Annotated in this window: 48 protein-coding genes and 1 riboswitch (1 of these 49 only partly in view); of the genes, 25 read left to right on the top strand and 23 right to left on the bottom strand. The window is 44.5% G+C overall.

What is annotated here, in order from left to right; all coding sequences use genetic code 11:
* The 5 genes from ELZ11_RS20340 to lipA all read left to right on the top strand — a co-directional run.
* Window positions 1–19, top strand: partial view of a septal ring lytic transglycosylase RlpA family protein gene (locus ELZ11_RS20340; RefSeq protein WP_137359214.1) — the end only. It extends 776 nt beyond the left edge of the window; 19 of the gene's 795 nt are visible here — the last part of the coding sequence; the start codon falls outside the window, past its left edge; the stop codon is at window positions 17–19.
* Window positions 20–113: 94 nt separating this feature from the next.
* A complete protein-coding gene (locus tag ELZ11_RS20335) occupies window positions 114–1,295 on the top strand; it encodes a serine hydrolase (RefSeq protein WP_137359213.1) in 1,182 nt (393 codons plus the stop codon).
* A 158-nt stretch (window positions 1,296–1,453) separates the two neighbouring features.
* Window positions 1,454–1,732: a DUF493 family protein YbeD gene (gene ybeD / locus ELZ11_RS20330; RefSeq protein WP_137359234.1), complete on the top strand. Its 279-nt coding sequence runs from the start codon at window positions 1,454–1,456 to the stop codon at window positions 1,730–1,732.
* A 183-nt stretch (window positions 1,733–1,915) separates the two neighbouring features.
* On the top strand, window positions 1,916–2,575 hold the full coding sequence (gene lipB, locus ELZ11_RS20325) for a lipoyl(octanoyl) transferase LipB (RefSeq protein WP_137359212.1): 660 nt from the start codon (window positions 1,916–1,918) through the stop codon (window positions 2,573–2,575).
* A 4-nt stretch (window positions 2,576–2,579) separates the two neighbouring features.
* Window positions 2,580–3,545, top strand: coding sequence for a lipoyl synthase (lipA, locus tag ELZ11_RS20320; protein ID WP_137359211.1), 966 nt, complete (start codon window positions 2,580–2,582; stop codon window positions 3,543–3,545).
* 150 nt (window positions 3,546–3,695) lie between these two features.
* Here the strand turns inward: lipA and ELZ11_RS20315 are convergent, their stop codons facing one another.
* Window positions 3,696–5,057 carry a sodium-dependent transporter gene (locus tag ELZ11_RS20315; protein WP_137359210.1) on the bottom strand — a complete coding sequence of 454 codons (1,362 nt, stop codon included), beginning with the start codon at window positions 5,055–5,057 and terminating at the stop codon, window positions 3,696–3,698.
* 338 nt (window positions 5,058–5,395) lie between these two features.
* On the opposite strand from ELZ11_RS20315, the gene ELZ11_RS20310 reads away from it, so the two are divergent.
* The gene (locus ELZ11_RS20310; RefSeq protein WP_137359209.1) at window positions 5,396–7,939 is read left to right on the top strand and encodes an Ig-like domain-containing protein; all 2,544 of its coding nucleotides are present in this window, start codon (window positions 5,396–5,398) and stop codon (window positions 7,937–7,939) included.
* A 57-nt stretch (window positions 7,940–7,996) separates the two neighbouring features.
* Here ELZ11_RS20310 and ELZ11_RS20305 read toward each other — a convergent pair whose 3' ends face one another.
* Together ELZ11_RS20305 and ELZ11_RS20300 are read right to left on the bottom strand one after the other, a co-directional pair.
* Window positions 7,997–8,740, bottom strand: a complete 744-nt coding sequence (locus tag ELZ11_RS20305) for a YggN family protein (RefSeq protein ID WP_137359208.1) — start codon at window positions 8,738–8,740, stop codon at window positions 7,997–7,999.
* Between the two features lie 55 nt (window positions 8,741–8,795).
* A complete protein-coding gene (locus ELZ11_RS20300) occupies window positions 8,796–9,275 on the bottom strand; it encodes a GreA/GreB family elongation factor (protein WP_137359207.1) in 480 nt (159 codons plus the stop codon).
* Window positions 9,276–9,353: 78 nt separating this feature from the next.
* Here ELZ11_RS20300 and ELZ11_RS20295 point away from each other — a divergent pair, with 78 nt between their 5' ends.
* A complete protein-coding gene (locus ELZ11_RS20295) occupies window positions 9,354–11,267 on the top strand; it encodes a RecQ family ATP-dependent DNA helicase (RefSeq protein ID WP_137359206.1) in 1,914 nt (637 codons plus the stop codon).
* 57 nt (window positions 11,268–11,324) lie between these two features.
* On the opposite strand, the gene dinB is transcribed toward ELZ11_RS20295, so the two are convergent.
* Window positions 11,325–12,416 carry a DNA polymerase IV gene (gene dinB / locus ELZ11_RS20290; RefSeq protein WP_374939845.1) on the bottom strand — a complete coding sequence of 364 codons (1,092 nt, stop codon included), beginning with the start codon at window positions 12,414–12,416 and terminating at the stop codon, window positions 11,325–11,327.
* Between the two features lie 149 nt (window positions 12,417–12,565).
* Here dinB and ELZ11_RS20285 point away from each other — a divergent pair, with 149 nt between their 5' ends.
* A complete protein-coding gene (locus ELZ11_RS20285) occupies window positions 12,566–13,816 on the top strand; it encodes a GGDEF domain-containing response regulator (RefSeq protein WP_137359205.1) in 1,251 nt (416 codons plus the stop codon).
* A gap of 76 nt (window positions 13,817–13,892) precedes the next feature.
* Here the strand turns inward: ELZ11_RS20285 and nqrM are convergent, their stop codons facing one another.
* The 9 genes from nqrM to ELZ11_RS20240 all read right to left on the bottom strand — a co-directional run bounded on the left by nqrM (window position 13,893) and on the right by ELZ11_RS20240 (window position 21,995).
* Window positions 13,893–14,147, bottom strand: a complete 255-nt coding sequence (nqrM, locus tag ELZ11_RS20280; protein WP_137359204.1) for a (Na+)-NQR maturation NqrM — start codon at window positions 14,145–14,147, stop codon at window positions 13,893–13,895.
* Between the two features lie 16 nt (window positions 14,148–14,163).
* On the bottom strand, window positions 14,164–15,168 hold the full coding sequence (locus ELZ11_RS20275) for an FAD:protein FMN transferase (protein ID WP_137359203.1): 1,005 nt from the start codon (window positions 15,166–15,168) through the stop codon (window positions 14,164–14,166).
* A 166-nt stretch (window positions 15,169–15,334) separates the two neighbouring features.
* The gene (gene nqrF, locus ELZ11_RS20270; protein ID WP_137359202.1) at window positions 15,335–16,561 is read right to left on the bottom strand and encodes an NADH:ubiquinone reductase (Na(+)-transporting) subunit F; all 1,227 of its coding nucleotides are present in this window, start codon (window positions 16,559–16,561) and stop codon (window positions 15,335–15,337) included.
* 29 nt (window positions 16,562–16,590) lie between these two features.
* Window positions 16,591–17,187, bottom strand: coding sequence for an NADH:ubiquinone reductase (Na(+)-transporting) subunit E (nqrE, locus tag ELZ11_RS20265; RefSeq protein ID WP_137359201.1), 597 nt, complete (start codon window positions 17,185–17,187; stop codon window positions 16,591–16,593).
* Window positions 17,188–17,194: 7 nt separating this feature from the next.
* On the bottom strand, window positions 17,195–17,827 hold the full coding sequence (locus tag ELZ11_RS20260; RefSeq protein WP_137359200.1) for an NADH:ubiquinone reductase (Na(+)-transporting) subunit D: 633 nt from the start codon (window positions 17,825–17,827) through the stop codon (window positions 17,195–17,197).
* Window positions 17,827–18,594 carry a Na(+)-translocating NADH-quinone reductase subunit C gene (locus ELZ11_RS20255; RefSeq protein ID WP_137359199.1) on the bottom strand — a complete coding sequence of 256 codons (768 nt, stop codon included), beginning with the start codon at window positions 18,592–18,594 and terminating at the stop codon, window positions 17,827–17,829. The genes ELZ11_RS20260 and ELZ11_RS20255 overlap by 1 nt, the downstream gene beginning before the upstream one ends.
* Window positions 18,584–19,828 (bottom strand): NADH:ubiquinone reductase (Na(+)-transporting) subunit B, encoded by a 1,245-nt coding sequence (locus ELZ11_RS20250; RefSeq protein WP_137359198.1) that lies wholly within the window; start codon window positions 19,826–19,828, stop codon window positions 18,584–18,586. Before ELZ11_RS20250 ends, ELZ11_RS20255 begins: the two co-directional genes overlap by 11 nt.
* Window positions 19,829–19,833: 5 nt before the next feature.
* Entirely contained in the window at window positions 19,834–21,174 is a 1,341-nt protein-coding gene (locus ELZ11_RS20245; protein ID WP_137359197.1) for a Na(+)-translocating NADH-quinone reductase subunit A, read from the bottom strand.
* Between the two features lie 509 nt (window positions 21,175–21,683).
* Window positions 21,684–21,995 (bottom strand): BolA family protein, encoded by a 312-nt coding sequence (locus tag ELZ11_RS20240; RefSeq protein WP_137359196.1) that lies wholly within the window; start codon window positions 21,993–21,995, stop codon window positions 21,684–21,686.
* Window positions 21,996–22,168: 173 nt separating this feature from the next.
* Here ELZ11_RS20240 and ELZ11_RS20235 point away from each other — a divergent pair, with 173 nt between their 5' ends.
* The 7 genes from ELZ11_RS20235 to csdA all read left to right on the top strand — a co-directional run bounded on the left by ELZ11_RS20235 (window position 22,169) and on the right by csdA (window position 29,502).
* Complete coding sequence (locus ELZ11_RS20235; protein ID WP_137359195.1) at window positions 22,169–23,320, top strand: methyltransferase; 1,152 nt, start codon at window positions 22,169–22,171, stop codon at window positions 23,318–23,320.
* Between the two features lie 73 nt (window positions 23,321–23,393).
* Window positions 23,394–23,963: a YajG family lipoprotein gene (locus ELZ11_RS20230; protein ID WP_137359194.1), complete on the top strand. Its 570-nt coding sequence runs from the start codon at window positions 23,394–23,396 to the stop codon at window positions 23,961–23,963.
* Window positions 23,963–24,508, top strand: a complete 546-nt coding sequence (locus ELZ11_RS20225; RefSeq protein WP_137359193.1) for a peptidylprolyl isomerase — start codon at window positions 23,963–23,965, stop codon at window positions 24,506–24,508. Before ELZ11_RS20230 ends, ELZ11_RS20225 begins: the two co-directional genes overlap by 1 nt.
* Before the next feature lie 58 nt (window positions 24,509–24,566).
* Window positions 24,567–25,955, top strand: coding sequence for an AmpG family muropeptide MFS transporter (locus tag ELZ11_RS20220; protein WP_137359192.1), 1,389 nt, complete (start codon window positions 24,567–24,569; stop codon window positions 25,953–25,955).
* A gap of 436 nt (window positions 25,956–26,391) precedes the next feature.
* Window positions 26,392–27,225: a nucleoside-specific channel-forming Tsx family protein gene (locus tag ELZ11_RS20215; RefSeq protein WP_137359191.1), complete on the top strand. Its 834-nt coding sequence runs from the start codon at window positions 26,392–26,394 to the stop codon at window positions 27,223–27,225.
* A gap of 112 nt (window positions 27,226–27,337) precedes the next feature.
* A complete protein-coding gene (panE, locus tag ELZ11_RS20210; protein WP_137359190.1) occupies window positions 27,338–28,228 on the top strand; it encodes a 2-dehydropantoate 2-reductase in 891 nt (296 codons plus the stop codon).
* Between the two features lie 62 nt (window positions 28,229–28,290).
* Window positions 28,291–29,502, top strand: coding sequence for a cysteine desulfurase CsdA (gene csdA, locus ELZ11_RS20205; RefSeq protein WP_137359189.1), 1,212 nt, complete (start codon window positions 28,291–28,293; stop codon window positions 29,500–29,502).
* A 50-nt stretch (window positions 29,503–29,552) separates the two neighbouring features.
* Here the strand turns inward: csdA and csdE are convergent, their stop codons facing one another.
* The 4 genes from csdE to ELZ11_RS20185 all read right to left on the bottom strand — a co-directional run bounded on the left by csdE (window position 29,553) and on the right by ELZ11_RS20185 (window position 32,590).
* Window positions 29,553–29,996: a cysteine desulfurase sulfur acceptor subunit CsdE gene (csdE, locus tag ELZ11_RS20200; RefSeq protein ID WP_137359188.1), complete on the bottom strand. Its 444-nt coding sequence runs from the start codon at window positions 29,994–29,996 to the stop codon at window positions 29,553–29,555.
* Between the two features lie 16 nt (window positions 29,997–30,012).
* The gene (tcdA, locus tag ELZ11_RS20195; protein WP_137359187.1) at window positions 30,013–30,822 is read right to left on the bottom strand and encodes a tRNA cyclic N6-threonylcarbamoyladenosine(37) synthase TcdA; all 810 of its coding nucleotides are present in this window, start codon (window positions 30,820–30,822) and stop codon (window positions 30,013–30,015) included.
* Window positions 30,823–30,914: 92 nt separating this feature from the next.
* Window positions 30,915–32,027 carry a murein transglycosylase A gene (mltA, locus tag ELZ11_RS20190; RefSeq protein ID WP_137359186.1) on the bottom strand — a complete coding sequence of 371 codons (1,113 nt, stop codon included), beginning with the start codon at window positions 32,025–32,027 and terminating at the stop codon, window positions 30,915–30,917.
* A gap of 95 nt (window positions 32,028–32,122) precedes the next feature.
* Window positions 32,123–32,590, bottom strand: a complete 468-nt coding sequence (locus tag ELZ11_RS20185; RefSeq protein ID WP_137359185.1) for a DUF2850 domain-containing protein — start codon at window positions 32,588–32,590, stop codon at window positions 32,123–32,125.
* Between the two features lie 162 nt (window positions 32,591–32,752).
* On the opposite strand from ELZ11_RS20185, the gene argA reads away from it, so the two are divergent.
* Window positions 32,753–34,093 carry an amino-acid N-acetyltransferase gene (gene argA, locus ELZ11_RS20180; RefSeq protein WP_137359184.1) on the top strand — a complete coding sequence of 447 codons (1,341 nt, stop codon included), beginning with the start codon at window positions 32,753–32,755 and terminating at the stop codon, window positions 34,091–34,093.
* A 269-nt stretch (window positions 34,094–34,362) separates the two neighbouring features.
* The gene (locus tag ELZ11_RS20175; protein ID WP_137359183.1) at window positions 34,363–34,554 is read left to right on the top strand and encodes a hypothetical protein; all 192 of its coding nucleotides are present in this window, start codon (window positions 34,363–34,365) and stop codon (window positions 34,552–34,554) included.
* Between the two features lie 81 nt (window positions 34,555–34,635).
* On the opposite strand, the gene recD is transcribed toward ELZ11_RS20175, so the two are convergent.
* The 4 genes from recD to ELZ11_RS20155 all read right to left on the bottom strand — a co-directional run bounded on the left by recD (window position 34,636) and on the right by ELZ11_RS20155 (window position 45,341).
* A complete protein-coding gene (recD, locus tag ELZ11_RS20170) occupies window positions 34,636–36,786 on the bottom strand; it encodes an exodeoxyribonuclease V subunit alpha (RefSeq protein WP_137359182.1) in 2,151 nt (716 codons plus the stop codon).
* Window positions 36,786–40,463: an exodeoxyribonuclease V subunit beta gene (gene recB / locus ELZ11_RS20165; protein WP_137359181.1), complete on the bottom strand. Its 3,678-nt coding sequence runs from the start codon at window positions 40,461–40,463 to the stop codon at window positions 36,786–36,788. Before recB ends, recD begins: the two co-directional genes overlap by 1 nt.
* A gap of 294 nt (window positions 40,464–40,757) precedes the next feature.
* A complete protein-coding gene (gene recC, locus ELZ11_RS20160) occupies window positions 40,758–44,237 on the bottom strand; it encodes an exodeoxyribonuclease V subunit gamma (protein ID WP_137359180.1) in 3,480 nt (1,159 codons plus the stop codon).
* Window positions 44,238–44,363: 126 nt separating this feature from the next.
* Window positions 44,364–45,341: a TDT family transporter gene (locus ELZ11_RS20155; RefSeq protein WP_137359179.1), complete on the bottom strand. Its 978-nt coding sequence runs from the start codon at window positions 45,339–45,341 to the stop codon at window positions 44,364–44,366.
* A 121-nt stretch (window positions 45,342–45,462) separates the two neighbouring features.
* Between ELZ11_RS20155 and ELZ11_RS20150 the strand changes: the two genes are divergently transcribed.
* The 6 genes from ELZ11_RS20150 (at window position 45,463) to dapD (ending at window position 50,853) form a co-directional block, all read left to right on the top strand.
* Window positions 45,463–46,359 (top strand): LysR family transcriptional regulator, encoded by an 897-nt coding sequence (locus ELZ11_RS20150; RefSeq protein ID WP_137359178.1) that lies wholly within the window; start codon window positions 45,463–45,465, stop codon window positions 46,357–46,359.
* A gap of 89 nt (window positions 46,360–46,448) precedes the next feature.
* Window positions 46,449–46,742, top strand: a complete 294-nt coding sequence (locus ELZ11_RS20145; RefSeq protein WP_137359177.1) for a YebG family protein — start codon at window positions 46,449–46,451, stop codon at window positions 46,740–46,742.
* A gap of 155 nt (window positions 46,743–46,897) precedes the next feature.
* Window positions 46,898–46,983, top strand: a riboswitch (Fluoride riboswitch).
* 144 nt (window positions 46,984–47,127) lie between these two features.
* Complete coding sequence (locus ELZ11_RS20140) at window positions 47,128–47,820, top strand: iron-sulfur cluster assembly scaffold protein (protein ID WP_137359176.1); 693 nt, start codon at window positions 47,128–47,130, stop codon at window positions 47,818–47,820.
* Between the two features lie 24 nt (window positions 47,821–47,844).
* The gene (locus tag ELZ11_RS20135; protein ID WP_137359175.1) at window positions 47,845–48,822 is read left to right on the top strand and encodes a GGGtGRT protein; all 978 of its coding nucleotides are present in this window, start codon (window positions 47,845–47,847) and stop codon (window positions 48,820–48,822) included.
* A gap of 153 nt (window positions 48,823–48,975) precedes the next feature.
* Window positions 48,976–49,617: a MarC family protein gene (locus tag ELZ11_RS20130; protein ID WP_137359174.1), complete on the top strand. Its 642-nt coding sequence runs from the start codon at window positions 48,976–48,978 to the stop codon at window positions 49,615–49,617.
* A 204-nt stretch (window positions 49,618–49,821) separates the two neighbouring features.
* Window positions 49,822–50,853, top strand: coding sequence for a 2,3,4,5-tetrahydropyridine-2,6-dicarboxylate N-succinyltransferase (dapD, locus tag ELZ11_RS20125; RefSeq protein WP_137359173.1), 1,032 nt, complete (start codon window positions 49,822–49,824; stop codon window positions 50,851–50,853).
* Between the two features lie 138 nt (window positions 50,854–50,991).
* Here dapD and purL read toward each other — a convergent pair whose 3' ends face one another.
* Complete coding sequence (purL, locus tag ELZ11_RS20120; protein WP_137359172.1) at window positions 50,992–54,888, bottom strand: phosphoribosylformylglycinamidine synthase; 3,897 nt, start codon at window positions 54,886–54,888, stop codon at window positions 50,992–50,994.
* Window positions 54,889–55,184: 296 nt separating this feature from the next.
* Here purL and mltF point away from each other — a divergent pair, with 296 nt between their 5' ends.
* Complete coding sequence (mltF, locus tag ELZ11_RS20110) at window positions 55,185–56,735, top strand: membrane-bound lytic murein transglycosylase MltF (RefSeq protein ID WP_137359171.1); 1,551 nt, start codon at window positions 55,185–55,187, stop codon at window positions 56,733–56,735.
* Between the two features lie 177 nt (window positions 56,736–56,912).
* Window positions 56,913–57,047 (top strand): hypothetical protein, encoded by a 135-nt coding sequence (locus ELZ11_RS24040; protein ID WP_257619199.1) that lies wholly within the window; start codon window positions 56,913–56,915, stop codon window positions 57,045–57,047.
* 46 nt (window positions 57,048–57,093) lie between these two features.
* On the opposite strand, the gene tadA is transcribed toward ELZ11_RS24040, so the two are convergent.
* Window positions 57,094–57,648: a tRNA adenosine(34) deaminase TadA gene (gene tadA, locus ELZ11_RS20105; RefSeq protein ID WP_279631086.1), complete on the bottom strand. Its 555-nt coding sequence runs from the start codon at window positions 57,646–57,648 to the stop codon at window positions 57,094–57,096.
* Between the last annotated feature and the right edge of the window lie 23 nt (window positions 57,649–57,671).

Here is a 57,671-nt window from a genome sequence, read left to right as displayed (position 1 = left end):
GCAGACGCTAACCCGTTGACAATTCACACAACTATTTTCTAGTGTTAGCAGATCTGGTTTGCCAGAATGATTCTGTTAAGATATGGACAGTTAACTAAATAATTGCATTCAAAATGAATAAAACTAAAAAACTTGTTAAATCGATATTCGTTTCTTCAGTTGCGCTTTCTGCAACTTTAGCGTCTTCGTCATTCGCCGCGCCGATCGTTGTTCCTGATGCACCTCAAATTGCTGCTAAAGGTTTTGTCTTGATGGACTACAACTCAGGCAAAATTCTTGCTGAAAAGGAAATGAACACTAAGCTTTCGCCTGCAAGCTTGACGAAAATGATGACAAGTTACGTCATCGGTCAAGAGCTAGAGCGTGGCAACATCAATCTTAATGATGATGTAGTGATTAGTAAGAATGCTTGGGCTAAAAACTTCCCTGATTCTTCAAAAATGTTCATCGAAGTTGGTACCACTGTTAAAGTTGAAGACTTAAACCGTGGCATCATCATCCAATCGGGTAACGATGCATGTGTCGCAATGGCTGAACACATTGCAGGTTCTGAAGACGCATTCGTTGATCTAATGAACGCTTGGGCAAGCTCTATCGGCATGGACGACACGCACTTTGCTAACGTTCACGGCCTAGATAATGCAAACCTGTATTCAACGCCTTACGATATGGCACTTTTGGGTCAAGCGCTTATCCGCGACGTACCAGAAGAGTACCGTATCTACTCTGAGAAAAAATACACTTACAACGGCATCACACAATACAACCGTAACGGCTTATTGTGGGATAAGAGCATGAATGTAGATGGCATCAAAACAGGCCATACTAACAATGCAGGTTACAGCCTAGTAAGCTCAGCGACTGAAGGCAAAATGCGTTTAGTTGCCGTAGTAATGGGCACTAAGAATGCAAATGCTCGTAAAACAGAAAGCAAAAAGCTTTTGAGCTACGGTTTCCGCTTCTTCGAAACAGTGGCACCACATACAGCTGGTGAAACCTTCGTAGAAGAGAAAATCTGGATGGGTAGCCAAGATACTGTGGCACTAGGTGTAAACGAAGATACTTTCGTGACACTACCTCGCGGCCAAGCGAAAAACCTGAAAGCAAGTTTCGTTCTTGAGAAAGAGCTAGAAGCGCCAATTACTAAAGGCGATGTAGTCGGTAAGCTATACTATCAAGTAGACGGTGAAGACGTTGCTGAATACCCACTACTTGCACTAGAAGACGTAGAGCAAGGCAGCCTATTCAGCCGCCTATGGGATTACCTAGTTCTACTATTCAAAGGCCTGTTCTAATTCAGAATAGTCTTTGACTGACATAAAAGCCGCCTAGTGCGGCTTTTGTTGATCTTGAGTTCCTAGATATTTACCAGTAATATTCCGCCCCTATAAACATAATGCTCTCTTCTTTAAGAGTCAGCTGTATTGGCATAACGCTTTTCCATTTGGAGCTAATCATGAATATTAATTCTGATGCAAAACTAAAAGATCTCTTAGAGTTTCCTTGTTCATTCACTTACAAGGTTATGGGCTACGCAAAGCCTGAACTGACAGAACGAGTTCTAGAAGTCATTCAACGCCACGCTCCTGGTGATTACAGCCCAACGGTAAAACCAAGTGCAAAAGGCAACTACAACTCTGTTTCAATCAACATCACTGCGACTTCGATTGAACAAGTAGAAACTTTGTACAAAGAGTTAGGCGAGATTGATATCGTTCGCATGGTGCTTTAAGCCACTATCGACAAGAGAAAACAGCGGCTTATAGCCGCTGTTTTGTTTCTAGCTCTACAGATGAAATCAAGAAGCATTTTCACTCACTAGAAAATATTAAAAACCTTGCTGTCAGTCTGTAGTTAGAATGATGTTTCGCGTTTATAATGCGAACACTTTATTTATCCTTGAGGAAGTGCTGTTTTGCAGAATCAGCTAATCGTAAAAAAGTTAGGCCGTCAGGATTATGAACCCGTATGGAAAGCCATGCATGAGTTCACAGACAATCGTACCGATGACGATGCCGATCAAGTCTGGCTTGTAGAACACAACCCAGTCTTTACTCAAGGACAAGCAGGAAAAGCAGAACACGTATTGAACGCAGGTGATATACCTATTGTTCAAAGTGATCGAGGTGGACAAGTGACTTACCACGGCCCAGGCCAGCTAGTCGCGTATTTTTTGATAAACATCCGCCGTAAAAAATTTGGAGTGCGAGATCTCGTCAGTCACATAGAGAACCTCGTAATCAACACCCTTAAAGCTTACAATATTGATTCTGCCGCTCGCCCTGACGCCCCTGGCGTTTATGTCGATGGCAAGAAAATTTGTTCACTTGGGTTACGTATTCGCCGCGGCTGTTCATTTCATGGACTAGCGCTGAACGTGAATATGGATCTATCGCCATTCCTTCGTATTAACCCATGTGGTTATCAAGGAATGGAAATGGTGCAAGTAAGCCAACTTGGTGGCCCTGAAAGCCTTGAGTTAGTTGAACAGCAATTAGTACAAGAGCTTGTCGATTTACTTGGTTACGACCAAGTAGACATTCAGGCCAACAGTAACATTACAGCAGAAGCATAAAATCATGAGCAAACCAATCCAGATGGAAAAAGGCGTTAAATACCGTGACGCTGACAAAATGGCATTAATTCCCGTAAAGAATATGCCTGCTGAGCAGAAAGAAGTACTACGTAAACCTGACTGGATGAAGATCAAACTTCCTTCAGATAGCAAACGTATTCAAGACATCAAATCTGCGATGCGTAAAAACAACCTGCATTCGGTTTGTGAAGAGGCATCTTGTCCTAACCTTGCAGAGTGCTTTAACCACGGCACTGCAACCTTCATGATTTTAGGTGCGATTTGTACGCGCCGCTGCCCATTCTGTGATGTTGCCCATGGTCGCCCTATCGCACCTGAAGCTGAAGAGCCTAAGAAGCTAGCGAAAACCATTAAAGATATGAAGCTGAAGTATGTGGTAATTACTTCTGTTGACCGTGATGACCTACGTGACGGTGGTGCTCAGCACTTCGCTGACTGTAATCGCGAAATCCGTGAGCTAAATCCAGAGATTCGTATCGAAACTTTGGTACCAGATTTCCGTGGACGTATGGATGTTGCGCTAGAACTACTGAAAGACAACCCACCAGATGTCTTTAACCACAACCTAGAAACCGCTCCTCGCTTGTACCGTAAAGCTCGTCCAGGCGCAAATTACAAGTGGTCTCTTGAACTATTGAAAAAATTCAAAGAGCAGCACCCAGATATCCCAACTAAGTCTGGTGTGATGATGGGTCTTGGTGAAACCAAAGAAGAAATCATTCAAGTACTAAAAGACTTGCGTGAACACGGTGTTACTATGCTGACTCTAGGTCAATACCTAGCGCCAAGCCGTCACCACTTACCTGTAGAGCGTTACGTACCGCCTTCTGAGTTTGATGAGCTGAAAGAGATCGCACTAGATCTTGGCTTTACTCACGCGGCATGTGGCCCATTTGTTCGCTCGTCTTACCATGCGGATTTACAAGCTCAAGGTATGGAAATCAAGTAAGTACTTGAGATCCTCTAAATGATGAGAAAGCGCAGAGCCAAAGGTTCTGCGCTTTTTTTATCTGCTTTTCAGTGTGATATATAAAACTAAGGTAACTTGCACGCATAAAAAAGCCACTCTATACGAGTGGCTTTTTTAACGATTCATGACTTAACCAAATGAAGCCCAAATCACAGTGGTAACTAAGATGGGACAAACAAACTTCACATAAGTTGGCCATACTTTACCAAACCAACCTAACTGAAAGTCAGGACACCCTTGCTCCAACTCTTTCATTTTGGCACTTCTATTCCATACCCATCCACCAAACAAACAGAACATAAGCGCCGCCATTGGTTGTAGGTACTGAGTAGCAACCGTCGCGACTAATCCAAATAAAGCCCCGAAGTTGTAAACAATTACAATACTCAGCAATGCAATGACACCGCCAATCACCCAACTCGTTGGTGTTCGCTTGGTACCAAATCGCTCACTAACTAGCGCCACAGGGCACTCCAGCATCGAGATAGAAGAAGTAAGCGCTGCAATAGTCAGAAGTAAAAAGAACACCACAGAAAAAACTTGTCCTAGCAAACCTAAGCTATCAAACATCAAAGGTAACACAGTAAATACCAAGGTATCAGAGCTTAGCAATGAACCGTCTTCTGCATAAATTTGTACACCTTTTTGCATAGCAACAAACATGGCAGGCATCACCACAAGTCCAGCAATAAAGGCAACAGCGGTATCGACTAATGTTACGTTCATTGCCATTTTAGGTAAGTTCTCTTTCTTACTTAAGTAAGAGCCATAAATCAGCATTGAACAGCCACCAATGGTCAACGAAAAAAAACCTTGTCCCATTGCAGCCAAAATCAGTTTTCTATCCCACACTTTTTCAAAATCAGGAATCAGATAGTGCTTCAATCCTTCAACGGCACCAGACTGCGTCATGATATAAACAAAGAGTAAAGCAAATAAGATAAACAACGCAGGCATCAAGCGAGTTGACCATTTCTCAATGCCTTGCTTTACGCCACCTTGAACAATCATGATAGTTAAAATGTAGAAGGTTACAGTACCAAAGACATTACGCTCGGCACTGAAGCCTTTGAACCAAGCAGATGCCGCCTCTAGTCCCGCGAGCTCTGCTAGTGCTCCTAAAAGAAAACAAATTAGCCAGCCACCAACAATGCTATAAAACGCGAGTACTGCACTCGGCACGCTCAAGCCTACCCAACCCACTAAACCACCGACTTTTTTACCCAACGGATTGGAGGTCAGTGATCGCATGCTGTCTACCGGGTTGGCCTGACCAGAGCGACCAATGGCCATTTCAACCACCAGCATAGGAAAAGCAACGATCAAGATCATCACCAAATAAACGAGCAAAAACGCTCCGCCACCATTACTTGCAGCTTGGGTGGGAAAACCCCAAATATTCCCTAAACCGACAGCAGCACCTGCTGCGGCAAGAATAAAACCAAGGCGTGAGCCGAAGTGCTCACGAGAGGAAGATGTCTGTTGTGTCATACTACTCACACGAATGTATCAATAAACTAGCAAGCTAGTACACTATTACCAAAAACACGTAGACACAACTCAAAACAGTCGATTATCAACGTAAAAGATAAATATTTTAGTTATTCAGTTTGTAAATTATTCAATACACAGCACTTCTGAGCACTAAAACATCAATAGATATCATTTCGTGAAGTGAGCCGAAGAACCTTTGCAAGCCAAACCCCATGCAAAATAAGGTCGTGATGTTGAGTCGACTTTTTTAATTTATTCAATAATTTAAGGCGCAAAAAACTGCGTATGTTCTAGTTATTTATAGGTTTATGACAACGTACACTAAGGAGAGGTAAATGGGCTTAAACCTATTAAGAGGTGCGATCATCGCTGCACTTGGCATCAGCTACCAAGCGCAGGCTTATGATTGTTCATCTCTGGCAACTTGGAACAGCGACACAATATACAATTCAGGCGATCAAACCCAGCAAACCAACATCGCATATAAAGCGCGACACTGGACGCAAGGTAACGATCCCAAAACGAATTCAGGTCCGTGGGAAGCATGGGAATCATTGGGGCAATGTGATACCGGAGGTGGAAACATTCCTCCAGAGGTTGCTCTTTCGTCCCCTCTTGCCAACGCATCGATACCTGAAGGAACCATTACTTCGCTGCAAGCTACCGCAACAGACAGTGACGGCAATATAGATAGCGTCGAATTTTTTGCTGACAACCAAAGTGTCGCCCTCATTACCCAAGCTCCTTACACCGCTGACTGGACGGCAGTACTAGGCACCTCATCGATTTCTGCCATCGCCACAGACAATCAAGGCGCCACCACGAGTTCACTAGTCAATATTACAATCACTCCAGCAAGTGGGTTAATTCCCCCAAGTGTATCGCTAACAAGCCCAACAGGTAATGAACAGCCTCTCGCAGGTGAAGTCATGTCTCTCACTGCAGATGCCTCGGATAGTGACGGCAGTATTAGTCAGGTCGACTTCTTTGTTAATAATCAACTAATCGCTAGCGATACTAGTGAACCTTTTCAACATAATTGGATAGCCGAAGCTGGTACACATACTTTCAAAGCCAAAGCGACCGACAACGATGGGCAATCAACCAATAGCCAAGAAGTCAGTGTAGTGGTTTCATCAGGTTCAAGCGGTGGATGCGCTGGGGCTTCTGATTACGTAGCAGGAACGAGTTACTCTCAAGGGCAAGAAGTACAAAACCTTAATCAAAAATACCGTTGCGATGTGGCGGGATGGTGTTCATCGAGTTCGGATTGGGCTTACGCGCCGGGTGAAGGGCTTTATTGGACAGACGCCTGGACTGGATTAGGAGCGTGCAGCACACCTCCTGTGGTTTCCATCACCGCGCCTCACGACAATCAAGTAGTATTAGCAGGCTCTACTGTCACCATAGAGTCTGAGGCTAACGATGCAGATGGGAACATCACTCAAGTTGAATTCTTCGCTAATGACGTGAGCTTAGGCGCCGTCAGCCAACCTCCTTACCATTATGACTGGTCTGCAACACTCGTTGGCTCAAATAGTATCAAGGTCGTGGCGACAGATAATGACAACAACCTTGGCTCATCATCAGTCAATATAACAGTTAGCGACCAAGACCTAGTCGTATCGCTGACATCTCCATCATCAGGCCAAACTGTTGGGCTTGGTAAATCCGTTACGCTAGCTGCAGATGCGACATCGTTAACTTCAACCGTCAAACAGGTCAACTTCTTACTCAACGGCTCCGTGATCGGGACAGATACTACTGCTCCATATTCTTATAGTTGGGTACCAAGCGCTATCGGAAGTTATACCGTTTCGGCTCAAGCAGAAGATACGCTTGGCACTCAAGTCATTTCAGATGCTGCTGCACTTAATGTCGTCGAGCAAACTGAAAAAACACATAAGCTGATAGGTTATTGGCATAATTTCGTTAATGGTGCTGGTTGCCCTATCCGATTAGCGGAGATGTCAAAGGCATGGGATATTATTGATATTGCATTTGCCGAAAACGACAGAAATAGCGACGGTACTGTCCATTTCAACTTATACGCTGGTGATATGCATAGTACCTGCCCTGCACTCGACCCAACACAGTTCAAACAAGACATGGCCGCACTACAAGCCGAAGGTAAGAAGTTTGTCTTATCGTTAGGTGGAGCGGAAGGCACCATCACTTTAAATACAGATCAAGACGAAGCCGCGTTCATCAGTAGCTTAACCAACATTATTCACGAGTGGGGGTTCGACGGGTTAGATGTTGATCTAGAAAGTGGCTCTAACCTAATGCATGGCACGCAGATCCAAGCACGCTTGGGCCGAGCTTTGCTTCAAATCGAGCAAAATATGGGAGGTGACATGTACCTAACCATGGCTCCTGAGCACCCTTACGTTCAAGGTGGATACATCGCATATACTGGGATCTGGGGCGCTTACATTCCAGTGATCGATGAAGTACGTAGTACATTGGATCTGCTTCATGTTCAGCTGTACAACAATGGTGGGTTGCCAAACCCGTACATGACAGGTGCAGCTCCTGAGGGCAGTGTCGATATGATGGTCGCTCAATCAAAAATGCTGATTGAAGGCTTTGAGCTAGCTGACGGTACTATGTTCGCTCCACTACGTGATGATCAAGTGGCGATCGGCCTGCCCTCTGGGCCAAGTTCCGCGAACTCAGGCCAAGCGCACACTCAAAACATTCTCAACGCTTTGGATTGCCTGACCAAAGGCACAAGCTGTGGCAGCATTACACCTGCATTCAATTACCCAAATTATGCGGGCGTGATGACTTGGTCAATCAATTGGGATGAGCATGACGGCTTTAACTTCTCAGGGCCAGTCGGAGATAAATTGACGCAAATGAACAACGCTCAATAGTTCCTCACAACAATAAAAAAGAGCGCCTTAGTTGGCGCTCTTTTTCTTTATTTGCAATTAGATTGTAAAGGTTTGATAGTCTTTCAACTCTGGGATTTTCTTATGAAGCTGTTGTTCTTGTTCAGCCATTTCATCCAAAGAGTCACAGAATTCTTCAGTTTGTTGCTCTACTTTTTTCGAATGTTCTTGCAAGCGCTGCGCGAGTTGATCTTTTATCTCGGTCATACTGTTCGCCATTTCAGTCAGATTCAAACCACCTTCCTGGTTCATTTTTTCCGACATGGCATTGAATGCACTAGTGATGAATTCTTCATTAAAGATTTCCATCGCTTTATCAAAATCTTCTGACCAAGAGTTAGCCATGGAATCGAAACTTTCAGCTGGCAATATTAGATCGCCATCTTTGTAATAACGGGCTTCTAAATCCGCGTAAAACTCTCGCATCGATTGCTTCACGTTATCAAAAGCATCCGGGGAGTCTAAGCTTTTAGCGATATCATCGATCACATCATTGGCAAGCGCTAAACCTTCATTAGCCATTTGTTTCGCTTTAGGTAGGTAAGCATTCATGTTTTCACGATATTGCTCGATCGCGGCCTGCTGATCACTGTCTAGTTCAATCTTCTCACCATGAATATAAAGATTGTTCGCGTTATCCATAATTGCCGTACCACCGCTTGCTTGGTGGATTTCCACTTGGCTTTCATCCAGGTGGATTTCATTCTTTATATCTACTCGGCATTGAGCTGCCATCAACGGCTGGCTCAATAGAACAGATGTAATCAATACAATTTTTTTCATAACATTCTCTCGCTTTACCACTCTTTAACTATATTGAATATCTATCAATCCGATGTCAGCAAACTGTCACTATTTCATAACAGAAACACTTACCCGCAACGCTCAACTCGACTTCATCACCCACTTCTCTCCCCATTAATGCTTGCCCTAAAGGTGCATTTGGGGTCAAAACAGACACTTCTTTACCTAACCACTCTACTGACAATCCCCCAGCACAAGGGCCAATGAAAAAGCATTTTTCTTGGTCATTCTCATCCACAACCACGAGAAAGCTAGTTAGCATTACAGGTTGGTCTTCACCGCCCCTTAAAATCAGCTCTCGGTATTGGCGAATATCTTCTTCACATTCTTGGACTCGCATCGCTTGCCCATGAGCTAGGTACGAAGCCTCTAAAGCCAGCGTGTCGTATTTATGCTCAGGTACAGTTTCTTCATCTGTCGCGGCATCAATCGCTCGTTGCGTGGCTTCTTGTGCAATGAATTGACGTTGTTCGAGTTGCTTTAAGATTATTTGTTGAAGCTCAGACTTATTCATACATTCATGGTGCTTTTCTTTAGGAGCTACAGAATAGAATTAGGTACAATTGGGCGCAAGCATTAAGGGGAAATATAAATGATAGAGCAAACTCTCAAGCAAGTATTTGGTTTCGATTCACTACGTCATGGGCAAAAACAGGTCATAGATAAAGTAGTGAGTGGTCACTCCGCTGCCGCAATTTTCCCTACGGGTTCTGGTAAATCATTATGCTACCAACTTCCTGCTCTTGCGCTACCTCACTTAACCTTGGTTATCTCTCCGCTACTTGCTTTAATGAAAGACCAGCTAAGCTTTTTGCATAGTAAAGGTATTAACGCAGCCTCCATCGACTCAAGCCAAGATCGCATGCAAACTCAGCAAGTCATGCAGTCGGTTAGAAATGGCGAGACCAAGATTCTAATGATTTCCGTCGAGCGTTTGAAGAATGAACGCTTTCGTCAGTTTATCTTCCAAGTACCGATTTCATTGCTTGTGGTAGACGAAGCTCATTGTATTTCAGAATGGGGACATAACTTCCGTCCCGATTATCTAAAGCTTCCTCACTACCAGCAGCAATTAAATATCCCACAAGTACTGCTACTTACCGCCACTGCGACAAGTTCGGTGATCGAAGATATGAAGAGCAAATTTGCGATCGCTGAAAACGACGTGGTTGTCACAGGCTTTTACCGTAACAATCTAAATTTACTGATTCAGCCTTGTGAAGAAGAACAAAAAATCGAACAGTTAGGCACGGTAGTGAACCAACAACCGACGACTCCAACGATTGTCTACGTCACTCTGCAGCAAACCGCAGAGCAAGTTGCCCAACAACTAAGAAACGTTGGAGTCAATGCCGTTGCCTACCACGCAGGGTTAAAACCTGAAGTTCGTGACAATATCCAACATCAATTCATGCGAGATGACGTTCATTGCATTGTCGCTACTATTGCATTTGGTATGGGAGTAGATAAGTCCAATATTCGTCGCGTCATTCATTTTGACTTGCCTAAGTCGATAGAAAACTACTCACAAGAAATCGGTCGAGCAGGTCGAGACGGCTCCACATCAGAATGTATATTGCTTGCCAATAAGAACGGCTTAAATGTATTAGAGAATTTCGTTTATGGTGACACGCCAGATGATATCGCCATTCAAGCCGTTTTAGAGCAAATTTATCAGCACGGACAACAATGGGAGGTGATGCTTAATCAACTCTCACGTGAAACCAACATTCGCCAATTACCATTGAAAACACTGCTCGTATACCTTGAGCTAGAAGGCGTAATTGAGCCCAAATACAGCTACTTTGCCGATTATCGCTTTAAGTTTATCCGCTCTAAACAAGAGATATTGAATCAATTTCAAGGTGAAAGAAGGTGCTTCGTCGAGGCAATTTTCCAATGCTCCCCTCAAGCGCGTGTTTGGTGTCAGCTAGACTTTGAAGCGTTATGGACACACTTTCAAGCCGACCGTCAGCGCGTCATAACGGCTATCGACTATTTCCACGAGCAAGGATGGATTGAGCTAGAAAGCAAACAAATTACTGACGTGTATGCGGTGCACAACACCTCTGAAGACATCAGCGTTTTGTCTGCAAGGTTATCAGAGCTATTTAAAACCAAAGAGAACAACGAGATTAATCGCATTAAGCAGATGCTCGATTTCTTTGAGTCCTGCGCATGCTTAAGCGCGAAACTTGCTTCTTACTTCGCTGATGATAATACCCCTGATCAGTGCCATCACTGCTCCGTATGCCATGGAAACGTTGCAGCACTGCCTAGCCAGGCCGTAAGCGACATCGATAAGGAACAAGTAAACCTGTGGATGAAAGAGTTTATTAGTGCTAGTTCTCAGCTTATCACTGACGCGGCGCTCGCCCGCTTCTTGTGCGGCATCGCGACACCTCTATCCACCAAGTTAAAGGCGAGCAAAATGGCTGGCTATGGCAAGCTTGAACAACAAGCATTTAGTGAAGTATTGGCGATTGTTAATGAACTAGAACGTTAGTCAAACTCTGAGATTTTGAATGCTACGAGCAAACGAATCAGTGATGCTCGTGGCACACTAACTGGCATCAAAGATACTGAGTTGGCGCATTTGCTCCGGAGGTTGGAGCATCACATTTAACCCTAACAGTCGTATTTCACGGCCATTTTGCCGTTTTAGTATCTCGACTAACAACTCCCTGAAGTAATCTAGGTCAAGTGAGACTTGAATATGCTCAATGGTGGTTTGTTGAAAATCAGCAAACTTCAATTTTATGCCTTGCTTGATGATCGCTTTCGTCGGGCTTGCTCTTTCAAGCCTACGCTCTAACTCTGGAAAGAGTCGACTCTCGATCACCTGCCAACACTCTTCAAACGTTGAAATATTTTCACTGAATGTACGCTCAACCCCAACTGACTTGCGTTCACGCTCGACGATCACCTCTCTATCGTCAACGCCATGGCTACGCTTCCACAGTGAGGCCCCTAAGCGCCCAAACTTAAGGAGCAAATCACGATAGTCAGCCTGCTTAATATCTTGGCATACATAAAACCCGGCTTGCTGAAGCTTTTCCAAGCTCACTTTGCCGACGCCCGGGATCTTTTCTAGCGGCAGCTGATCAATCACACTTTGTACATCCTGAGGTGGAATCACATATTGGCCGTTGGGTTTGTTCAAATCCGACGCAACTTTGGCTAAAAATTTAATTGGCGCCACGCCAGCTGACGCTGTCAGGTTGAGTTCATTAAAGATGTCTCTCCGGATCGCCTCGGCTATCAGCGTCGCAGAACCATGGCACTGCGTTGAGTGAGTAACGTCTAAGTAGGCTTCATCTAACGAAAGAGGCTCGATTAATGACGTGTAACGTGAAAAGATTTCTCGAATATGCTTCGAAGTTTCTTTATACACGTCCATTCGGCCAGGTACGACTAACAGATGGGGGCAGAGTTGCAATGCTTTGCCAGTAGGCATCGCTGAACGAATGCCAAATTTTCGAGCTTCATAATTACAAGTGCTCAATACTCCTCGCTGTTTTTCATGCCCTCCTACAGCAAGTGGTCGATTCCGATAAGCAGGGTTATCACGCATTTCTACAGCCGCGTAAAAACAATCCATATCAACATGAATGATTTTTCTGATTTCCCCCTGTTTCAAAACGCTCTGTTCCACAACTAAATCCCACACTGTATTTATGAACAGTATACTTTGTAATGTAAGAAAAGAAAATTTTATCGAATTGGCGTTAATTCCGTCTTAGTTATAGATAATTTCTAAAGAGTTATTATTATTAAAGTAAATAACGTTGCAGAGGGTTGCACTTGAGTAAAAGGATTTTAGTTGTTGAAGATAGTCGCGCCTTTAGAAATTATCTTAACCAACAACTCACTAGCAGCGGCTACGATGTAGTTTTAGCTGAATGCCTCAGTGAAGCCAAAGAGATACTTGAAAGTCAAAACGACTTTTTATGCGCTGTTTTAGATTACTGTCTTCCCGATGGGCAAGATGGAGAAATAATTGATCTTGTCTTAGAGCATGAACATAAAATTATCGTACTAACCGCAATGTTTAGTGATGCAGTGCGTGAACAAGTATTGGCGAAAGGCGTTATCGACTACATATTGAAAGACAGTATGGCCTCTGTCAGTTACCTACTCCCTCTCATCCGACGCCTAACCAACAACCAACAACATAAAGCTTTGATTGTTGATGATTCAGCCGTCGTTCGTAATTACATCGTTCAACTTCTAGAACACCAATATATTGAAACGGTGCAAGCTGAAGATGGGCTAGTCGCGTTGGAAATGCTCAAGCAAGATCCAGCGATTACCTTCATCATCACAGATCATGACATGCCAAACAAAGATGGTATTTCTATGATCCGTGACATTCGGGTTCACCATGATCGCAACCAACTTGCGATCTTAGGGCTATCCGGCAGCGATGATAGAACCATGACAGCTCGTTTTCTAAAAGCCGGCGCAAACGACTTTTTGTACAAGCCTTTTAACCAAGAAGAATTTTTCTGCCGTGTCCACCAGCTATTAGAAATGAAAGAAGCTGCCACCAAGCTCTATCAAATGGCAAATGAAGATGCTTTAACTGGTTTATGGAATCGCAGATTTCTCTTTAACCAAAATTGTTCTCAGTGTGAACACCGCTCAATAGCGATGCTGGATATTGACTACTTCAAAAAGGTAAATGATACCTATGGGCATGATGGCGGTGACTGCGTTTTGGTTTCCATTAGCCAAACTTTAAAGGAGTTTTTTGCTGATGATATTGTGGTACGTTTTGGTGGTGAAGAATTCTGTATTCAATCTTGCCAGCCATATGAGGACTTTGTCACTCGCTTGGAAAAGATGCGTCAATACATAGAAGCATGTGAAATTGACCATCACGGCACAACCATCAAGATCACAATTAGTATTGGAGCAACCGACTTAGAAGCCTCGTTGAACGACCAAATTAAGCTAGCAGATGATAGGCTTTACATTGCGAAAGAAAATGGCCGTAACCAAACAGTTAGTCAAGCAATGGTCGTAGTGAGCCCTATTTCAACCAGCCAATAAGCTTTTAATTGGTAAAAGACGACAAAAAAGCCCCATGCTGAATATTCAACATGGGGCTTTTGTTTGCTGGGAGAAATTACGCGATGCGATCTTTTTCCCACGCTGCTAGTTGTTCTTCACGAGCCGCAAGCTTTTCTGCGCGGTACGCTTCACGAGCTTCACGCTTTTTACGTGCGTCACAAGGTTCAGGGCAGTTACATACTTTTTCAATGCCTACCGCGCCAAGGCCGCCACAGCTACCCTTGACTACTTTCTTCTGAACAATATAGCCGATTGACATTGCGGCAATCACAGCTACAAAAACACCAAATGTAATTAAAAATGTGCTCATCATTGACTCGCTTATATTATTTTTTAAGGTAAGGCTTGAATGCTTCTGAAGCCATTTCTTTAAAGCCTTCGTCAGTTTTCACCACCATGAATACCGGAATATTATGTTGGTTCGCGATTTCCATACCTGTTTTCTCACCAAGTACCATCAAGCCTGTTGATAGGCCATCAGCAGTCATTGATGACGGGTCCAATACTGTTACAGATACCACTTTATGGTTTAAAGGTTTACCTGTTTCAGGGTTAATTATGTGTGAGTAACGAACGCCATCACGCTCATAGTAGTTACGGTAATCACCAGAAGTGGCAATTGCCATGTCGCCCGGCTCAATGATCTCTTGAATCGTGCGCTCTTCAACACTTGGCTTTTCAATAGCAATGCGCCAAGCCACACCTTCACGGTTCAACCCTTTCAAACGGATTTCACCACCAATTTCTACCATGAAATTATGGATACCCAACGACTCAATGTAATCCGCTACCACATCAACACCCCAGCCTTTTGCAATCGTCGACAAGTCTACGTACAAGTTGGGAATATCTTTTGTCAATGTCGTCTTAGTCGCGCTTAAGTGTTGAATACCAACTTTCGCTCTGCGTTGAGCTAACTCTTCATCACTAGGAATCACTTCAGGCCTTGCTTCAGGACCAAAGCCCCAAAGATTAACTAATGGGCCAACCGTAACATCCAATGCACCTTGAGTAAGACCGTTCAAACGAATCGCTTCTTTCACTACTAAAGCGGTTTGTTCTGAAACCGTAAATGCGTCTGCACCTTCATATTGGTTGAATCGACTTAATTCAGAGTCTTTACGGTACGTCGACATTTGATCATTCACTTCTTCAAGTAAACGATCCACTTCAGTTTGAATCTCTTTTGATGAAGGAAATTCATCACTGTTAATGTATTTAATATTATAGGTAGTGCCCATTGTTGGGCCATTTAGATGTACTTGTTCTTTAGGTTGCTCACAACCCGCTAGAATAAGTATAGAAGCTAATGCAACAAGCCAATTTCTCACTTGCTTACTCCAATTATTGTTAATGATTTATATAAGGAAAAGTAAGAGCAACTATCGGTATCGTTAATACCTTACTCTTTCTTATATAAGCTTTATCAAAGCTAGTCTTAGAAAAACAAATGGCTGACTCTATAGAGCCAGCCATAATATCAATCACTTAAGTGGATTAACCACCAAAGTCATCTAGTAGGATGTTTTCATCTTCTACACCAAGATCTTTTAGCATGCCGATAACAGCAGCGTTCATCATCGGTGGACCACACATGTAGTACTCACAATCTTCAGGAGCTTCGTGATCCTTCAGGTAGTTTTCGTACAGGACGTTGTGGATGAAGCCTGTGTAACCATCCCAGTTATCCTCTGGCTGAGGATCAGATAGTGCACAGTGCCATACGAAGTTTTCGTTCTCTGCCGCTAGGCCATCGAAGTCTTCTACGTAGAACATCTCACGCTTAGAACGCGCACCGTACCAGTAAGACATCTTACGAGTAGAGTTTAGACGCTTAAGTTGGTCGAAGATGTGTGAACGCATTGGCGCCATACCAGCACCACCACCAACGAATACCATTTCGTTCTCAGTATCTTTCGCGAAGAACTCACCAAATGGACCAGAGATAGTACATTTGTCGCCTTCTTTAAGAGACCAGATGAACGATGACATTTGACCAGGTGCAACATCAGGGTTATTAGGCGGCGGCGTAGCGATACGCACGTTCAGCATAATAATACCGTGTTCTTCTGGGTAGTTAGCCATTGAGTATGCACGGATGATATCTTCATTAACCTTAGACTCGTAACGGAACAAGTTAAACTTATCCCAGTCTTCACGGTACTCATCAGGTACATCGAAGTCAGCGTATTTGATGTGGTGAGCAGGAGCTTCAATTTGGATGTAACCACCAGCACGGAAAGGTACTGATTCGCCATCTGGAATTTGTAGCTTAAGCTCTTTGATGAATGTTGCTTTGTTATCGTTAGAGATAACTTCACATTCCCACTTTTTAACACCGAAGATTTCTTCTGGAAGTTCGATATCCATGTCAGTTTTCATAGCAACTTGACATGCTAGACGTTCACCTTCACGAGCTTCACCTTTTGAAATATGGTCAAGTTCAGTTGGAAGAATGTCACCACCACCAGATTTAATTTTAACGCGACACTGACCACAAGAGCCACCGCCACCACAAGCAGAAGATACGAATACGCCAGCGCCCGCTAGAGCACCTAGTAACTTACCGCCTGGTTGCGTTGTGATCGCTAGATTTGGATCATCGTTTACAGCGATAGTGATGTCACCTGTAGGTACAAGCTTAGATTTAGCGAATAAAATCACTAAAACAAGTGCTAGTACAATGATGGTAAACATCGCTACACCAAGAATAATGCTTTGCATTTGTTATTCCTTATTTCTGGGTGCTTACCCTACAGTTGAACACCAGAGAAAGACATAAAGCCTAACGCCATCAAACCTACAGAGATGAACGTGATACCTAGACCACGTAGACCTGGAGGTACATCAGAGTACTTCATCTTCTCACGGATACCCGCAAGTGCAACGATAGCTAGCATCCAACCCACACCAGAACCGAAACCGTAAACAACAGATTCAGCAAAGTTGTAGTCACGCTGTACCATGAAAGATACACCACCGAAGATTGCACAGTTAACTGTGATCAACGGAAGGAAGATACCTAGCGCGTTGTACAAAGGTGGGAAGAAACGGTCTAAAACCATCTCTAGGATTTGTACAAGTGCCGCGATAACACCGATGAATGCAATGAAGTTCAAGAAGCTAAGGTCAATGCCTTCAAACAACGCATTTTCTTTTAGGATATGAGTGTAAACAAGGTTGTTTACTGGTACAGCAATTGTAAGTACAACAACTACCGCAACACCAAGACCAAAAGAAGTTTTAACTTTCTTAGATACCGCTAGGAATGTACACATACCTAGGAAGAAAGAAAGCGCCATGTTTTCGATGAAAATCGATTTAACTAGCAGACTAATATAATGTTCCATGACTACCTTACCCCTTCGCTTCTATTTGCTCTGGTTTGAACACACGAATTGCCCAAATCAAGAAACCAATTAGGAAGAATGCCGAAGGTGCTAGAAGCATCAAGCCGTTTGGCTGATACCAACCACCGTTAGAAACCAGTGGAAGAACTTCAGCACCAAACAGTTTACCTGAGCCTAGAAGCTCACGGAAAAATGCAACTGTCATTAATACGAAACCGTAACCAAGACCGTTACCAATACCATCGATGAATGATGGAAGTGGAGCAGACTTCATTGCGTACGCTTCAGCACGACCCATTACAATACAGTTTGTAATGATCAAGCTAACGAATACAGATAGCTGTTTAGAGATATCGTATAGGTAAGCTTTTAGTACTTGGTCAACAACGATTACCAAAGAAGCGATAATAGCCATCTGGATGATGATACGCACGCTGTTTGGCATGTGGTTACGAATTAGAGAAACGAACAAGTTAGACAGTGCAGTAACAAACATTACCGCGATAGTCATTACAAATGCAGTTTCTAGCTTTGTGGTTACCGCAAGAGCAGAACACACACCAAGAACTTGTAGCGCGATTGGGTTGTTATCCAATACTGGCGCTAAGATGCTCTTTTTAATATCTTTTGCACTAGACATTAGTTCAGACCTCCGTCACGAACTTTTGCTAGGAACGGACCAAAGCCCATCTCACCTAACCAGAAGTCAAATGTGTTTTGTACGCCAACGCTGGTCAGTGTTGCACCAGAAAGGCCATCAACACCGTGCTCAGAACCTTCAGGAGCACCACCTTTAACAACTTGAATTGCTGGTTGGTGGTTTTCGTCGAATAGTTTCTTACCAACGAATTGTGCACGCCAAGTTGGGTTCTCAACTTCACCACCAAGTCCAGGAGTTTCACCTTGCTCGTAGTAAGTGATACCTGAAACTGTGTTGCCATCAGTTTCAACCGCAACGAATGCGTACATCATAGACCAAAGACCGTTACCATGAACTGGTAGGATAACGCGAGTTGTTTCTGCGCCATCTTTCACTAGGTAAACAACACCAGTGTTAGCACGACGAAGGATTTTCGCTTTATCTTCTTCAGCTGAAAGCTTGATAGACTCTGCTGGATCTTTCGCTGCTTTACGTTGGTCGTAAGCCGCTGCATCACCTTCGATGAACTCACCAGTAGTGAAATCAACCAAACGAGGCTCGATGTTCGCGTTAAACGCTTCTGGAATGTTTCCAACTACGTCTACGCCAGCAACTTCAAGGATCTTGGTTTGCTTATCTAGAACAGCGTTAGCTTGTTGCTTAGGTTTAAGAACAACTGCAGCTGTTGATACGACGATTGAGCACACTAGGCTCAATGCGATAACAACAAACAGCGTCTTTTTAATGCTATCGTTATTACTTGCCATAGCGCGCTAGTCTCCGCTTAATGTTCTTCTCGATTACAACGTGGTCAAACAGAGGTGCAAATAGGTTTGCGAATAGAATCGCAAGCATCATGCCTTCTGGGTATGCAGGGTTAACTACACGGATCATTACACACATTGCGCCGATTAGGATGCCGTACCACCACTTACCACCGTTGGTAAATGAAGCTGATACTGGGTCTGTCGCCATGAAGAACATACCGAATGCGAAGCCACCTAGAACTAGGTGCCAATGCCAAGGCATGCTGAACATTGCGTTCGTTTCAGAACCAATTACATTGAACAGCGTCGACACTGCAATCATACCGATCATTACACCAGCGATTATGCGCCAAGAGGCAACACGGATGTAAACGATAAATGCAGCACCAATCATAAGTGCAAGAGTCGATACTTCACCAATTGAACCTGGGATATTACCGATGAACGCGTCCATCCAAGTAATTGCTTCACCAGAAACAGTGTTCACTAGTGCGCTACCGCCGCCTTGAGCCCATTGGCTAAGTGCTGTTGCGCCAGAGAAACCGTCAGCTGCAGTCCATACTACGTCACCAGAAATCTGTGCAGGGTATGCAAAGAAAAGGAACGCACGGCCCGCTAGAGCAGGGTTCAAGAAGTTACGACCAGTACCACCGAAGATCTCTTTCGCTACTACAACACCGAAGGTAATACCTAACGCTGCTTGCCATAGAGGAAGTGTTGGCGGAACGATAAGTGCGAATAAGATAGAAGTTACAAAGAAACCTTCGTTAACTTCGTGCTTACGCACCATACAGAATAGTACTTCCCAGAAGCCACCAACGATGAATACCGTTGCGTAGATAGGTAAGAAGTAAGTCGCACCTAGAAGCATCTTACTGCCAACCCCTGCGTCCGCTCCCAAGGAAGCGCCCAGCATTTCGGTTAGCCAGTAGTGCCAGTTACCAGCAATTACAGATGCTAGTTCAGCACCTGAGTACATGTGGTTAAGTGCTGCAATAGCTTGGCCACCTGCGTTGTACATACCCCAGAACATTGCTGGGAATACCGCAAACCAAACCATAATCATGATACGTTTTAAATCAACGCTATCACGAACGTGCGAGCTTTTTTTCGTTACAAGACCTGGCGTGTAGAACACTGTCGCTGCTGCTTCGTAAAGCGCAAACCACTTCTCGTGCTTACCACCTGGCTCAAAATGATGCTCGATGTCTTCAAGAAACTTTTTAAGGCCCATGAAAATTACCCTTCCTTCTCAATCGTATCTAGGCATTCACGAAGTAGTTGACCGTACTCGTACTTACCTGGACATACAAAGGTACACAATGCTAAATCTTCTTCATCAAGCTCTAGAGCACCAAGACGTTGAGCACTGTCAACATCGCCTGCACATAGATCACGAAGTAGCAAAGTAGGTTCCATATCTAAAGGCAGTACGCGTTCGTAGTTGCCGATTGGAACCATTGAGCGATCACTACCATTCGTTGTCGTTGTCATGTTGAACAACTGACCTTTGAATAGGTGACCAAGGAATGAACGAGTAACAGAGAACTTGTTCTTACCAGGCATAGCCCAACCGAACAGATCCTTATCACGACCTTCACGTAGAACAGAAACTTGCTGATGGTAACGGCCTAAGAAAGCGTGAGGGCCAGAAGCCGCAACGCCAGATAGAACCGAACCAGAAATCACACGAACTTCACCAGGCATCAATTCACTGTCTGTCAGCTCATCAAGGCTAGCACCAAGTTGAGTACGGATCAGACGAGGATTGTTAACCACAGGACCTGCAAGAGAAACAACGCGGTCAGTGTAGATTTCACCAGTAAGGAATAACTTACCGAAAGCAATCACATCTTGATAGTTAATGCTCCACGCAACATTTTCAGCATTTACCGGAGAAAGGTAATGCATGTGCGTACCCGCAAGACCTGCTGGGTGTGGGCCATCAAATACATGTTCTTCAACGTTTGATTGAGATGAACGAGGTAAGCTAGTACCTTTCTTACAAACGTATACTTTGCCATCAGTCAGAGTTGATAGAATGTCTAAGCCAGCTACGAAAGCATCTGATTGCTCGTTAATGATCAATTCAGGCTCTGCTGCCAATGGATTAGTATCCATTGCAGTAACAAAGATAGCCTTTGTTGAAGACTCAATAGCTGGAACCTTGCTGAACGGACGAGTACGCAAAGCGGTCCAAACGCCAGACTCAACTAACTGAGCTTTAACCGTTTCACGGTCTAGGCTTGCTAGTTGGTTAGCTTCAAAGCTCTTGAAAGTGATTTGCTCGTTGCCAGCTACTTCAATCACTACTGATTGAAGAACACGCTTAGCACCACGGTTCACTTCAATAACTTTACCACTTGCTGGAGAAGTAAATATTACGCCTGGGTTCTTTTTGTCTGCAAAAAGAACTTGGCCTTTCTTCACTTCATCACCAACGCGAGCATGCATCGTAGGACGCATACCAACGTACTCTTCGCCAAGCAAGGCGACTTTAGTGATGGACTTACCATCATTAATCACCTGGGATGGAGTTCCTGCGATAGGAAGATCCAAACCCTTCTTTATTGTAATCATACGCACTTGCACTACTTTATCGGGAAAAAGATTCTTTTAATTGCGTAAATTCCGGGCGTTTTTTGATCACCCATAGACACGACATTACAGTGTCCGGTTTCGGCGTGTTTGAAACACCAAAATCGCAACATCCTATTAATAAATTCTTCACAAATATTAGGTGAGATTTATCAGGTGCGATAGTCTAGCATTTTTTGGGAACTTGATGCCATGACCAATAACTTGAATAGCGGTTTTATTTGGAAGGAATTGAAGGGTATAGCTTAGAGAATATTCATAACTTTGACATGCCGCACAGATAATGTCCTGTGTCTTCATTTTTTTGAATACAAATGAAATAGTTTGTCACAACTTAAAATCAACCACCATTTGTTGAAACACTGTTAATAATAACATTACTCATTATGGGTATTTATTGAAATACTCGAGTTTCATATGCTTATTTCAATAGATTTCACCGTACTAACCTACAAAAAACGGCAGCTTCGCTACCGTTTTAATTGAATTCACTATTTTTTACTACCGCCCATACACATCGGACTATCTGGTACAGAGCCATTTTCTACTTTCCACTCTTCTGGAGTGTATGTGTGCATCGACAAAGCATGAATACTATTGGCCAGTTCTTCTGCAAGAGTTTGGTTCACTTTTCGATGGCGACCGATAAGTCTTAAACCTTCAAATGCTTCGCTCACAATGATAACTTTAAAGTGACTCTCCGACCCTGTTGGAACGTTATGCATGTAGCTTTCATTTACCACTTCAAGATGTAATGGGCTCAACTCTTCATGCAGTTTTGTTTCAATGATTTCTTGGATCATATTTATTCCTTAATAACACTCAAATGCTGCCAATTTGGCCAGTATAAACGGTAAGGCTGTTACTGTCTGGCACTTTATTGGAACCACATTCATCTGAGAATGACTTTTCGCTATCTTGTTGTTAATGCATTTGCGACAATACGCTCGTTATTTCCTATATAAGTGTCCCAACAATGAAAACTGAACTTGCCCTTCATGGTCGAACTTTATCTTTACATCGCTTTCCGAAGCGCTCTAATGAAACGCTTCAAGCTTGGGATGCTGGTGATGAATACATCATCAATCACGTAGAAGAAATGAATTTAGAACCAGGTAAACATATTCTGATTCTTAACGACCATTTTGGCGCATTATCATGCTGGTTCTCAGAAAAACACGACATCACGATGATGAGCGACTCATTTATTTCGCATCGTGGTGCTCTAAAAAACCTGCAGCGCAATCAAAGTAACCGTGTCAATTTTCTAAATACCATGGATAGCATTCCACATGGGATTGATCTGGTATTAATGCAGCTACCAAAAACCAATCGACATCTAGTTTGGCAGCTAAGCCAATTGCGCCAATCACTACCTGAAGGTTGCCAGGTCATCGGTGTCAACAAAGTTAAAGAAATCCACACTTCTACACTGAATTTGTTCGAGAAGTACTTGGGAGAAACCAAGACTTCTCTGGCTAAGAAAAAGCATCGTTTAGTATTCTCAACCCCAAATTGCCAACCTATTCAAACTGTTGAACCTTGCGTTGAATGGGACGTAGATGGCGAAGATATCCGCCTGAAGAACCTGCCAAATGTTTATTCTGGTGAAGCGCTAGACCAAGGTGCTCGCTACATGCTGGAGCATATTCCTCAAGATCCTGAACTTCGCCATATTATCGATTTAGGTTGTGGTAACGGTGTATTAAGTGTGAAAGCCGGCCAGTTGAATCCTCAAGCGCGCATTACTTGTGTGGATGAAAGCTTTATGGCCGTGGAATCCGCTCGTCAAAATGTGATTGAGAACTTAGGCGAAGAACGTAACTTTCAGTTCATCGCGAATAACTGTTTAGATGGGTTTAAGAAGAACAGTACTTACTTGGTGCTGTGTAACCCTCCTTTCCATCAGCAACAAGCGATTACGGATCATATCGCTTGGCAAATGTTCTGTGATGCAAAGCATGTTCTTAGCAACGGAGGCAAATTAATAGTTATTGGTAATCGACACCTCGGATACGATGTAAAACTCGCGCGCTTATTTGGAGAGGCAAATGTAGAGACTCTCGAGCTGAATCAAAAGTTTGAGATTTTACAAGCCACAAGAGAACCTGCTAACTTTAACAAATAACTCTCTGAAACTTAGCTATAAAATTCAGCCACGAGACAAAATCAACTCGTGTGTATTTAACAAGGATATAAGAATGAAGAAACTGGTTTTAGCTGCTTCTATCGCTTTACTTACTGCTTGTTCAGCACCTCAACAAGCACAGCTTAATATCGTCCCGAAAGCGACAATGAGCTCAAACGACATTGTTAAAGACGCGACATTCACTTTAGCGAGTAAAGACGTACGTGCTGCGCAATATGTCGCTCTAGTCGACAGCGGTCGCTCTAACATTGAGCCTATTCATGCAAAGCAAAACATGCGTATCGCACTAGAGAATGTATTCGCTCAACAGCTTGAATCTCAAGGCTTCCGCGTTAGCGTGAACAGTGAAAACTCCGTCATTCTAGAAATTCAAGAAGCACTTGTTACTGTTAAGCACAGTATTATGGAAAACCAGATGGACGGTAAAGTAACGCTGGAAGTTACTGCCGAAACTCCTGAGGGCAAGTTAGTAAAAACTTTTAACGGCGTTGCACAACGTACCGGTACATTAAGCGCTTCAGACGAGGAAATCGAAAAAGTTCTCAATGATGTGATTAACTTAGTTCTTGCCGAAATTGCCAACGATAAAGAGCTACAAAACTACATGAAGGAACGTTTCTAATGCTTCGTTTTCTAACTCCATTATTACTTTTAGTTAGCTTTGTGTCTTGGTCAGCACCAAAAGTCGTGTTTGAAACAACACTTGGCTCATTTACGGTTGAACTAAACCAAGAGAAAGCGCCAATCTCTGTAGCCAACTTTCTCAAGTATGTTGAAGATGGCAGCTACGTTGGCAGCCAATTCCACCGAGTGATCCCTGGCTTCATGGCACAAGGTGGTGGTTTTGATAAAGACATGAACCGCTTAGCGACTTATGCTCCAATCAAAAACGAAGGCTCTAACGGCCTTAAAAACCAAACCGCTACTATTGCGATGGCAAGAACAAACAATCCAGACTCAGCGACCCGTCAGTTCTTCATCAATTTAACAGACAACGGCTTTTTGGATGCTTCTCAACGCCCACCGGGCTACGCCGTGTTTGGTAAAGTCACCAAAGGATTTGAAGTGATCCAAGATATGGCGACGAAACCAACTCGCAATGTTGGTCGCATGGCCGATGTTCCAGCTGAAGCGATCGTCATCACTAAGGCAACTCTTCAAAAGTAACCTTCTATTACGCCTCTACTCTCTAGAGGCGTTTTTCATTTAACAAGGACGTATTCTTATGTCATTTGGCACTCAGCCCCTTTCATGGATGCAAACTTTCCGTAGCTACTTAGATAAACGCTTATTATGGGTGTTTATGTTGGGTTGCTCTAGCGGCTTCCCATGGGTACTTATTGGCTCGAATATGTCTGGTTGGTTAAAAGATGCAGGCCTCACTCGCGCAGCAATTGGTTATTTTGGTAGCGTATTTGCTGTCTATGCGATTAACTTCTTGTGGGCGCCTTTAGTCGATCGAGTCAAATTACCCGTTTTACATGCCATTTTAGGGCAGCGCCGCAGCTGGATCTTTTTGTGCCAAGCATTCGTGCTCACCTGCACCCTATTCATTGCCGGAGTGAATCCTGCCAATGATTTAATGTTTACCTCTATGCTCGCACTTGGTGTCGCCATTGCTTCTGCAACGCAAGACATCGCAATCGATGCCTACCGAATTGACACTTTCCCAAAATCAGAGTCAAGTAAACTACCTCAAGCTTCAGCGATGGCAGTCATTGGTTGGTGGACAGGCTACTCCCTTCCGGGGTACTTAGCTTTTATTAACGCCGACTCAATTGGTTGGAACGGGGTTTACTATGGAATGGCTGCCATTGTCGGCATTTTGATGTTATTTACCGTTTTGGTGGGTGAACCTAAAACTCAACGTGAAGCGTTACAACAGCAAGCAGAAGCTCGACATAACCAAGTTGTTGGGTCTAAGGCCGCCGCTTGGTTTACCGTGACAGTAGTCGAACCTTTCTACGACTTCTTCAAACGTAATGGGGTACAAGTCGCTATTACGCTATTACTGTTCGTCTTTTTATTCAAAATCGGTGAAGCCTTTCTTGGTCGAATGTCGATTACTTTCTATAAAGAGGTGGGATTCAGTAATGAGCAAATCGGCCATTACTCAAAACTCATTGGTTGGGGCGCCACTATCTTCTTCACATTGCTTGGTAGTATTTTCAATGTGAAGTTCGGAATCGTAAGAGGGTTAATGATTGGCGGTATTGCCATGGCAGCAAGTAACTTAATGTTCGCTTGGATCGCTAAAGTTGGCCCAAATGAGCATCTATTCTTAGCGACTATCATTGTCGATAACTTTACGACTGCCTTTTCCACTGTCGCGTTTGTCTCCTTCTTAACCTTACTTACTGGGCAAGCATTCTCGGCAACACAATATGCCCTGCTCGCTTCACTAGGTAACTTTGGCCGGACAACACTCGCATCCTTTAGTGGTGAACTCGTGGACTTCTTAGATGATTGGTCAACTTTCTTTATCATCACGTCGCTAATGGTCATTCCAAGCTTAATTATGCTGTATTCACTTCGTCACTATTTTTCAGATTTACTCCAGAAAGCGAGTAAATCTGAACAAAAGGAAACGAGTGAGCTAGAAGCTAGAAGCTAGAAGCTAGAAGCTAGAAATTCTCTAAATAAAAGGCTGCATTGTTGCAGCCTTTTTTACATACAAAATATCTCTCCATCTCCACCATACCAATAACAAACAATAATATAAGATGCAGATCACATAAAAAGATCTAATATGCGTCCTATTTTAGGTAACAAACCTCATTAACTAAAAATGTTGATTAATCGATAACCATAAAACACTCAAAAACGCATAAAGCAAACGTTCAACATCACAAAAAACAAGCAACAAAATGAAACAAACATTAAGTTCCATCAACAATGTTATTAATGTGATCAAAATCACCCAAATGATGCAATAACATGCCGACTATCACTTTTAATTGAGATTTTAATCGTTATGATGCGCTCCATTCGGATAAATACAGCGCATGGATAAGCGTAGTTCCATTATTTTAAACATAGAGAGTTCCATTATGCGTAAATCACTTTTAACTCTTGGCCTACTAGCAGCAACTTCTGCTCCAGTTATGGCTGCAGATTATTCTGATGGCGATACTCACAAAAACGATTACAACTGGATGCAATTTAACATCATGCACACAGTTAACGAAAAACCAGGCAGCATCGATCATACTTATCTAGAGATGGAGTTTGGTGGACGCTCGGGAATTTTCGATCTATATGGTTACATCGACGTATTTAACCTAGACAGTGATAATGAAGACAAATCTGGCGCTGACCAGTTGTTCTTAAAACTGGCACCGCGTATGTCTATTGATGGTCTAACAGGTAAAGATCTATCATTTGGTCCTGTCCAAGAAATTTACCTAGCAAACTACACTACTATTGATGGTGGAGCAGACTTAGAGCTTGCTGACGGTTCGACTAAAACCCCAGGTTACCTAACTAAATGGGGTATCGGTTCTGATATCATGGTTCCTTGGTTCGGCAAGATGCAACTAAACGCTTATGCAACTTACGATGTAAAAGCGAATGAATGGAATGGTTACCAAATTTCTACAAACTGGTTTAAGCCTTTCATCAACTTTGAAAATGGTTCATTCATCGCCTACCAAGGTTACATCGATTATGAATTTGGTATAGACGAAGTAACTATTCCTAACGTTGGTCAGTTGAAGACATCAAATGGTGGTTCTATGTTCAACGGCATCTACTGGCATAACGACCAATTTGCTCTGGGCTATGGTTTGAAGCTTTACAAAGATGTATATGGTCTAAAAGACGGTGGAGTCGCGGGTGACACATCAGGTGTTGGTCATTACTTCGCTGCAACGTACAAGTTCTAATCTAAACTTACACGTTTGATATTTTAAATGGCGCTCTTGAGCGCCATTTTTTATTGCTTTCCTTTGCTGTCTCGCTATCCTTGACGACATTCGTTTTCATCAAGGTATCAAAGTGAACATCACTATTGTTGGCCCAGGTGCCATTGGCTCTTTGTGGGCAGTTAAACTGATTCAAGCAGGTCACACTGTTTCATTGTGGAGCCGTTCAAGCGAAGCTACGTTTGATATCTCGATTGATGATGACTCGCCTATTACCTTTGATAACAATAATATTAACCAGCTTCGAGACTCTGATTTAGTTTTCTTCACTGTGAAAGCTTGGCAAGTTGAATCGGCAGTCAAACCACTACTCGAACACCTACACCCAGACACTATCTTTCTGTTTATGCATAACGGCATGGGGGCAGTAGAAGCCATTTCAAATATCGTAGAAAACCATCCGATAGTTTTAGCAACGACGACTCAAGCGGCATACAAGCCCAATGCTCATCACGTGATGCATACTGGAATCGGACACACTCAATTAGGTGCGTTTAATACCGCTGGTCAACAGTGCCAATTTCTTACCGATGTATTGGATCACACGCTGCCAAATGTCACATGGAATGCCAGCATAGAAGTCGCTCTTTGGAATAAACTCGCGATCAATTGTGCGATCAACCCACTAACAGGGCTAGAGCAAATCAAAAATGGGGAGCTCGCCGATTCTAAATATAAGCAGCAACTTGATACGATAGCGCATGAGCTCGTACAAGTCATGCAAGCGGAAACTATCCCATGTAGCTTTGAACAACTCAGAGCAACAATTGATGAGGTAATTATTGCGACAGCTAAAAACAATTCATCGATGAAGCAAGACATGTATTACAATCGTAAGACCGAAATAGACTTTATTACTGGTTATCTAATCAAAGTTGCACATCAACATTCTATTACGGTACCGATGAACCAAGAGCTTTATCAGCGTGTAAAACAGCAAGAAAATACTTGGGAAAAACAATAGCGATTAGAACGCTAAACTCCGCACACCTTCTTCATAAAACTGAATAACTTAGGCACTCAGCAATGCTTGATATCCAATACATTCGCGAACAATTTCCCGCGCTTAAGCAGCAAGTAAACCAACAACCTTTGGTCTATCTAGACAGTGCCGCCACCACTCAAAAGCCACAGGTGGTAATCGACACTATTAGCAATTACTACTCAAAGCAGAACGCGAATGTCCACCGGGGCAGCCACAGTTTAACTGCTCATGCTACAACTCAATTTGAGAAAGCTCGCGATAATGTCGCGCAATATATTGGAGCGGCAACCAGCAAAGAGATCATTTGGACTCGTGGAGCAACTGAAGCACTTAATTTAATTGCTCAAACTTATGCTCGTAATACATTGCGAGCCGGTGACGAAATTCTGGTTAGCGAGATGGAACACCACGCAAATATTGTTCCATGGCAAATTGTCGCAGAACAAACTGGTGCTCGTGTCGTCAAAGTGCCAATGACCACGGACTGCCATTTTGATATCGATGCTTTTGAAAGCCTTCTCAGTGACAAAACAAAGATTGTCGCTCTCGCGCAAATCACCAATGTCACCGGCAGCCGACAACCCATAGAGAAAGTCATTGAACTTGCGCATCAGACAAATGCTGTCGTAGTAATCGATGGCGCGCAGGGCATAGTTCATGAGCCCATCAATGTAAGTGAACTCGGAGCCGACTTTTACGTATTCTCAGGCCACAAACTTTATGCGCCTGCGGGTGTTGGCGTTTTGTATGGAAAACTAGATTTACTTGAAGCCATGCCACCATGGCATGGCGGTGGAAAAATGGTAGAAAGTGTCTCGTTCGAAGGTACGACTTATTCTGCACTGCCAGGGAAATTTGAAGCGGGTACACCAAATGTTGCTGGGGCAATCGCACTAGATACGGCAATTGAGTGGTTAAATGGCTTTGAACGCCACGAAGTGGAAACGCATATTCACGCTTTACAAGCTCGAGCATACCAAGCGTTAGCCCAACTCGAGGATATTCGAATTCTTGGCTATCAGCCTAATGCCAGTGTCATCACCTTTGTTATGGATGGAGTGCACCATCAAGACATCGCGACATTACTTGATCAGCAGGCGATAGCAGTACGAGCCGGGCACCATTGTGCGCACCCATTGATGTCAGCACTCAATGTAACGGGTACCGTTAGGGTTTCTTTCGGTATTTACAACACCTTTGAAGACGTCGACCGTTTAATCGCAGCGGTCAAAAAAGCCGTCGATATGCTTTAGGTGACCACCCATCTCCAGAATGTAAAAAGGTTGGCATTAGCCAACCTTTTTTATGCCGCGAGAACTTTAATCTGTTCCACTATCGCTTTTAAGCCATTCCCTCTCGAAGGGCTCAAATGAGCGATTAACCCGATATTGTCAAAGTATTCATCAATATCAAAACTTTGGATCTGAGCAGACGTTTTTCCATCAAATGCCGCCATAACCAAAGCAATCAAACCTCTTACGATTCGCGCATCAGAGTCTGCACAAAAATACCAAACATCATCGACGTTTCTGGCAACAAGCCACACCTGGCTCTCACACCCAGCTACTGTCACTTGTTCGCTTTTCAATGCTTCAGGCATTTGAGGTAATTTCTTTCCCCATTGAATAACCTGACGATAGCGATCTTCCCAACCAGAGAATTTTTGCATGGTGGCAACAATCTCTTCGCTTGAAATTTCGCGCCCAAATGGAGAGCTAGGAAATGGCATGTTCATCGGCTCAGTCATCATGTTCTCCAAACCATTACTTCTTATATTTTAGGATCAGCTTTTCAAGAATACGCGACACAGCCACAAAGCCGAAAGTCGCGGTCACAACCGTTGCAGCACCAAACCCGCTTGCGCAATCCATACGTTTAGGGCCTTCAGCTGTCGATTTAGTCCCACATACACTGCCATCAGCTTGCGGGTATTTAAGTTGCTCAGTGGAGAACACACAATCGATACCAAATTTACGCTGTGGATTCTTAGGAAAGTTATGATGACGACGTAAAGTGTCTTTTAACTTTTTAGCCAATGGATCTTGAATCGTTTTAGTTAAATCCGCAATTTGGATTTGAGTTGGATCAACCTGACCACCAGCACCACCAGTAGTAATCACTTTGATTTTATTACTACGGCAGTACGCCAGTAAAGATGCCTTAGCTTTCATACTATCAATCGCATCAAGTACGTAATCAAAGTCTTTTATTATGTATTCAGCTTGATTCTCAGGGCCAATGAAATCATCAATCAAATTAACCTTACATTCAGGGTTAATCAGCTTAACGCGTTCGGCCATTATCTCTATTTTGCTTTGACCTACGGTGCCAGACATAGCATGAATCTGACGGTTAATATTCGTCACGCATACATCGTCCATATCGATCAAAGTTAGCTCACCCACACCAGAGCGAGCTAGTGCTTCTACCGCCCATGAACCAACGCCACCAATACCTACCACACACACATGCGCAGCACGTAAGATCTCGACTTCACTATTACCATATAATCGGCGGGTACCACCAAAACGTTGGTCATAGTTTTCTGAAGCTGGAGTGGTCAATTCACGCATAGTGTCATCCAATGGAGGTCGATAGAAAAAGAAGAGTGCGTTTTATACGCACTCTTGAATAAAAAGTCTAGCATTTGCCAAGCCGCAAAAAGTTATTCCTGCTTCTCTGGCGGTAATGCCCATGGAGCAGCGGTTGCCCCGCCATTTAATCCAAGCTTCCAGACTCGACCAAAGTGTTTATAGTGACCCGCTTCGGTCCCCGCACGAGCGCCCATTCCATGATACAGATCCAAATGGTTTTTCTTCACTGCACCGCCAGTGTCTAGAACCAGAAGTAACCTTAGTTGATGTGCTCCGCTCCAAGTGCCGTCCGCATTTAATAGTGGTACTTCAGCTAAAATCGGCGTACCCATTGGTAAAATAGAGCGGTCACCCGCTACTGATGCCATAGGCAATAGTGGGATGCCTGCGGTGCCCATAACGGAAGTGTCTTTACGTGGTTGAAAGAAAACGTATGAAGGGTTTTGTTCTAACAGCTCTTTCACTACTTCTGGGTCATTCGCTAATACCCACTCTTTAATGGCTTTCAGCGACATTTTTTCACGCGGCACTAAACCACGCTCAATCAGAATACGGCCAATGCTGACGTAAGCACGATTGTTTTTACCTGCGTAAGCAAAATATTCCAGTGTGTCATCGTCTTCATAATGCACAAAACCACTGCCCTGCACCTCCATGATAAACGGATCGATACGGTTAGCGGCGTAACCCAGTTCAAGGCCTTTACCTTCTAATGCACCATCATAAATTTGAGCTCGTGTTGGGCAGTTTTCAGAACACTCTGGTAATCCGTAAACAGGAAAACGGTATTCTTCATTAGCTTCATGACGAAGCTCCATTACCGGAGAAAAATACCCCGTGAATAACACATTGCCTTTACTGTCTCCACCACCAAACTGTGCCGCGTCAACACCATAATTTGCTAGTTCACTCGGATCGCCGCTTTGCAGAGCCCACGCTTCCAATTGCTGGTACAAAGGTTGGTAAATCTTAGCCATAGAAGGAGATTTAGTAATGACTTGTTCAGCTTGTTTAGAAAAAGCCGTGTAGTCTCGAGGCTTGTTAGATTCAATTGTTACAGTTTTATTCAGAGTTTGAGGGAATTCGTCGTCTAAATATTGCTGCGCGCGGTCGGTGGGTTGAGCACAGCCAAACAATAGGCCTGCCGCGACAATCGGGAACAGTTTTTTAATCACTTGAGTCATCCTAGAATATCAGTGGCAAAAGCATGACAAACTCTAGTGAAGAACACAATTCTAAGTTTGTATCACTTTGTAGGAAGATCTCTATATTACTGCTGTTACCTCAAGGCCTTACTGTTTGAACCTTGCAGTTTGAAGACAGGGTTATAGTGAGCGGTTGAATCAAGCATCATTTCTGTGTTGTCTTGGTTGAGCATGCGGAAACGATGAGTAACATCTCCCGCTTTATATTCAAAGAACTTACCGTTAAATTCAAAATCGGTCGCAACCACCGATCCATTTACCGTTACCCCTTGCTCACTTAGCACAAACTTATCAGTGGCGTAGTGTGCTACCTTTTGCTCTACCCACGTACCGTAAATCATGCTTTTCGGAGTCGCCGACTGCACGAACCTGTCGTACAAGCTACCAAACAAAAATAAAGCCACAATGGTCCCTAATAACGCTAATAGCATTAAGCTTCGCTCGATGACTTTGCGCTTTTTGTTTGTATTGGCCTTTTCCGACTCTTGGTAAAGGCCATTGGCAATCTCGTCTACTTTGTTTTTTTTCACTGATACTTGCATAAAGTGCACTACGTATAGGGGTCCAACGCCATTCTACACGTAGATAAATTAGGGAATAAAGTACGTATTATTATACTTTGCGTTGCATTCCAAAAAACCGCTTGCTCACAAATGAATAAAAATGCTAATTTCAAGTATAAATAAACAACAAAGACATTATCTGTGAAAATAAGAAATACTGCTTTAGTCAAAGGATTTAGACAATCGACTCCTTATGTTAATGCTCACCGTGGTAAAACCATGGTTATCATGCTAGGAGGCGAAGCTTTTGCAGATAAAAACTTTGGCAACATTATCAATGATATAGCTCTACTCCATAGCCTAGGTGTCAAGATAGTTCTGGTTCATGGCGCTCGCCCCCAAATTAATCAAATACTTGAGAAGCAAGACTGCCATACGCCCTACCACAAAAATGTTCGAGTAACAGATGAACATGCTCTTGGTCTAGTTATGCAGGCGGCAGGGCAATTACAACTCGCCATTACTGCACGCTTATCTATGAGCCTGAATAACACCCCAATGGCAGGAACTCAGCTCAACGTCGTCAGCGGTAATTTTGTCATCGCACAACCATTAGGTATAGACGACGGAACCGACTATTGCCATAGCGGACGTATTCGCCGGATTGATATCGAAGGCATCAACCGTACCCTAGACCAAGGCTCTATTGTGCTGCTTGGCCCAATTGCCAGTTCAGTCACTGGCGAATGTTTTAACCTACTTTCAGAAGAAGTGGCGACTCAAGTTTCAATCCGCCTTAACGCTGACAAACTCATCGGCTTTTGTTCTGAGCAAGGCATCATCGACGAAAATGGCAATGCGGTAGCGGAATTATTTCCAGGCGATGCTCAAAAAATTCTTTCACATATGACCGATGAGCAAGACCCCACTCAAGATCATAGCTCAGGTACATTACGCTTCTTAAAAGGGGCCGTTTCCGCTTGTCGCGCTGGCGTTCCACGCTGCCATCTCATCAGCTACAAAGTGGATGGCGCCCTCATACAGGAGCTATTCTCTTTCGATGGTATCGGTACTCAAATTGTCATGGCGAGCGCAGAGCAAGTCCGTCAGGCGCAAATTGATGATATCGGAGGCATCTTCGACCTTATTCGCCCGCTGGAAGAGCAAGGTATTCTGGTACGTCGTTCACGCGAACAACTAGAGCAAGAGATCCACCGTTTCACCATCATTGAAAAAGATGGTCTGATTATTGGTTGCGCTGCACTGTATGCCTACCCTCAAGATCATATGGCAGAAATGGCATGTGTCGCGATCCACCCAGACTACCGTGATGGCAACCGAGGTTTATTGTTACTCGATTACATGAAACATCAATCCAAATCTCGCGATATTGATCAGATCTTCGTGCTCACCACTCACAGCCTACATTGGTTCCGCGAACAAGGTTTTTATGAAATTGGCGTGGAGTCTTTGCCGATGGAAAAACAGGACTTATATAACTATCAAAGAAAATCGAAAATTCTCGCATTGAATGTTCAGTAATGATTATTTAGACCTTATCTCAAGTATGAGACAGGTTTATTATCAAATGTAATCGTTTACGGCTTGTTTTTTATAAAACATGCACTTTCATTCATAACTGATATTGTATAGAATTCGATCGATTTTTAGGCTCGGTGAAAATTAAAGGAAACGAGCAGCTCAAAAATTGAGTTGAATTGCACGGATTGCTAATCGACTGACATTTCGAGCCAACAGGTAAAGTTGGCGGTGAAAGTTAAGAACTATAAGCAATTAAGAGCAACGTCTATATGAGAACCATTATTTGTAATTCGCTTCAGAGTTTTTGGGACATGGCCGACAACCATTTTCTAGAAGGGCTAGATGTTCACTGTGTATTCCCAGTCAGTGACAACTTAAAGGAGTTTATCTTGAACTGCCAACAGCAATACAAGATAAACCATATATCTTTTACTCGGGTGTTTGCGACAAGCGAAGCGTAAGCGGTACCTAAGTATGCAGCCAAGGAAGGCTGTATTTAGCGCTTGAACTCTCTTCGAATCCATTTATCTACCAAACACAACTTACTCACCTAACCGACTAATCAAACCACTCACTCGTTGAGTTCTTACCTTAATTCCCCTTTTCAGCACCGAATGATCGCAATACATCATCAGCTTGTTTTTCGCTCGGGTGATTCCGGTATAAATCAGTTCACGAGTTAGAATAGGGCTGAACTCCGGTGGCAAAATCATAAGGGTAAGATCAAACTCACTGCCCTGAGATTTGTGAATCGTCATGGCGTAGGCCGTTTCATGTTCAGGTACTCGACTTGGTAAGATCGCTTTCACGCTGCCATCAGGAAGCTCGAAGTACACTTTTAAACGTGGTACTTCATCGCCGCCTTGTTCCGGTGTGCGATTGTCCAACATACATATGCCAATGTCGCCGTTGTAGAGCCCAAGACCGTGATCGTTTCGGGTCACCATCACAGGGCGGCCGTGATACCAAAGCTCGTCATTAGTGACGATCATTCTTCGTGCTGCCAACGCTTTTTCTATACGTTGATTCAGCCCTGCAACACCAAAGTCTCCTTCTCTAATCGCGCAAAGTAGTCGGCATTTGCTAAACAAGTCGAGCACCGCTTTCGCTTTCTGATCTTGGCTTTCGTCTTCGCTTGACGAGCTATCCATGCGAGTCAAATAACTGCCATATTCCGCTACCAGTACTTTTAACATTTGATTATAGCTATCACTCGACAGTGGATAGTTCTCAATGTCCTCAAAGCCACTGGAAAACACTTTATCAACGTGCTGTGCATAACCAGAATTAATCGCTTTGGCTAACTGCCCAATACCCGAACGAGCATCAAATCGGTAACTCTTTTGCAGCATACACAGGCTGTCAGCAATCGCAGGGTGAGATACTTGATGTGAGTTTGACGCTGTCGGCAGATAAGAGAATCCGGTTAGTTGAGCGATCAGTTTCCCTTGAGCCGAGCTATAACCGACTTGATTGAATGAACAGATATCTCCCAACACCGCACCGGCTTCTACAGACGCCAGTTGATCTTTATCGCCAAGCAAAATCAGACGAGCATGTTCTGGAAGTGCATCGACGAGCTTAAACATCATAGACAAATCGACCATCGACGCTTCATCGACCACCAAAATATCCAAATGTAATGGGTTATCTCGATTGTGACGGAACTCCGCTCGATTAGGAATCGCCCCTAACAAACGGTGTAAAGTGCTCGACTCAGTTGGTATGTTTGCTTTCACTTCAGGCGCTAAAGGCAGTTGTTCAATTGCTTTACCTATCGACTCAGTTAAACGCGCTGCAGCTTTACCAGTTGGTGCGACCAACTTAATAGTAGGTACACGTCCTTCTCCAATGGATTGCTCGACCATCGCAGAAAGTAGTTTGGCTACGGTAGTCGTTTTACCGGTACCTGGTCCGCCCGAGATCACCGCAAATCGACGACTCAGAGCAACGGCAGCAGCCACTTTTTGCCAATTTAGACACACTGAATTAGGTACTAACGTATCTAGAGCTTGAAGATCAGAGACCTGAGTCGCTTGGGTGATTTTCTCGTCAATGCTAGACCACTCTAATTCGTGCTCCGCCACCACATCTAAATGGTCACACACCATTTGCTGTCTAAGCACTTGCGTGCTCTTTCCCGAGGCTTGTAATTTAGCGAGCGCGTTAAATAAGAAGTGGTAGCTGCGGGCAAACAAATGATTCAGCGTTTGAGTCAACGCCTCTTTCTGCTGAGCATTGAATTCAACCGGAGCACTCAATCGATTTAAAGTATTTGCCAGTACAACTTCATAATTCCAATAGCGCTGCAAATACACTCGCTTGCCATCAAACATTAACGGCGTCGCAACCCCTTTTTGCTTACCAACTAACGGGGAGCTATGAAGTAATGTTCGCCAATCTGTATTAATTAGACGCTGATTCAAAATCAGGGCAGCTTCACCGTACAAACCTAACAAGCTCGCCATATCCACCAGCTCACCATGAGTTTGATGTAACTGAATACAGATGTGGCCTTTACCAAGCTCGTGGCTGATCACCCCGGCGATAAAGCCTAACTCATCACCCGACACAGCAGACTGCTGCGCGACAAAGCGTGCAAACTGATAATCCAGCTGACGAATTGCACTTTTGCTGGCTAACGCTTTCAACACATCTAATAAAGATGCAGTGTGGAGATCTAGATTCATCATTATAAAAGCTCCATTTGGCCAGCTTCATTATCGTCAAGCGTTGCCGTACTTCTGTCGATTTGTTTGCCCTCTATCAACTGGTCCATTTCATCTAACAAAGCAAGCGAAGGCTTCGCAGAAAATATTCCTTGCTGAGATTGACCATCAATACCACGTAAAAATAGATAGTACACACCACCAAAGTGAGTCTCGTAATCGTAGTCAGCGATACGACTGCGTAGGAAACGATGCAAGGCTAACGCATAAATTTGATACTGAAGGTCATACCTATGATCTGCCATCGCTGCTTTCAAGTTATCTCCGTGGTAGACGGCTACATCATCACCGAGGTGATTCGACTTCCAGTCAAGCACATAATATTTACCTTGATGCTCAAACACTAAATCGATAAAACCCTTAAGCATGCCTTGCACAGTATGGAAACCTAAGTCTCCTGCTTTTGCAGATAACGGATCATGATATTGAATCACACGGTTCAGCGCCGACGACGTTAGCACTTCAATCGGCAGTAAAAACTCCATTTCGACCAATCTTTGGCTTGACCCTTTGTCACTTAACTTCAAATGTTTGCCATCTAGTGGTGTGTTTAACACGGTGTCCACTAACTGCTGGAGGACAGGTAACCATTCTTCTTCATATTGTTCAGCTTCAAGTAACTGTCCAATAACCTGAGTGTTAGCTTCACTGGTCGCAGGCTCTGTAAATTCCACCTCCTCAAAAAGAGTGTGTAAAAAAGTACCCGGCCTTGCTCCTCGGGGGAATGTAAAAATTGAACGTTCTGGCTCTAACAGTTCTAATTCATCTTGCTCATCGGCTGAATCGATATCAAAACCAGACACTTCGATGACTGCATCATGAGTTGCCCCATGTGAACCCTGCTTAACCAACCCAGAATAGCTAGTGATGCGCCAGTTACGATCGATATTGGCACTTAATGACTTCGCTTGAAGCGCTTGTGATTCATCAAGTTGTGCCACAAATGGAGAAGGATGAACGGTAGGCACTTCTGCAAGAACAACACTCGGGTTTGCGAGCTCCATCGCGTGTAACTTTTGTCCAAGCTCTGCGATGCCTAATTCTTCACCATTTTGAATCAAATATCCCATCGCACTTAAATGGACACCCGTCGGTTCTTTGGTTGAACGCCCTTTACGCAGCGGCGCCATTCCAATAAAGCATCCATAAACCGCTCGAGTTAAGGCTACGTAAATCAAGCGAAGATCTTCCGCTAAACGCTCTTTGTCTGCTTGCGCCAATGCTTGAGCACTGCCAGTAATGTCCAATACAGTGGTATCCGATTCATGATCGTAATACTTACCTTCACTGGCCTCGCGATAGCTGGCCACAAACGGCAAAAACACTAAGTCATATTCCAGACCTTTTGACTTATGAATGGTGACAATCTGCACCAAATTACGTTCCGACTCCAAGCGCTGTATTTCATCGTCACTGCCACCTAAACCATTTTGTGCATCAGAAATCGACTCAGCTAACCAACGCAGCAGACCGTAATCACTATCGAGTTCTTGCCTAGCTTGCTGCAAAAGCTCGCCAATGTGCATCAAATCGGTAAGTGAGCGCTCACCACTTTCTTCTTCCAGCAAACGTTCAGCGATATGGCGTTTACTCATCACGCTTCGCAGCATTGGTAAAACACCACGCTGCAGCCATAACTTACGGTACTCTCTGAATTCGTTAACCGCGTTTTCCCATACCACTTCGTCGTTATTAAGCTCATCTAAAGAGGCTGCATCGAGTGCAAATAATTCCGATGCTAAACTTGCGCGAAGGGCTCGATCATTTTCTGGCGTTAGAACGGCCTGCAACAACCTTTGTAAGTCTTGAGCAACAGGGCTTACAAACACACTGTCTCGGTTAGACAAATACACACTGGCGATCCCCTGATGAGATAACGCCTCTTTCACCAAACGTCCTTCGCTTCCGGTTCTCACCAGAACGGCAATATCCCCCGCTTGGATGGGCTTACCTGGTTCATTTTTCTTACCAGTGTTGAAATGGGCTTGACCATTTTGTGCTGCGGTTAGAATGGTTTGGATCTGGCTTGCGGTGGCTTCAGCCATTGCCGCGTGATATTCCCCTTTCGGTAAAGGCTTTTCTTCTGCTTCCTGCAACCAGAAGGTCATGGCTGGCTGCTTGTGACCTTCCATAATCCATTCACGCTTTTCAGCATTTGGACTCGCATTAACGCTATGGAAAGGAATATCTTGGTCATAAATAAAGGCGCTATTCGGTGTAGCAAACACTTGGTTCACCGCCCCCACAACATCTGCACTTGAGCGCCAGTTAGTACCTAGAGTGTAGTGAGCACTAACTTGGTTTCTCGCTTTGATATAGGTAAAAATATCAGCGCCACGAAACCCGTAAATAGCTTGTTTGGGATCACCGATCATAAACAAGCCACTCTGTGGGTGGTCCACATAAATACGGCTAAAAATACTGTACTGCAGCGGATCGGTATCTTGGAATTCATCGATCATCGCTATTGGATATAACTCTCGAATGCGGTTAATCAGTAGCGCTTGTTCATCAACATCAATGGCTGCAGAAAGCTGGGTAAGCAAATCATCAAACGAGAGCCACTGTTTCTGTTGCTTAGCCTTCGCTAACATTTCGCGACAATGACTAATGGCATGCGCCAATAACGGTGCTTTCAAATCAGCAGGCGTCGCCAAAAAAGCTTCAATTTCAGAAAACACTTTATGAACGGGGGCAGCCCCTTTTGGCGTTTTCTCATTCAACGTGGCTTGCGAGAACTTCTCCAGTTTGTCCGGCAAAGAATAATCATGAGTCTCACTTTCAGCCCATTGGGTCACCGCTTCTAGCCAAGTAGGTAGCGATTTTTTGGTGTAGCTGCGTTTGTTCACATCCGAGTCTGAAATCAACGCCAGAAAGTCTTGCTGGGAGGCGTTCCAACTCGCTTTAAGTTCATCTATTTTCTTTAGGTTACTGGTGTGCAAAGACTGCAAATCACCCGACATTGCTTCAACCGTCAGCTTCAGTGGAGAGCCTGTCAGGTATCGATTCACATCCGCCAAGAGTGCTGATGGCGAGCCCCAAATATTACGCACTTCGCCAGCGAGCTGAATAGGAAGCGGATAAAACTGACGACGCCAATAATCAGCAACGACTTGCGCTTTTAAGTGGCTTTCATCAGTAACAAATTCATTATCAAAGCGGCTACCGGATTCAAACGCATTTTGAGTCAGCATTCTTTGGCAAAAACCGTGAATGGTGTACACCGCGGCTTCATCCATTTGTCTTTCAGCATGCAGAAGAATAGCGGCAGCTTGTGCGTGATCGGTAACTTCTTCCAGTAGCGGTTCGATCACAGGGTCATTGCTCACGCCGCGCGCAAAAGCAATTCTCGCGTCATGGATTCTAGCTCGAATACGATCTCGAAGTTCAGCGGTCGCAGCTTCAGTAAAAGTCACGACCAAGATTTGATCGACAGTCAAAGGCTGTTGGTGACGAGTGGCTTCTTGCCCATCAGAACCATCGGTTCCGTGACCAAGCAGCAACCGTAAATACAAACCCGCAATGGTAAAGGTTTTGCCCGTACCAGCCGATGCTTCAATTAACCTTGCGCCATGCAAAGGAAACGTCATCGTTTCTAGCGGTGTTGCGCCTGAAGAATGTGCTGTAGACACCAATGTCATAAACTTAAGCCTTCAACTGTTTGTGATCTTTCCCATAAAATTTGGGGAATCTATGAATAATATGAATTTGTTCGAATATAGTGCGATCTTACTCACGGTACACAATTCGTATGGCCGATACTATGCGCGGCATGCGTTGCAGCAGTCTCACTTATTAAACAGGTTTTGACCGCTACCAACCAAACGAATCATGGTCCCTCTGACCTGTGGCCGTACAGCGAACGCCCTACACTAATAATGATTTTCTGGCGGCCACTTTATTTCTTCTCACAAGCCGATCTTTTCCGATCAACCCTAAGCTTCCTGATCTCTTGGATCGACCGCCGCTAGCCTTGCACCTTGCAAAATTAAGCTACTGTACAATCTAGATTGCGCGGCTAGTTCGTCGTCCCATTTCGGCCAAATTCTTGCGATGTAGCTATCTCGTCCTTCACCAGTAAAAGCAAAGCTGTCGTTAAATGTCTCCCCCATTTTCTTGAGCGATTTCTCTTCGTCATCCACCCATTTACCGCGGCTAAAGCCAGCTTCGACACCAGCAAGTGCAGTACGAGGGAAATAAGGCAGAGGCGCGGTCATGCCTTGGTAGAACAAGCGTACAATTTCATTAAGCAACTGTTCTGCCTGCTGTGCATTATCTAATGGTGAATACACTAAATGAACGACACCCTCTTTACGGTCGTAGCCTATGATATGAGTCGATTTTCTTTCGCCCATCGCAGCGCAGCACAAGTGGTCAATCCAAGCAGCGAGGTAATCTTGAGAACGGATTTTTCCACTGCGGTAACGAACTAATCCAGATTGGTAATTTTGGGTGAGCCAGCCACTTAAGCGCACGGGCTTATCCTCTCCCAGCACCTTTAATTCTAAATTGATGTCGATATCGTCTAAAGGCGCTCCGCTAACAAAACGTATTTCTTTGGCAATGTCTTCGGCTTGCACTCGGTTTGTTTCAAATTCGATGTCGCCGAAAGCACCGACTGGTAATTTACCTTGCGCTTTTTGTTCGGCGACATATTGCTTCACGGCTTGCTCACTGTCGCTTGGATTATCGATCAAAACTTGCAGCAAACCGTCTTTTAGTTGGAAGCTTTCTAGGCCATTAAGAACAAAGGGCTCATCGTCTTCCATCACAGGTAGCGGCGGTTCAAACATGACTTTCAATCGACGATTAAAGAAATACTGAACGGGCAATCGCCAGAAACGTTGCAGTTCAACAAGGTCGAGTTCTAACGGGAAAGTCGTACCCAACAGATAATCTTCCAAAGCACGATTAAACTCTCCACTTTGCTGACCTAATCGATTGGCTGCCGGCAACCATTCTTTGGCGTAGCTACCAATATTAATATCTGAGCTGACATCAAACGCCGATGGGCTAAACGGTGTCATTGCATGTTCAAAACGAATTGCATCAACTAACTGTGCTCCTGACTCATCACTTGGTAATGATTCGCTGCCAGACGGACAGTAATTTTGCTGGCAATACTCCAATAGCTCAGATACCAGCACCGAAGGCACACACTCGGTATTGTCTTGAATAGAGCGACCAACGTAACTGATGTATAAACACTGCTGAGCCGAAAGCATGGCTTCCAAAAACAGGTAACGGTCGTCATCTCGGCGTGAGCGATCGCCCGGGCGAGTACGGCCATTCATGAGATCGAACCCTTCAGGCGGCATAGAACGAGGGTACACGCCATCATTCATTCCAAGTAAACATACCGTTTTAAATGGAATGGAACGCATTGGCATCAAGGTACAGAAATTCACTTGCCCGGCGAGGAAACGCTGGCTGATTCGCGCCCCAGACAGCTTATTATTTAAATATTGATAAATGATACTTGGCGATAAGGCTTGCTCGTATCTTGCATCGCTTAATTGCTCTTTCAGTTGCGACAAAGTGTCACGAATAGACTTCAAGACCATTTCGCCTTCAAGCTCTACCGCAAAGAAATCATCAATAAGTTGAACCAATAAGTCTCGCCATTCATCAATCGACTGGGTACGAGTTAACAGCTGGCGATAATGAGTAATACGCTCGATAAAATGAGCCAGTTTCCCTGCTAGCTCAGCGTTCATACCTTGCACTTCATTGTAAGCAGCAATGGTTTCTTGTGAGCTTTCAAACAAACCTGCCGAATCTGACATCGCGTACCCCAAGAGCATACGTTGGATACCAAATAACCACGTATTTTGCTCGGTCGCCGGTAAATCAAACTCTGTCGCAGTTGAGGAATCGACTCCCCAACGAATACCAGCCTCTTCCACCCACTGCTTAGCTTGTTCAAACTGCTTCTCATCGATTTCAAACTTCGCCATCATGGCTGGAATCTCAAGTAGCTCCAGCAATTCAGAAGCGAGACAACGAGTGTTAGGCAACGCCACCAGCTGCATGAAAGCCGCTAAAATAGGGCTTTCTTGATCAGCGGTTCGGTCAGAAATCGAGTATGGGATATAGCGCTCACCCGGTGCATTTCCGAATACTGCTTGAATCGCAGGGCTGTAGGCATTGATATCTGCCACCATCACAATAATATCGCGAGGTTTTAAGCTCGGGTCATCATCGAACATCGAGAGCAATTGATCGTGCAGTACTTCTACTTCGCGCATCGGGCTATGGCAAGCGTGCACCGTGACGGAATGATCACCTAACTCAATAAGCTGCTTATGTTCACTTGAATCCAACTGATGATCATCTTGATGTTCTTCAAGCTCTAGAATATCGGCTTGAAGTTGGTGCAATAAATTGTCGCGTGGAACGTCGATAAAAAACTCATGTTCTTCGCACTCTGATTGAGAAAGCAAAAACAAATTATCACGCCCCAATTTACCCATTGAAGCCAATAAACTGTTACCTACTGAGTGCTCAGTGTGCAGTTCCCCTTCAACAACATTGGCTTCCAAACCATTTTTAAGTGGAGATGCTTCCCCTTCTAACTGCAGCTGGCCGTTCACCAAGGCAAATTGCTTACGCTGCTGGGCTTCCAAGCGCGCTAAATATTTTCGATCACGAATTTCGCCCCAGTAATGCTGACAAGGGTTGGTAAACATCAAGTGCACATCAATGCATTCACCTAATGCTTTTAATGCATCCATATACCGTGGAGGCAACGATGAAATACCAAATACAAACAATCGCTTAGGTAGGTTAGTTAAGTTGGCTTTATTCGCCACCAAAGCTTCGATAAAGTCGTGATACAAGTTACCACGGTGATATTTAGACTGGCCTTGAGACACCGTTTGTTCATACAAAGCGTGCCATAAAATAGGCTGCCACGGATGCTCTTGTTCACCATCGCTCATAAGCTCTGAAACAGACTCTCCGGCTTCCCAAGCCGCCATCCACTCAGGTCGATACACTAAGTAGCCATCGAATATATCGGCAATTTTTTCTGCAAGCTGATAAAGCTTGGAGTGATCATCGTCGTTTTCTAAATAACGCTCTAGGGCTACAAAATCAGGGTGAGATAACTGACTGGGCAAGATGCTCATGAGTTTCCAGGTCATGGCTTCTTTATTAAAAGCACTACGCTTAGGCACGTCTGGCAAGACTTGGGTAAACATCTCCCAAATAAAGGTCGCGGGCAGAGGGAAGTCTATGTTTGCAGCAACACCGAATTCTTTGGCTAATTCCATCTTGAGCCATTGAGACATACCAGGGCTTTGCACCAAGATTTGTTCTTTCTCAAATGGGTTAGCTAGCGGCTCATTCTTAATCAAATGAACCAATAGAATTTTTAAGGTATCAACTTTATTGGAATGGTAAACAGTAAACAAAGTGCACTCACGCTAATCTCGCCACAATATGGTCTCAGATTAGCATAAGTGCACTGGTTAAATGAGCGTTATCCGCTGGCAAAAAGAGAAAATAAGCTCATGAAAAACTAATAGGTTATCGATTAATCACAAACTTGGTTGCTTAGCGATTAGGTGTTGGTGAGGACGGTAAGCGGCGTAATAACGAATCGCTACATAGCTAACAACCAGTGTTGCTACCCCTAACTCAATATCCGCTAACCAATTCACCTGAGCGACATATTCGCTAGCAACATTGATACTTTCCATCCAGTCAGCGGTTTTAAACAATGCAGTAGCACTAATCACTAGTGGGAAAGTGAATGCCGCATAACCCGGGCTAAATGGTAAACGCATCAATTTCAAGAAAGCGACATAAATAATCGAAGTCATTAGAATTGCTATCCCAAATAGCACGCCAATGATCACAGGTGATGGCTCAGCGCTTACCGCTAAGTAACCAGCCAAAGATACGCTTGCAGGCGCTGCCATAATCGCAATGGTTGGTTTTGCCGCATCAGGCACTTCATGAGTAAAGATTAAGCGATAAACCATCATTGGCAACATCACTAAGTAAGAAGCCAAACCAAACCATAATACTGAATCGGCAATCCATTGAAGTGAAGGCTCGCCAGAGAAAGCCACATCAGCAACGACAATACCGATTGGCGGCACAAACCAGCTTGGTACCATATGGTGTAACTCAAAGTCTTTTGCACGGTGGTAGAAAAAACTTACCAAGAAAACGACATGCAACACTACAGCCGCAAGCCAAATAACATTGCCTGCTGTTGGGTAAAATTGACCGATCGAGTTAGACACCACCATGACACCCATAGCAAAGGTGGGTACTACGCTTCCCACTACTGGGTGAGCTAAATCTTTTGCTAGCAAATGACCATGAAATAGGAATTTAATTGCCAGAATCGTCAGTAGAACGCCACCTATCGCCGCGCTTGCCCACTGAACATAGCCGTTGCTGTCTAACACATTTTCCCAGCACCAACCTAAACTTGCTATTGATAACGCTAAGCCAGCCATTGGAGTGGGAGCACCCATTACTGTATTTTTTAATCGTCTAATCATCTTTGCCTCTCTTTGTGCTTTCCACTAACTAGCTTGATAAGGCAATCTTACTCTTGCACTATGTTCGATTATATCCAATTATATAAAACACTCGTTAAATACAATTGAACACAGAGCAAAAATGGCCAATATCTCGATTAAACAATTGAAAGTGTTCGTTACCATTACTCAGCACAGCACGTTAACTTCCGCTTCTGAGGCGCTATTTCTTTCGAAAGCAGCCGTGAGCATGGCGTTATCGGAAATGGAAAAACAGCTTGGGCACTCGCTATTTGACCGCGTTAACAATCGCCTCATCCTCAACCAAGAAGGGCAAAAGCTGTTGCCTTTAGCAGATGAAATACTCAATCGCGCCGCTGATATCGACGAACTGTTTAATGATAATCAACCACTGAGCGGGATTTTAAAGGTTGGAGCCAGTGATACGATAGGAAACCAAGTGGCTCCCTATTTACTCTCAGGGTTCCGCGAGCACACTCAGCATAGGTCGCAAAGCTTATTCATCTCGAACAGTGCATTGATCTGCCAGAAGTTGGTTGAGTACGAATTGGATATCGCTCTGATTGAAGGTAAAACGCTGCACCCTGAATTACTTTCAAGTGAGTTCAGCCAAGATGAAATGTGTGTCATTGCTAGCCCAAACCATCCACTCGCTTCTCTCGATAACGTGTCACTTCACCAACTAGAGAACAGTGAATGGATTTTGCGAGAACCGGGGTCTGGTACGCGTGAATTCTTTTTACGCACCGTCGCACCTCGCATCGAAACTTGGCATGAAGCCTTTGAGTTGAATACAACGGAAGCGATCATCAACTCAGTGTCGGCCAATTTAGGCATAGCCTGCCTTTCTCGTTTGGCGGTTGAACCAGCCATTCATAGCGGCCGAGTGAAAGTGCTTAACTTACCTCTCGACATGCAGCGACGATTTTGGCTTCTCGTCCATAAAGACAAATATCAAAGCCCACTATTGAAAGCCTTTATGAGCTATTGCCAAGACTGGTCACGAGAGCGGGACTAAACTCCCAGAACGCTGTGAACGACTGGACTTTCATGCGTTAAAACTGTATAAAAAGCCAGTAAAAATTAATCAAACTTAGAGGATTAACCATGGCTGTTATCGTCAAGTACGTGGTGGAACGCAACGGAGAAGAGAAAATGACTTTTACCTCTAAAGCCGAAGCTGACGCTTATGACAAAATGCTGGATATGTCGGATGAGCTTTTCGAATTGCTTGGCAAAAGCGAATTGTTAGAAGACGAAGGTAAGCAAGAAGAGCTTGCAATGTTCCTAGCAAAGAACAAAGAAGAAGTACTATACGCGTTAGGTGCTAAGCGTAAGCCGGCTCCGAAAAAAGCAAAAGTTGAAGCAGTAGCGGACACTAAAGAAGAAGACGCAGCGTAAGTCGCAGATTCACGAACAAAACGCCAACGATGCACTCACAACCTGAGTCGATCGGTGGCGTTTTTTTATATCGATAGAAACATAATAACCACCCTTTATATCTCCAATTACTCTAAACATTCACTTGCGCAAAAATGTGATTAAGATCTAATCTATAGCTCACAGGTGATGGGGTTCCACCTAAGCAACAGCTTCAACCGCCCGTTCTTAACGAACATAAGCTAATGACTCCTACAGAATCGAAAACAGGCAATCCTGTTGGACGTATCATGATGTTATTGGGAAATAATCCCAACCGTTAGATACTAAAGATCTGTAGTGAATTAGCCGCACCTCTTCCAACACATCCTGTTTTCTCCGCCAGCAATTTAGTGGGAAAACAACCATGCATTATTCTTCCGAAATACAGTCAATGTGCCCTATTCAAAGGGGAGATTTACACGCGTCGTCGCCTATTCCAGTAGAAGGTTCAATGGTGAGCCCGAAAGACGTGATTGCCATTTCAGGCCTGAGCCACGGAGTAGGAACTTGCGCTCCTCAACAAGGCGCAGCCAAACTCACTTTAAATGTCAAACGGGGCATCATAGAAGAAGCTTTAATAGAAACAATCGGCTGCTCAGGCATGACGCAATCTGCGGCAATGGCAAGCGAGATCCTTACAGGCAAGACCATTCTTGAAGCGCTCAATACCGACTTAGTGTGCGATGCGATCAACGTCGCGATGCGCGAAATATTCCTTCAATTCGTTTATGGCCGCACTCAATCCGCTTTTTCTGCAGGTGGCCTGGAGATAGGGGCAGCTCTGGAAGATCTAGGCCAAACGCAGCGCAGCCAAGTCGGCACAAGCTACGCTACTTCAGCAAAAGGCGTTCGCTACTTAGAGCTAGCAGAAGGTTACGTCACCAAACTCGCGCTCGATGAACACCATGAAGTGATTGGTTACGAGTACCTAAACCTCGGAAAAATGATGAAAGCCATCAATCAAGGTGTGCCAGCCAATGAAGCGGCCGACCTTGCGACAGGCACTTACGGTCGCTTTGATGAAGCCGTAACCACAATTAACCCACGTCAGCACTAATTTGCCAATCAGAGGAATCGCGTTATGAATATTCAATCTGTAAATCATCTATTGGCAGAAATGCATTTAGAGAACTTAGAACAAGCCTATCGCTACTGCACTCAACATGACATTGACCCAAAGGCGCTAGTGATGGATACCCAACCTATAGCGTTTGAAAGCGCAGCAGACGCATACACCTTAGGTACAGCCCTAGCATTGCATCGCCAAGCAGAAAACGCTGAACAAGCGGCAACCATCATTGGTGAAGGTCTACAAGCATTCACCAAATTAGGCAGCGTCGCAGAACAGCGTCAAGTGGGCCTTGGCCATGGTGCACTAGCGGCACGTTTACTCAATGAGCAAAGCCGATGCTTCGCTTTTCTGGCTGGCCACGAATCCTTTGCCGCCGCTGAAGGCGCAATAAAAATTGCTTTAAACGTCAACAAATCACGTGAAACACCACTGAAAGTGATTCTAAATGGTCTAGGAAAAGATGCCGCTTACCTTATCTCACGTATCAACGGCTTTACCTATGTTCGTACTCAGTACGACTACCAAACCGATGAGCTTGTTGAAACAGAGCGTCGCCGCTTCTCAAAAGGTCCTCGCGGCAAGATCTTATGTTATGGGGCAGACGATGTCCGAGAAGGGGTCGCCATCATGCACAAAGAGCAGGTCGATGTGAGTATTACGGGTAACTCAACCAACCCCACGCGCTTCCAACACCCTGTTGCTGGCATCTACAAAGCAGAACGTACTCGCCAAGGGTTACCCTACTTCTCAGTCGCTTCCGGAGGTGGTACAGGTCGAACTTTACACCCAGATAACGTAGCCGCTGGCCCTGCATCTTACGGCATGACAGATACTATGGGCAGAATGCACGCTGACGCACAATTCGCAGGCAGCTCTTCAGTTCCTGCTCATGTCGCGATGATGGGCTTCATCGGGATGGGAAATAATCCAATGGTAGGCGCCACGGTCGCACTTGCAGTAGAAGTCAGCCAGCATCAGTTTCGGTAATCAAAGAGTTCAGACTCAAGCAACACCTAGCCATATCGATTAATAGCCAACTTGAACGTTGGCTATTTTTTATTCTAAACATGTTCTACTATCTACAACTACACTAAAAGTGAATTGAGTTGCGGTTAACTCTCTATTTATTAAAGGAATAAAATGAAAGAGCTGATCATCCACACCATCACCGTTTTCATGGGCTTTTTTGCCATCATGAACCCTGTTGCTAATACACCAATCTTTCTTGGTTTAACCAATGGTAACGATCGTGACACAGTCAAATCCATCGCATTTCGCTCAGTGTTCATCGCTTTTCTTATCATTGCGGTGTTCGCCATCTCCGGAAAAGTCATTTTCGATCTATTCGGCATCACCCTTTATGCATTACGAATTACCGGCGGTATTTTAGTCTTTCTTATTGGCTTTCATATGCTGCAAGGCGATTCCACGCATGGAAAAGCCAAAGAAAAAGCCAGCTCTGAAGCGCAACAAGATGCCGCACTGAGTATCGCGGTCTCACCATTAGCGATGCCGATTTTAGCTGGCCCCGGCACTATCGCAACTGCCATGAACTTTGCGACAACGGGCGGGATTTACGAAACCGTCATTACTATCATCGCATTTGGCCTACTGTGTGCCTTAACCTATGTTCTGTTTGTATTTGGTGAAAGGTTCGTTAAAGCGGTTGGCCCCAGCGCCCTCAATGTAATCACTCGCATGATGGGATTGATCCTTGCTGTTATAGGTATGCAAATGTTGATAGAAGGGATGGAACAGGCCTACAAAGCGTTATTTATTTAGACTTCAGTTCAAATATCCATTTAGCGATAGTTATCTTATAGAAGAAAACTATCGCTAAAAAGACAAGCAATATCATTTTACAGACTTTCTCCCCACGCGCCCTTTCATAACTTGAGCGCTCTCTTTATGATGTTCCCAACAAAAATTTTTCATGCGATAGCAATTTGCTATCCATAAAACCAATTCAAAACATGGAGATTCAACATGGCTTACTTTTCACTAGCCTTTGGTACGGCAACCAAAAACCGCGACAATAAAATTATTGAAGCGTTCTTCCCTAACCCGCTTCTTAACCCAAGTGATGCACTCGTTGCAGCTGTCGCTGAAGTTGCTGGTTACACCGAATGTAATCAAGCAATCGAAATCTCTGCTGCACAAAGCGCTGAACTAGCGAAAGCATTCGCAGCAAACGACGATGCAGCAAACGCATCTTTCGCAGAAAAAGCAGCTGCATCTGAGCAACCACTTGTTCTTGTAGTTCTAGCGACAGACGAGAAACCAGCATCAGTTGCTGAAGGCTTCCTAAAGCTACAACTTATTTCTAACCGCCTAGTTCAACCACACGGTACAGTACTAGACGGCATCTTCGGTCTACTGCACAACATCGCATGGACAAACGAAGGTCCTATCGATCTTCCAGAGCTTGCTGAGCGTCAAATCGAAGCTCGCCTTGCTGGCCGCACTCTGTCTGTTGATTGCGTAGACAAGTTCCCTAAAATGGTGGATTACGTGGTACCAACAGGTATTCGTATTGCTGACACTTCTCGCGTTCGTCTTGGCGCACACGTTGGCGAAGGCACAACCGTAATGCACGAAGGTTTCATCAACTTCAACGCGGGTACAACTGGCGTAAGCATGGTTGAAGGTCGTATCTCTGCAGGTGTTGTTGTAGGTAACGGTTCAGACATCGGCGGCGGCGCTTCTATCATGGGTACACTTTCTGGTGGCGGTACTATGATTATCTCTATCGGCGAAAACTGCCTACTAGGTGCAAACGCAGGTCTTGGCTTCCCTATGGGCGACCGCTGTACTGTGGAATCTGGTCTATATGTAACAGCTGGTACTAAAGTACGTATGCTAGACAAAGAAGGCAACGAAGTAGAAATCATTAAAGCACGCGATCTTGCTGGTGTTTCTGATCTGCTGTTCCGTCGAAACTCTGTGACTGGTCAAATCGAGTGTCTTGCGAACAAGTCAGCGGTAGAGCTAAACAGCGAATTGCACAGCAATAACTAATCGCGCTCAAAATCAAAACAAGCCGCTACAGGATTCCTGAAGCGGCTTTTTTGTATCTCGCATTTACGTTTTTCAGACAAACAAAAAGGGTAATGCCTATGCATTACCCTTTGTATTTTTTGTCCAGAACCTTAGTGATTAACCAACATTCTTACGTGCGTTTTGGAACATACGCATCCAAGCGCCATTCTCGCCCCAACCTTCTGGAGACCAAGAGTTAGCAACTGTGCGGAATACACGCTCTGGGTGAGGCATCATGATAGTCACGCGGCCATCAGTCGTTGTTAGACCTGTGATAGCGTTTGGCGAACCGTTCGGGTTATTCGGGTATTGCTGCGTAGGATTACCGTGGTTATCAACGTAACGCAGAGCAACTGTACCTGAGTTTTCAATCGCGTTTAGGTGGTCGTTGTCACGCACTTCTACGCGGCCTTCACCGTGAGAAACTGCGATTGGCATACGAGAACCTTCCATGCCGTTGAAGAATACAGAATCAGATTTCTGAACTTCAACTAGGCTGAAACGTGCTTCAAAACACTCAGATTCGTTGCGAACGAAACGTGGCCAATACTCAGCACCAGGGATAAGTTCACGCAGGTTAGACAACATCTGACAACCGTTACACACACCTAGAGAGAAGGTATCTTCACGCTTGAAGAAGTTTTCAAATTGCTCACGAGTCGAATCGTTAAACAGAACCGACTTAGCCCAACCTTCACCAGCGCCTAATACGTCACCGTAAGAGAAGCCACCACATGCTACAAGGCCGTTGTACTCATCAAGTACCGCTTTACCCGTTAGGATGTCGCTCATGTGAATATCAGTCGCTTCGAAACCTGCACGGTCGAATGCTGCTGCCATTTCAACGTGAGAGTTAACACCCTGCTCACGTAGAATCGCCATCTTAGGCTTAGCACCAGTAGCAATGTATGGTGCAGCTATATCTTCGTTTACATCAAAGCTTAGTTTCACGTTTAGACCAGGGTCTGAATTGTCTTTCTTCGCTTCGTGTTCTTGATCTGCACATGCAGTGTTATCACGTAAAGACTGCATCTTGTGAGTTGTTTCAGCCCAGATAGTACGCAGCTCAGTACGGTTACGTTCAATCACTACAGATTCACCAGACTTAATCACTAGCTCATCAGATGCTTCAACAGAACCAATAACGTGTGAACACGCTTCTAGGCCGTTGGCTGCAAGCGTAGAAAGAACCGCGTCTAGGTCGTCGTTACGAACTTGGATTACCGCACCTAGCTCTTCGTTGAATAGCGCAGCTAGAGTATCTTCGCCTAGCGCTTCAATGTTTGCATTAACACCACAGTGACCTGCGAATGCCATTTCAGCTAGAGTAACGAATAGACCGCCATCGCCTTTATCGTGGTAAGCCACAACTTGGTCTTTAGCAACCAGTGCTTGAACGCCTTCGTAAAAGCCTTTTAGTTGCGCTGCGTTGTCTACGTCTGCTGGCTTATCACCAAGCTGCTTGTAAACTTGCGCTAGTGCTGTTGCACCTAGACGGTTTTTACCGTTACCTAGGTCGATAAGTACTAGGCTTGAAGCTCCCTTGTCAGTGCGAAGCTGAGGCGTAATCGTCTTACGAACATCTTCAACACGTGCAAATGCAGTGATAACAAGAGATAGCGGAGAAGTGACTTCTTTCTGCTCGCCGTTCTCTTCCCACTTAGTCTTCATCGACATTGAGTCTTTACCCACAGGGATAGTTAGACCTAGAGCAGGACATAGCTCTTCACCGACAGCTTTCACCGCTTCGTAAAGGCCAGCATCTTCACCTGGGTGACCCGCTGGAGACATCCAGTTCGCCGACAGTTTAATGTGTTTGATATCGCCGATGTTAGTCGCTGCGATGTTTGTGATTGCTTCACCAACTGCTAGACGAGCCGATGCACCGAAGTCTAGTAGAGCTACTGGTGTGCGCTCACCAAGAGACATCGCTTCGCCGTGGTAAGAGTCGTAGCTTGCTGCTGTTACCGCGCAGTTAGCAACAGGAACCTGCCATGGGCCAACCATTTGGTCACGAGCAACAAGGCCAGTTACCGAGCGGTCACCGATAGTGATTAGGAATGTTTTCTCAGCGACAGTTGGCAAGCGAAGAACACGGTCAACCGCTTCGTTCATTTCGATACCAGAACGGTCAATCGCTGGGTTGTTCGCTTTTAGCGTTTTCGCGTCACGGTGCATCTTAGGCGTTTTACCTAATAGGATGTCCATTGGCATGTCGATTGGCGTGTTGTCGAAGTGTGAATCTTCAAGTTTAAGTTCACGTTCTTCAGTCGCTTTACCAACCACTGCGTAAGGTGCGCGTTCACGCTTACAAATAGCGTCGAACGTTGCCATGTCTTTGTCTGCAACCGCCATTACGTAACGCTCTTGAGATTCGTTACACCAGATCTCAAGTGGGCTCATGCCCGGCTCATCGTTTGGCACGTCACGTAGGTTGAAGATACCGCCACGCTCGCCATCGTCTACGAGTTCAGGAAGTGCATTTGAGATACCGCCCGCTCCCACATCGTGGATGAATGCGATTGGGTTCGCATCACCTAGCTGCCAACAACGGTCGATAACTTCCTGACAACGACGCTCCATCTCTGGGTTTTCACGTTGTACCGAAGCGAAATCAAGATCTTCAGAAGAAGAACCAGAATCCATTGAAGATGCCGCACCGCCACCAAGGCCGATGTTCATCGCTGGACCACCCAGAACGATTAGGCTTGCACCTACTGGGATCTCTTTCTTCTGAACGTGCTCGTCACGGATGTTACCTAGGCCACCAGCCAGCATGATCGGCTTGTGGTAACCACGTACTTCTTCACCTGCGTGAGAGTTTACTTTCTCTTCGTAAGTACGGAAGTAACCTAGTAGGTTTGGACGACCAAATTCGTTGTTAAATGCCGCACCACCAAGAGGACCTTCAAGCATGATATCCAAAGCAGTAACGATACGGCTTGGCTTACCAAAGTCAGTTTCCCAAGGTTGAACGAAGTTCGGGATTTTAAGGTTAGATACAGAGAACGCCACTAGACCAGCTTTTGGTTTACCACCAATACCTGTAGCGCCTTCATCACGGATTTCACCGCCTGAACCTGTTGATGCGCCCGGCCATGGAGAGATTGCCGTTGGGTGGTTGTGCGTTTCAACTTTCATCAAGATGTGTGTCTTCTCTTGATGGTAGTTGTACTGGCGAGTTTCTGGATCTGGGAAGAAACGACCGACTTCAGAACCTGTCATTACTGCTGCGTTATCTTTGTACGCAGAAAGTACGTTTTCTGGTGTCGTTTCGTAAGTGTTCTTAATCATCTTGAACAATGATTTTTCTTGCTTAACGCCGTCGATAGTCCAATCAGCGTTGAAAATCTTGTGACGACAGTGCTCTGAGTTCGCTTGTGCAAACATCATTAGCTCGATGTCAGTCGGGTTACGTTCAAGCTTAGCTACAAAGCTTTCAAGTAGGTAATCAATCTCATCTTCTGCAAGAGCAAGACCTAGGGTAACGTTTGCTTCTTCAAGCGCTTTACGGCCGCCTGTAAGAAGCTCAACTTCCGTATAAGGTGCTGGTTCTGCAACAGTGAACAGTGCTGCCGCAGATTCGAAATCAGTGAATACCACTTCCATCATACGATCGTGAAGAATCGCTTTCAGCTCAACAAGTTGAAGCTCAGAAAGTTCAGAAGATGTTTCAATGTAGAAAGCCGTACCGCGCTCTAGGCGAGATACTTTCGCTAGACCACAGTTCTGTGCGATATCAGTAGATTTTGAAGACCAAGGAGAAATAGTACCTGGACGAGGAGTAGCAAGCAGCAGTAAACCTTCTGGTTCATGCTCTTCAATCGTTGGACCGTAAGTCAGTAGCTTTTCTAGCTTCTCAACTTCAGACGCGTCTAGGTCTGCTGTTAAATCAGCAAAGTGGGCAAACTCAGCGTAAATACCTGTTACAGGTAAGCTTAATTCACGACAAAGCTCTAAAAGCTTGTTAACACGAAACTCAGATAGAGCTGGGGAGCCACGCAAAATTCTCATGTGCTTAGGTCTCTTATGCAGTTGATTAAGGTGATATTGGAATAAATTCAGTGGGTTACTGTATTTACTTCGAACCTATGCCGATCGCACCTCTTCACTTGCGAGCGCATTATAAAGCAATTAGTTTTGTGATGTAACACCAAAAGCAACCGTTTGCGTTATTTTTTTTGTCAACCTACGGTTACAGGCTTTTGTCGATTCTGCCACCAGTTTTACACATGCTTAATGATTCTGGCTATGCCAGTAAGGCGGGGTTTGGTATAAAGACATTATTCGTCGTACGAGAATTCATTTTCATGTCAAAACTTACGTTAGGTTTTTCTACCAAGATTATTCTCTTATTAATTAGCGTTCTTGGTATTGCCGGTTGTCAGATCGAATCTGAGCCGAAAAGCGTTCTGGATCAAATCCGTGAACGTGGTGTGCTACGCGTGGGCACGTTAAACAATCAACTCTCTTATTATATTGGCCCTGATGGCCCCGCAGGGTTAGATTATGAATTGGCTCGTGAGTTCGCAAATCAACTCGGTGTCCGTTTAGAAATTAAGCCAGCTTACCGATTATCAGGCTTATTCCCTGCCCTTAAAAAAGGCGAAATCGATCTTATTGCAACTGGCCTAACCCAAACTTCTAAATTAACACGTTCGTTTAGAGCTGCGCCGACTTACTACTACGTCAGTCAACAAGTGGTATATAAGAAAGGACAATGGCGTCCGAGGAACTTAGAGCAGCTGATTCAGTATGAGAGTAAGCGCCAAGCTGAACATTTAGAAGATAATCAAGATGCCTTAGACCCAGCGCTTGTTATCGTGAAAGAATCGCACTTTGAACCGACCTTACAAGCGATTCAAAAACAAAACCCAGAGTTAATGTATAAATCTGTCGGCAACGCAGACGTTAACGACTTATTACGCCGAGTCTCTAACGGGAAATTACAATTCACCGTTGCTGACTCTGTTGAACTTTCTTTAGCACAGCGCCTCTACCCAGATTTAGCGTTGGCATTTGAACTGACCGAAGATCAGCCTATCTCTTGGTACTTGAATAAATCTGAGGATGAGAGCTTATACGCGCTGCTAATCGAGTTTTTCGGCAACTACAAACAATCTGGTGAACTGGCTAGCTTAGAAGAAAAATACATCGGTCATATCGGTAGTTTTGACTATGTTGATACTCGCGCTTTTATTCGAGCACTCGACAGCAAGCTGCCAAAGTGGTCCCCACTTTTCCAAGAATATTCGAAAGAATTCGATTGGCGCTTAATCGCGGCATTAGCTTATCAAGAGTCCCACTGGAACCCAGTAGCTAAGTCTCCGACAGGCGTTCGTGGCATGATGATGTTAACCCTGCCAACCGCGAAAAGCGTAGGAGTGACTAATCGTCTTGATCCTGAACAATCCGTTCAAGGCGGAGTCGAATATTTACGCCGCATTGTAAAACGAGTACCTGACTCCATTTCCGAACATGAAAAAATTTGGTTTGCCCTTGCCTCGTATAACGTTGGCTTCGGCCATATGATGGACGCGCGTCGTTTAACTAAAACTCAAGGTGGTGATCCTAATGCATGGGGCGACGTAAAAGATCGACTGCCACTACTCAGACAGAAAAAATACTACAGCAGAACTCGCTATGGTTATGCTCGAGGCGATGAGGCTAGAAATTACGTTGAGAATATTCGACGTTATTACCAAAGTATCATTGGCCATGTTGATAAGCAGATCCTTGCTGATCAGCAAGATGGCATTGACGACTTAACGGTCATCCCACCGCTAGCCCTACCATCAGCAGCGGTAACAACGATCAGCGCGGCGCAAGCTGCGATTAGCGAAGCCCAAACCAGTAAGTAGACAAAAAACAAAAGAGCAGTGTGATACGTACATTGCTCTTTTTTTATCTTAAAGGAAGTCGAACCAAAATGACTGTGTCATACTTTGGTAACAATAGAGTTCTATAACAGCTGACAATTGATTTGCAGCTCGCTGTAAGTCTTAAGCCAAATCCCAATTAGTAGTAGGAATTCGCTCATGATGAAACGTAAGATCCAATCAAAACGACTCAATAAAACCGTCGCAGCCAATCGCCGCAAGCGCATGTTGTCGAACAATAAGAAAAAGATAATTTGGCGTAATCGCGCTTTTATGCAGATGATTGCGGAGTAAGCTCAACTCTCAATCCGCCGCTTTTATCATGATAACGGGTTAACTGTTATTCCCCGTTCACTTTCCCATTGTTCTCATCAATCAGCCGCTGCTGCTTCTTTTTATCTTTAATTTCTTTGCGCCTACGTTTGAAGAATGCCTGTAACTGATGGCGGCATTCATCTTCCAATAAACCGTGTTCTACGTCGGCATAATGGTAGGCGGCTTGGTGCTCAAAAAGATTCAGCACTGTACCCGCTGCCCCTGCTTTAAGATCTGGCGCCCCAAAGACAATACGCTTCACTCGGCTGTGTAACAAAGCTCCTGCGCACATTGGGCATGGTTCTAACGTAACGTATAAAGTGGTATCCAATAACCGGTAGTTTTCTAGCTCTTGCCCTGCCCTACGCAACACCTGCATCTCAGCATGAGCAGTCGCGTCGTGTTGACCGATTGATTGGTTCCACCCTTGAGCGATAACCTCACCCTCTTTAACCAATACCGCACCAACAGGCACTTCACCTTCTTCTTCAGCACGTTGTGCTAGCGATATTGCCATGCGCATGAAATGGTGGTCTTGTTCTGTAAACTGGCTTGGTGGAGGTACGGATTCTATGGACACGAGGTTACTCACAGCGAAGATAA

This window comes from Vibrio profundi (genome assembly GCF_005281835.1).
GTDB lineage: Bacteria > Pseudomonadota > Gammaproteobacteria > Enterobacterales > Vibrionaceae > Vibrio > Vibrio profundi.
This window is presented reverse-complemented; position numbering and strand designations above follow the sequence as displayed.

Excerpts from the sequence above, each read along its gene's own strand:
- ELZ11_RS20150 (WP_137359178.1), top strand. The coding sequence starts at position 45,463 with ATGGCCAATATCTCGATTAAACAATTGAAAGTGTTCGTTACCATTACT.
- ELZ11_RS20240 (WP_137359196.1), bottom strand. The coding sequence starts at position 21,995 with ATGATCCAAGAAATCATTGAAACAAAACTGCATGAAGAGTTGAGCCCA.
- nqrE (WP_137359201.1), bottom strand. The coding sequence starts at position 17,187 with ATGGAACATTATATTAGTCTGCTAGTTAAATCGATTTTCATCGAAAAC.
- ELZ11_RS20300 (WP_137359207.1), bottom strand. The coding sequence starts at position 9,275 with ATGAATAAGTCTGAGCTTCAACAAATAATCTTAAAGCAACTCGAACAA.
- recB (WP_137359181.1), bottom strand. The coding sequence starts at position 40,463 with ATGACATTGGTGTCTACAGCACATTCTTCAGGCGCAACACCGCTAGAA.
- ELZ11_RS20225 (WP_137359193.1), top strand. The coding sequence starts at position 23,963 with ATGCTTCGTTTTCTAACTCCATTATTACTTTTAGTTAGCTTTGTGTCT.
- recD (WP_137359182.1), bottom strand. The coding sequence starts at position 36,786 with ATGATGAATCTAGATCTCCACACTGCATCTTTATTAGATGTGTTGAAA.
- ELZ11_RS20310 (WP_137359209.1), top strand. The coding sequence starts at position 5,396 with ATGGGCTTAAACCTATTAAGAGGTGCGATCATCGCTGCACTTGGCATC.
- ELZ11_RS20235 (WP_137359195.1), top strand. The coding sequence starts at position 22,169 with ATGAAAACTGAACTTGCCCTTCATGGTCGAACTTTATCTTTACATCGC.
- lipA (WP_137359211.1), top strand. The coding sequence starts at position 2,580 with ATGAGCAAACCAATCCAGATGGAAAAAGGCGTTAAATACCGTGACGCT.
- ELZ11_RS20260 (WP_137359200.1), bottom strand. The coding sequence starts at position 17,827 with ATGTCTAGTGCAAAAGATATTAAAAAGAGCATCTTAGCGCCAGTATTG.
- ELZ11_RS20295 (WP_137359206.1), top strand. The coding sequence starts at position 9,354 with ATGATAGAGCAAACTCTCAAGCAAGTATTTGGTTTCGATTCACTACGT.
- ELZ11_RS20130 (WP_137359174.1), top strand. The coding sequence starts at position 48,976 with ATGAAAGAGCTGATCATCCACACCATCACCGTTTTCATGGGCTTTTTT.
- ELZ11_RS20215 (WP_137359191.1), top strand. The coding sequence starts at position 26,392 with ATGCGTAAATCACTTTTAACTCTTGGCCTACTAGCAGCAACTTCTGCT.
- ELZ11_RS20255 (WP_137359199.1), bottom strand. The coding sequence starts at position 18,594 with ATGGCAAGTAATAACGATAGCATTAAAAAGACGCTGTTTGTTGTTATC.
- ELZ11_RS20315 (WP_137359210.1), bottom strand. The coding sequence starts at position 5,057 with ATGACACAACAGACATCTTCCTCTCGTGAGCACTTCGGCTCACGCCTT.
- ELZ11_RS20140 (WP_137359176.1), top strand. The coding sequence starts at position 47,128 with ATGCATTATTCTTCCGAAATACAGTCAATGTGCCCTATTCAAAGGGGA.
- ELZ11_RS20250 (WP_137359198.1), bottom strand. The coding sequence starts at position 19,828 with ATGGGCCTTAAAAAGTTTCTTGAAGACATCGAGCATCATTTTGAGCCA.
- ELZ11_RS20220 (WP_137359192.1), top strand. The coding sequence starts at position 24,567 with ATGTCATTTGGCACTCAGCCCCTTTCATGGATGCAAACTTTCCGTAGC.
- ELZ11_RS20155 (WP_137359179.1), bottom strand. The coding sequence starts at position 45,341 with ATGATTAGACGATTAAAAAATACAGTAATGGGTGCTCCCACTCCAATG.
- csdA (WP_137359189.1), top strand. The coding sequence starts at position 28,291 with ATGCTTGATATCCAATACATTCGCGAACAATTTCCCGCGCTTAAGCAG.
- ELZ11_RS20175 (WP_137359183.1), top strand. The coding sequence starts at position 34,363 with ATGAGAACCATTATTTGTAATTCGCTTCAGAGTTTTTGGGACATGGCC.
- csdE (WP_137359188.1), bottom strand. The coding sequence starts at position 29,996 with ATGACTGAGCCGATGAACATGCCATTTCCTAGCTCTCCATTTGGGCGC.
- dapD (WP_137359173.1), top strand. The coding sequence starts at position 49,822 with ATGGCTTACTTTTCACTAGCCTTTGGTACGGCAACCAAAAACCGCGAC.
- ELZ11_RS24040 (WP_257619199.1), top strand. The coding sequence starts at position 56,913 with ATGATGAAACGTAAGATCCAATCAAAACGACTCAATAAAACCGTCGCA.
- ELZ11_RS20145 (WP_137359177.1), top strand. The coding sequence starts at position 46,449 with ATGGCTGTTATCGTCAAGTACGTGGTGGAACGCAACGGAGAAGAGAAA.
- nqrM (WP_137359204.1), bottom strand. The coding sequence starts at position 14,147 with ATGAGCACATTTTTAATTACATTTGGTGTTTTTGTAGCTGTGATTGCC.
- ELZ11_RS20335 (WP_137359213.1), top strand. The coding sequence starts at position 114 with ATGAATAAAACTAAAAAACTTGTTAAATCGATATTCGTTTCTTCAGTT.
- nqrF (WP_137359202.1), bottom strand. The coding sequence starts at position 16,561 with ATGCAAAGCATTATTCTTGGTGTAGCGATGTTTACCATCATTGTACTA.
- mltF (WP_137359171.1), top strand. The coding sequence starts at position 55,185 with ATGTCAAAACTTACGTTAGGTTTTTCTACCAAGATTATTCTCTTATTA.
- ELZ11_RS20230 (WP_137359194.1), top strand. The coding sequence starts at position 23,394 with ATGAAGAAACTGGTTTTAGCTGCTTCTATCGCTTTACTTACTGCTTGT.
- ELZ11_RS20135 (WP_137359175.1), top strand. The coding sequence starts at position 47,845 with ATGAATATTCAATCTGTAAATCATCTATTGGCAGAAATGCATTTAGAG.
- ELZ11_RS20185 (WP_137359185.1), bottom strand. The coding sequence starts at position 32,590 with ATGCAAGTATCAGTGAAAAAAAACAAAGTAGACGAGATTGCCAATGGC.
- ELZ11_RS20245 (WP_137359197.1), bottom strand. The coding sequence starts at position 21,174 with ATGATTACAATAAAGAAGGGTTTGGATCTTCCTATCGCAGGAACTCCA.
- mltA (WP_137359186.1), bottom strand. The coding sequence starts at position 32,027 with ATGACTCAAGTGATTAAAAAACTGTTCCCGATTGTCGCGGCAGGCCTA.
- purL (WP_137359172.1), bottom strand. The coding sequence starts at position 54,888 with ATGAGAATTTTGCGTGGCTCCCCAGCTCTATCTGAGTTTCGTGTTAAC.
- tcdA (WP_137359187.1), bottom strand. The coding sequence starts at position 30,822 with ATGCGTGAATTGACCACTCCAGCTTCAGAAAACTATGACCAACGTTTT.
- ELZ11_RS20305 (WP_137359208.1), bottom strand. The coding sequence starts at position 8,740 with ATGAAAAAAATTGTATTGATTACATCTGTTCTATTGAGCCAGCCGTTG.